Source organism: Spirosoma sp. (assembly GCF_048594605.1).
Taxonomy (GTDB): domain Bacteria; phylum Bacteroidota; class Bacteroidia; order Cytophagales; family Spirosomataceae; genus Spirosoma.
In genome coordinates this window covers 1-47,291 of sequence record NZ_JBMDWV010000416.1, presented here as the reverse complement: position 1 = coordinate 47,291, position 47,291 = coordinate 1, and the positions used below count along the sequence as shown (strand labels likewise).

The following is a 47,291-nucleotide window of genomic DNA, read 5'->3' as shown; positions in this document are numbered from 1 at the left end:
AGCCGACGATTTGAACGGACGGCAATCGATAATCATTTCGTGCGCACAACGGCCATTGGTCCCCGTGTATAACGTATCATAATGACCAGCCAACCGGGTTTTGATGTAATTGGCATTTAGTATGGCCCGTTTGGTAGCGTTCGATAATCCAGAGCCACCCATCATAGCGATATAGGCGTAAGAAATCGTCAGGATACTGGCTGAGCCATACGGAGCTGCCGAAACAGCACCCGCCCCTTCGGTTCTGGACCCTTTGCTTTCATTTACATGGCCGGGCAAAAACGGCACCAATTGTGGAGCGACACCGATTGGGCCCATGCCTGGCCCCCCCCCGCCATGAGGAATACAAAATGTCTTGTGAAGATTCAGGTGGCAAACGTCGGCACCAATTGTAGCGGGAGATGTAAGGCCTACCTGTGCGTTCATGTTCGCCCCATCCATATACACCTGACCACCATGTTGATGGATAATCTCGCAGATTTCCTTGATGCTTTCTTCAAACACCCCGTGCGTCGATGGGTATGTTACCATCAGGCACGATAAGTCTTTGCTGTACTGTTCCGCTTTCGCTTTCAGATCCGCTACGTCAATATTGCCACGTTCATCACATTTTACGATGACCACTTTCATACCGGCCATCACGGCGCTGGCTGGATTTGTTCCATGGGCCGATTGCGGAATCAACGAGATATTCCTATGATGATCGCCCCGACTTTCGTGGTAGGCCCGAATAACCATCAGTCCTGCGTATTCGCCCTGTGCGCCCGAGTTTGGCTGCATCGACATGGCCGCAAAACCCGTGATCTCACACAGCCAGTCGTTCAAATCTGAAAATAACTGCTGGTATCCTGCTGTTTGATCTTTTGGTGCAAACGGGTGAAGCTTGCCGAATTCGGGCCACGTAACCGGAATCATTTCGGCAGTAGCGTTCAGTTTCATGGTGCAGCTCCCCAGCGAAATCATTGAGTGGACCAACGAAAGGTCTTTTTCCTCTAATGACTTCAGATAACGTAGCATTTCGTGCTCAGTATGATGCGTATTAAATACCGGATGCGTCAGATAATCCGATGTACGTACCAACTGCTCTGGCCAGGTAATTTCCAGACTCTCCAGAATGGCGTCCATATCAGCTTTTACACCGAATACAGTGAGCAACTCGGTCAAATCATGGAACGTTTTAGCTTCATCGAACGAAACACTAACGTGCTCGCCATCCGGCAGATACCGCAAATTGATCTGAGCGGCCCGCGCCGATTTCCGTAGCGACTCGACATCATCGACCTTGATCGTGACCGTATCGAAATACGTCTGGGTACAAACCTTGTGCGCACTCCAGCGTAACCCTGTGGCAAATGCTTTCGTCAGAGCGTGTACCTGCTCACCGATTGCACGCAGCCGTTTCGGACCGTGGTAAACAGCGTAGCTTCCAGCCATAACCGCTAACAGAACCTGCGCCGTACAGATATTTGACGTAGCTTTTTCCCGGCGTATGTGCTGTTCGCGGGTTTGCAAGGCCATCCGCAGCGCAGGTTTGCCTTCTGCATCCTGCGATACTCCAATGATACGTCCCGGAATCTGCCGCTTGAACGAATCGCGAGTCGCGAAGAAAGCGGCATGTGGGCCACCATAACCCATCGGAACCCCGAAACGCTGCGACGATCCCACTACGACGTCGGCCCCCATTTCGCCGGGTGAAGTCAGCATTGTTAAGGCTAGTAGGTCAGCCGCAACAGCAGCCGTTACGTTATGTTCATGGGCCGCAGCTATCAGATCGGTATAATCGAACAATTCACCGTCAGAAGCGGGGTATTGAAGCAGAAGCCCGAAGATGGCATCGTTGGTTAGATCGACCGAGCGATGATCGCCTACAATAACCTTAATGTCCAGAGGAGTAGCCCTCGTCAATACTACGTCGATCGTTTGCGGATGACACCGTTCTGATACAAAAAACGTATCCGCATTTTTCTTGGCAGCCGGACGCGTCGCATAAAGCATGTGCATGGCTTCAGCAGCGGCCGTTCCTTCGTCCAGCAACGAAGCATTGGCCAGGTCCATCCCTGTCAAATCCGACACAACCGTCTGGAAATTCAGGAGAGCTTCGAGCCGTCCCTGCGCAATTTCGGCCTGATACGGTGTGTAAGCCGTGTACCAAGCCGGATTTTCCAATACGTTCCGGAGAATGACGTTTGGCGTCAGCGTATCGTAGTAGCCTGTACCGATATACGATTTAAAAACTTTATTCTGGTTGGCTATTTTTTTGAAATCCGTCAGAAACTGCATTTCCGACTTGGGTTCCGGCAGATCGAGCGGTTTTTGCAGTCGGATGGCCTCCGGAACGGTTTGATCAATAAGTTCGTCGATAGACGTAACACCCACTGTCTTGAGCATATCGGCCTGAGCCGCTTCAGTCTGACCCTGGTGCCGGTCTTCAAATATGTCTGTCTGTTGAAGCTTTAAAGTCATTGAACGGTTGCATCTTATAGGTATACTGCAAATTTACACAAGCCCGTTGTAAAAGCCGTACTATTCGATCAATTGTCTGACAGAGCTTTACAGGCGCTTCCCTTGTCTGATAGTTGATAATGAAGTATACTTACCGCATCAAATTCCGATTAATTTGCTCAATGGCAATCTTTACGGCCACACATTCAACTATTTTTCAGCGTTTTTTTCACACCAAAAGCGATACCATTTACGAAGCTCGGTCAATTATGCATTCCCAATCGGCTCAATCGGACTCTATACAATTGGGCACGTCCAACAGACGACCGATCCTATCTGTCTTTCAGTACGTTGCACTCATCATTCTGCTGGCGATTTCGGTTGTTATATACTACGTAACGATCTTTCGAAACGCTTATAATTTCCCTTACGAAGACGATTTCAACAGTGCTCTTTCGTTTATTGCTGATTATTCATTTACGGGTCTGAACTTCTGGGAGAAACTAAAATTGATTTTTTCGCAGTACAACGAGCATCGCATTGTTTTTGATCGGCTCGTTTTCTTGGCCGATTATGGCTTGTTTGGCCAACTGAATTTCAGGCACTTAATTCTAATTGGTAATCTGGCTCCTTTTTTGATCGGGGTGCTTTTCTGGTACGTAGCGTTCAAAGGTTTTCCTCTGCCTCAAAAGCTTTTCTATTTTTTACCGGTAGCGTATTCGCTGTTTTCCTTTCAATATTGGGACTTGTCGACCTGGAGCATGGCCGCTTTACAGAATCTGTTTGTGATTCCGTTCGCCATGTTCTGTATGTACAACCTGTGTCAGTCTGGTCGGCAGGCTTTTATTCTTGCCTGCGTTGCGGCCGTATTGGCAACGTTTACTAGTGGTAACGGTATGTTTACCTTCATTGTCGGCATACCTGTATTGCTTTTTCTGAAATCCTACCGACGGCTGGGCATATGGATTGCAGTTAGTGCCGCAACTATTGGCTTCTATTTTCTGAATTACACGCGACCACCTTATCATCCCGACATCGCAGACTCACTGTTTAATCATACAGGCCGCGCGATCAGCTATTTTTTCACCCTGATCGGCGCAATGATCGGCGCCGGCAGACCTAAACTGGCCATACTCTTTGGAATAGTGTCATTGCTGATAACGCTGGGGCTGATTGGCTATTTATGGTATCAGAAAAGGCTTACGGATCATTTGCCACTTGTCGGTATAATCGCATTTCTCTACCTCACCTGCCTGTCGTTGATGGCTTCCCGTTCGGGGATGGGTGTTGAGCAGGCGTTTTCTCCTCGTTATGGTATTGTTGTAGTGATGCTATTTGCTACGCAGGCCACTCTTGCCATCGAAACCATCACCCAGCGATACTTGCGCCCTGTTGTCCTGGTTACCTATGCAGGAATTTGTTTGTTTTTCTATTTTTCAGCTACTAATCAGGTCAATCGGCAGCGGATTGCCGATCGTACACAGCAGTTGCAGTATAGTAGTGCCTTTTACAATGATAAACCGGCCAACGTATCACTTCATTGGGGAAATTCAGGCGTAGCCAAACCAATTTTTGCAGACGCCGTTCGCAAAGGATTTTATCAAGTGCCAGACATTACGTTCGCTCATTTGAAAAGCAAGCCCTCTTTGTTCGACCCGTCAACGCTGGTCGCCACACATAACGTAACACACGATGTAAAACCCTACATTTCTGATAACTACTTGGTATTTTATCGTTCCTGGGCGCTGCTGAATAATGATTTACCGAGAGGCACCACCGTACAGATCGTAGCCAATTCAGGCACAGATACCTACGCTTTTGACACGTATGAATTTGTTCTGGACGACAGGGACGATCATACACTGGGCAGAGAGTACAAGCACGCTGGTTTCTGCGCTGTTCTGGACAAAAAAGACCTTAAACCGGGTCACTACGTATTGTGGCTGTGCCTCACGACTGGCGCCACAAAAGCATATGCACCAGTGGACGTAACACTGGACGTTTGACCAGACGCTGACTCCATGCCCCGATGGTTGAGATTGATGGAAGTCCATTTCGTGGCACATCATGAAAATTTATTCGCACCGGCCGTTAAGTTGTTCAGGAAAACATCAGACAGCCACAAAGCAGCTTCATTGCTGCCGAGGTTTTAGCCAATAAATCAGGCTCTTATCTGGCCAGATCATTTACCAACTGGGCATATACCGTATATCTTCAGGTTCAGAAGTTAACCAAACTCAATATTTGAATAAATTGCCCACTTGACCTTCTCATTTCTTAGACATTCATGAAGAGCCAAATTGTTAACGCACTTATCAACGTACTGGACAAGTTGGGGCTGGATGGAGATCGAATTGCATTCAAAGTCGCAATTTTTGCCTATAAGCTTGGCTTAAAAAACAAGATTGATAACAGCAAACCTTTCGACTTTGGCGATTTCAAGCTATACATCGATCAACACGATACGTTACAGGTTGCTGGACACGGTCGTTTTGAAGAAGCCGAATTCAACGCATTAATGTCCTTCTTGCGGGAGGATTCGGTTATGGTCGATATTGGTGCTAATATGGGTTATTATACCGTCAGGGCTGCTCAGAAGCTAAAGCGGGGAAAAGTGATTGCCTTCGAACCCGATCCGGGAAACTTCGCAATATTGCAGAAGAACGTAGCGATCAATCAGTTGTCGAACGTAGTGCTGAACAATGCGGCTTTATCGAATCGTACGGAAACGATGCGGTTGTACAAACACCCGTTTAATGTCGGCGATTACCGACTCTACAACGACGGCGATTTTACTGAATTTGTAGACGTACCCACTTTACAGCTCGACGACGCAGTGTCCGAACGTATTGACCTGATCAAAATTGACGTACAGGGGTTTGAATATTTTGCGTTGAGTGGGGCTTATCAGTTACTAACAAGGTTTCATCCTGTTGTTTTCAGCGAATTCTGGCCACGGGGACTACACAATAGTGGAGCTAGCCCTACCACGTACCTGAATATGATGGAAGAATTAGGCTATACGGTCAGCCTGATCAACGAAATCAACCAGCGCATCGAGCCCCAGAGCTACGAAGCACTACGTATCTTGAGCGAAGAGCCAACCAACCGTTACGTTAATCTAATTTTTCAACGGCCTTAATCAGAATAAATTAGTAGCGTTTTGATCAAACGAATCACTCGGTCTACTTCAACCGTTTCGATCGAAAATGGGGATTCTGGATTGAATTCATCTGCAATAACGGATAAATCAGCTCGGTGCTTTTCAATATAATCCGGGTAAACATGGTGAATGTATGGCGCTACGTCAGCCGGATACGGATGCCAGCGTACCAAGGATTTTCCCTGCGAAATAACAACTGTAGGCGTTTGAGTCGATGCCGCCAGATGCAAAATCCCCGTTTCGTTGGCAATTAACAAATCTGCTTTCGACAGCGTAAAAATCAGCTCTGCCAACGAGAGTTTTCCTGTCCGATCATCAATTCGGTTATGATCTGTCAGTTCACGCATAAACTGTTGTGAATAAACCAGTTCGTTTGGCGCTCCAGTCAGTACAATAAAATGATTGGGGTAATATTGCTGGATAAAATCAGCAACCTGGGCAAACCGACGCGTGGGCCATACCCGAAAATCCTGACCGGCCCCAAGCGAAAAAACAACGTAGCGTGTTGGCAAATTGCTTATTGGGTGCGCTTTGGTTAAATCGAATCGAGGGGGCTCAATCGTTACCGGCTCCTGTAGAAATCCTTCTACCAGTTTCCGATTGCGTTCCATTTCAAACATATAATCATCTGGAGAATCGATCAGGCGGGTATAGATTCGATTACCGAACCATGCTTCCCATCGCTTGATGTTGATAAAATTACCCCGACATCCCACTCGCTCGGCTGCTCCACTGGCGCGGGCCATAAAGTCATCTAAAACCAGCACCCGACTGTATGTCGGACAAAAAACAACTGAACACCCCGCCCGTCGCAGTTCTCGCACAAACCGAAATCGATAAAGCGGGCGTGTACTCAGCTTGTAAATATCTGTCCATAAAAACTGATCGATTACGGACGTATCGAATGCCTCCACCAGCGACTTTACGGCTACGTTTCCGCAGAACGTAATGGTGTAGTTTTTATAATGGGCCGACTCACGAATCCGGCGTATGTAATTCCGAAATAGCAGATAGTCGCCAAGAACATCGAGCCGGATAATTAATAAGGTATTCGGTTTGATTGGAGCTGGTGCCGTCCAGATGGCTAACGTATCGGTTAACCAAAGTACAAAGTCAATTATTGCCAGTACCGGCGCTAGAAAAGGCGATGTTTTAAGAAGCCGAATAAGCGCTTTCAGATTCATTTTATCAAATGGTAGGCGGCCGTTATCAACTGATTATGCAGCTGATGCATCGCCCGAACGGGCATAGACCGAACATGACGCTGTAGTACGCTGTAGTCTTCTGCAAACTGCTCACTAAACTGACTTCCTTTCGACTGTCCATGTACACGAAAGGCCGTCAATACCTGCCTAATTACGGCGGGCGGCTGAAGTGTTTTCAGCCGTAGCCACCAGTCATAATCCATCGTGTAATGTAGCGACTCGTCCAGATAGCCTAACGTATCATGAGCAGATCGGCGCCAGAACGTAGCAGGCTGGCAGACAGCATTGGTCATTCCAAGATACACAAACGTCGGTAGCTGTCGAAGCGACCGCTTATAACGCTGGATCGATTGCTGAATAGGCACACCCTTATCGTTGACAATCAGGCAGTCGCCGGTTAGCCAAAGCTGCTCAGGATGCTCTTCAAAAAACTTCCCGACCGTATGTAACGCACCGGGCAGAAAATAATCGTCGGAATTAAGCCAGCAGACAATACTACCCGTCGTTAAGCGCAACCCCTTGTTGATGGCGTTCGTTTGGCCGCTATCAGCTTCCGAAAGTAAGGTTAATCGGGACTGATACGGCTGGAGTATTTCTAACGTAGCATCGGTAGAAAGGCCATCAACAATCAGATACTCTAAAGCGGGATAATTCTGACTAAGAACGGACTCAACCGTCTGGCGGATAAACTGCCCCTGATTGTAGGAAGGTGTAATAACACTAATTGTGGGCAGCATAACTTACGGATTTGTGCCAGCGATTACCGGTTGTTGGGCATCCGGTGCATGCATTTCTGAACGTAGCTGATCCATTTCTTTCCGCATATAGGCCATCTCCTGCGTCAACACTTTTATCTGATTTTGCAGACGGGAGTTAACCACCGACAAATGAACCAGAAAGACGATAATCGCAAAAATGGCGGCCAGAAAAATCAAAGACGGCGGGTAATAGACGCCTAAAAACAGAGAAATTTGTTCGAGCCCTTTCCGCCAGATCGAGAAAACGACCAGTATGATAGTACATAGAATCCAGATAATGGAATACTCTTCCCGCAATTGTCCTTTGGCAATCAACCGGAAAATCATGACCATAAACAGGGCAACGCCCAGCAAGCTTATGATCTGAATAGTAATAGGTAGGGAAGCCATAAATCAGGCAGGTTTGGGAATGGTTTTACTTCGCAGCCGAGCATAAATAAACAAAGCACCCAACGTCACTTTCAACATATAATAAATGGCCTGTCCACTGCCGATTGATGAAACGCCCCCCTGTCGCTCACGCATTTGTACAGGCACTTCCAGCATACGCAGCCGGTAAAGACCAAATTGCACAATAGCCTCGGGCTCAGGGTATTCGTCGGGATAATAATTGGCTACTACCGCCAGTGTTCGACGGTTAAAAGCCCTAAAGCCGGACGTACTGTCGTGAATCACCTGACCAACCAGCAACTGATTGAGCCAGCGAAAATAGCGAATTCCCACTCTACGCATTGCTGATGACTGAAACCCAGTTTTGGTCAGGAACCGGGAGCCAATCACTACGTCGGCCTGGTCATCCAGTAGCGGTTGAATCAGTTTCGGTAATTCATCGGCCGGATGTTGCCCATCGCCATCCAGTTGTACAGCTATGTCGTATTCGTTGCGATAGGCAAATTTATAACCCGCCTGCATCGCCCCACCAATACCCAGATTGACCGGTAAATTGAGATATTGACAATCCAGTTTCTGAATAATCGCCAGCGTTCGATCAGTGGAGCAATCGTTTACTACCAACAGATCAAAGCGAAGGTCAGAAGCAGTACGCAGTTGGTTGAGTTCGTTGATTACCGACGTAATGGACTCCTCCTCATTGAAGCAGGGAATAACAACCAGAACCCGTGGAGCTCCTATACCCATCAGAATCAGTCGTTTATGCGGTATATCTGGATAGTTCCTAACGTAGCAACCGATTTCATACAGCGTGTTTCAACCGGCTGGGTAGCATGGTCAAAAATGATATACTTAACGTTTAACTGTTTGAACTTTGGCGAGCAGGGGTCCATGGCAACCAGGCAGCCATCCTCAAAATTGTTCTGAATAAAAACGCTGTCCGTCCCATTAATAAACGACTGGTAAACCGTATGCGCGTAGCGATTGTAGGCAGAATCGCGCTTCATTTGCGGGTCCAGTACTTTATAAATATTCCGGGGCGGAATAAACTTGACCCCGCTCAGCAGATCGACACCGGTAGCCGTTACCAGGTACGAAATAAACTGACTGCCGTACGTTACCCATCTGGCTTTTGGCTCCTGCTGATGCAGAGTTTTAACGGTTTGATACAACGTATTTTCGGTAATAGGCGATAACCCTTTTGAAACGGGATTAATCCGTAGATTCGGTAGAACAAACAAAAGAATAGCCCCACAGAAAATCGGGATTCGATACGGGCTCGTTAACGTAGGCAGCAACAAAATTCCCAATGCTGTAAAAAAAGCAATTGGTAGATATAGTTGATACCATTTGAAGAAACCGGCTGCGTCATTAACATTAACATACCCTGCGTAGATCATCAGGGCTAATACCAGCGCAGCACCAATACCCGTGTAAAGCGCCTGAGAACGTAGTGAATTTCGCCGTAGGTAATCCAGATACAAAACCGCCAGTAGTACGTTAGCAATTCCCAGCGGAACCTGAGTTCGGCGGGTCGGACTCATATTGAGCAACGTCAGTTTGGCCATCCATTCAGGGAAGCCGGCCTCAACCCAGATGTAAAGCAGAAAAATAACGACGCTAAGCAACAGCAACGGCCAGTCTATCCGACGGGTTAGGCTGAACGCAATAATCAATGACGGAATAATGATGGGCGTAAACGTCAGGTAATGCGACAATTCGCAGTAATTGAGCCACTGCTGCGGATATTTTGCGTCTGTCAGGAGCCAGGCGAAATACTCAGAGGCCCAGTTTGCCACAAATCCGGTACCACCCAGTTCGTTACGTTTACCCGGATAGACGGTATTCGTAACAGCGTCCAGGGTAGGTTTTAGGTCGCTGTAATAAGCCACGAGAACACCAGCCAGAGCAGCCAGCGCAACAAAACCTCCTCCTAATTTAAGCGGCCAATTTTTTGTTAACTCAGACAAATCACGCTGATTGAGCGTATAACCTACAAATAGCGCGAGTATAATATAAACAATTGGTACCTGATAAGGTGGATATAGCATCAACACAAAATAGGCTAATGACCAGGCTAAGCTGATAGAGCCGATGATAATATGCCGTTTGCTACGTCCATATAACAAATAGATAGCTGACACAAACACCAGGCTTCCCCCTGTCAGTGTATAAATCGGAATGTAAGTCCATGATTGTGTTCCGGTGGAGAGCAAAAGCCATATACTTCCAAAAACTGATAGCCAAAAGTGATTCTGAGTTAACAGCATTAGCATGAACGTAACGGCAATCAGCGACATGAAGATGGTAACATCATACTCCCAGGCATAAGCCGTCTCCGTCCCAAAAATCATTGCCCCCCAGTTGATGGGCTTAAAAATCGAGGAAAAGTGTTTGGTCGGAATAATCATAACCGGCGCTTTCTCGCCCCCGATTGTTTCGTTAATCTGTGGAAATCCCTTTTCAGCCTGCGACAAAAACCAGGGTGTTCCAACGGCGTAATCATCCATGCGAATACGTCTGGCTTCACCGGAAATCAATCCGCGTCTTGGATTACTACCGTCGGGTATAAGCTGATTCCAGGCAGCAACGGATACAAAATGAATTTTAGCTAGTAACATCAGCAAAAACAGCCCTGCGCAAATGCCGAGAAACCATTTCATCCGTCGATCGAATCGAATCAGTTCAAAAGATCGGTTAGAGTCAGCAGCAAGAGCAGGCTCAGACTTTTGAGCGTTCGTTAACGGCGGAAGAGTAGGATTAGGTTGAGGTTGCGGTTTAGGGGTTTGAGCAGACGCACCTGACGGCGAAGTGATGGGCGGCCCTTTCCTTTTTTTAGACATAATCGGGACTACGTATTCCTGTATAGATGATAAAATCGGCAACTAGTCTGCGAAGTCAAAGCTACTAATACCCCGTCAGTTCTACCAGTCTTCACCTTTGTGTTTATAAAATTAACTAATTTGCCTCTATGAATAAGTTAATTGTCCGGCGAGGATTACCCATTCTACTAGCCGTTCTCCTGCTGATCTACGCGCTACGTGGTATTTCTTTCCGCGCAATCAGTACGCAATTTCAACAGGCTAATTATGGGTTGATTGTCTTGGTCGTACTATTAACCATTATCAGCTATTTCGTTCGTGGTAAGCGCTGGCAACAGCCGCTCCGGGCACTGGGTTACCAACCGAGCACCTTTCGGGCCACACTAGCAATGCAGACGGGGGTCATATCAAGCATGATTGTAATGGGTTCTGGTGAGTTGACGCGCTGTGCGACCCTGCAACGTACCGACGGTGTGCCCATTTCGCAGGGCATTGGCTCGGTAGTAGCCGAACGTATTATTGATCTGTTTATGCTGGCTATACTCCTGCTGGTAACGATGCTACTAGAATTCAGTCGGATGCAACGCTATCTTACGGGCCTGACGTTTGCTTTGCCTGATACGTACCTGATGGTGAGTTTAGCCGCATTTCTTTTATTCAGTATCCTTGCCATCTGGCTGATAATGCGCAGCCCAAGTGTACGAGATCACGCCCTTGTCTTGAAAATCCAGAACATAGGCCAGGGATTCAGGCAGGGGTTTATGGCCATTCAGCGACTCCCTCAACCCGGCTTATTTATAGCCTTAACCATTCTTAACCAGATAATAGCCTGGCTAGGGACCTACTTTTTATTGATAGCCGTAGATTCCACCAAATCGCTGCCTCCCAGTGCGGCTCTAACTATCTTAGCAGTTAGTTCGCTGGGCGGCCTTGCCGTACCGACGCAGGGGGGTATTGGTACGTATCATTTTCTGGTTAGCCGGGCGTTGGTACTGTACGGACTTACCGCAGCAGAAGGAGCCGTTGCCGCTACGTTCATGCACGCAGTTGGATTTGCTATCAACCTGCTACTGAGCAGCCTAAGTTTCCTGATTGTGCCAGTACTGATTACAGCAAAATAAACTAAATCTGTCAAAAGTGTGCTCAAATAAGACGCTAAATCATACCGGATTAGCGTTTTGGCTAGTAGCTTTATATCATTACTTTAACCATTTGATTTGTATCAATGACATACAAACCATTCTTGCTGGCAGCCACTTTATTTGGACTGCCTTTTCTGGGTCTTGCTCAGGAAAAATTTGCCGAATCCATCACCGCAACTGATCTCGAAAAGCAACTCCGCATTCTGGCAGCCGACGATATGGAAGGACGCGAGACTGGTACTCGTGGCCAGCGTAAAGCAGCCGAGTATATAGCCAGTCAGTTTGCCGATATGGGGCTGAAACCCATTGTTAAAACAGATGATGGCAAACTGGATTATCAGCAGCATTTTACCTTATATCAGAAAACGTGGGGCGATTTTTATGTCAATGCTGGCGGTAAACGGCTAGAGTATTTAAAGGATTTTCTGGTCAATGGGCTGCTCTATCTGCCTACAGAAACCAGCTACGAGACCGTGTTTGTCGGTTATGGTATTGGCGAATCCAATTATGACGATTATGCCGGACGCAACGTAGCGGGTAAGGCCGTTGTGATGCTGGAGGGCGAGCCCCAAACTACCGATGGGAAAAAGCGGCTGAGTGGCACAGACGAAGCCTCGAAATGGGGAGGGCCAAACGGCTGGCGAGCCAAAAATTTGTTAGCAAAACAGAAAGGTGCCGCGCAGGTTTTTATCGTCTCGGCTGAATCTGCTGAAACTTTTAAGCAACTTCTGTCGCAACGGGGTGCTATGCAGAAACGATTCAATCGATTAAGTCTAAAGCCCGGCGCTGAAAATGTAGGATCAGTTGGCGTATTTCTTATTACGTCCGAAACGGCCGCTACGTTACTAAACACCTCAACCGATTCACTCCGCCAACTAATGGCTACGCTCCCTCAGGCTGAGAAACCTGCTACGTCTTCGCTGGCCGGTAGCGTACGAATCAAAGCGGATCGGGTAGATGAGAAAACCGAATCGTCGAATGTGCTGGGCTTCCTGGAAGGCACCGACAAAAAAGAGGAAGTTCTGATAGTTTCCTCGCACTACGATCATATTGGTATCAGCCCTGACGGACAGGTAAACAATGGAGCAAATGATGATGGCTCCGGTACGGTTTCCGTACTCGAAATTGCGCAGGCATTTGCTCAGGCCAAAGCTGCGGGTAAAGGTCCGCGACGGTCTATTCTTTTTCTGACCGTATCCGGTGAAGAAAAAGGCTTGCTAGGCTCCGAATATTACGCCGATATGAACCCAGTTATACCGCTGGACAGAACCGTCGGTGATCTGAATATTGACATGGTTGGTCGGGTTGATGATCTGCATCAGGGCAAATCCGATAATTACATTTACGTGATTGGCTCCGACAAACTTTCGTCAGAACTCCACAAGATCAGCGAAGCAGCTAATCAGAAATACACAAAAATGGAACTGGATTACAAGTACAACGATCCACAGGACCCAGAACGGATTTATTACCGCTCCGACCACTATAACTTTGCAAAGCATAATATCCCTATCATTTTCTATTTCAACGGGCTGCACGCCGATTACCATCAGCCAACTGATGACGTAGAAAAAATTGATTTTAAATTAGCCGAACGTAGTGCCCGATTAGTTTTCTACACCGCCTGGGACATCGCCAATCGTGATCAGCGTTTAGTGGTCGATAGCCATAAACAGTAAGCCCATCGTTCGAATCCTATTACCGCGTACGATGAAGTTTGCACCTTTGCCGGTTGAATTTCGTTACGTTTATAATCAAGTCACTAGCGAGCTATTCATTTATCAATAGCTCGCTAGTATAGAAATTCGGGTTATCATGGACTATAAATTTGTCGAAAAGGCGACTGGCGCTATTGCGGATAAATCGCGTTTATCAATTCTTATTGAGTTGGCAAAAAAAGAAACGCTAACGAATGCCGACGTAATGGAACTGGTGGGCCTGTCACAGCCTTGCGTTTCTCATCATATTAAGCTACTGGTAGATAGCGGCTTAGTAGACTCAACTAAGGATGGCCGCACGGCTCATCTTCGTTTAAATAAAGAAGCCCTTCAACAACTAACTGCCTTTCTGGAAGCACTGAGTTAATAAAATTTAAGCAATTCATCCAAACTTTTAAATATATGAATGCGTTAGCAGAATGGATTTGAAACAAAGCTTTCGCTTTGATACCTACTAAAACTGCTACGTAATGGCTCAGAAACTGTTTTCAGAAGCTACGCTCGGTGGGCTTACGCTCGCCAATCACATTGTAATGGCACCCATGACTCGGAGCCGTGCTATCGGCAATATTCCTAACGACATGATCGCTGAATATTACGCTCAACGAGCGACAGCGGGGCTGATAATTACTGAAGGAACAGCACCTTCGCCGAATGGATTGGGCTACGCCCGGATACCGGGTATTTATAGCGCCGAACAAATTGAGGGATGGAGAAAAATAACCTCAGCCGTACACGAAAGAGGAAGTAAAATTTTTGTCCAGATAATGCACACGGGCCGTATTTCTCATGGAGCCAATATGCCCGAAGGGGCTGAAATTCTGGCGCCATCGTCCATAGCGGCAGCGGGTGACATGTGGACGGATTCTGAAGGACTTGTCCCCAACGCTACACCTCGGGAGATGACGAAAGCCGAAGTAAAAGCTACGATACAGGAATTTGTCCAGGCGGCCCAAAATGCTATCGAAGCCGGGTTTGACGGAATTGAGCTACACGGTGCGAATGGCTATCTGATTGAGCAATTTCTGAGCGCCCGAAGTAATCAACGTACCGATGAATATGGCGGCTCTGTTGAAAACCGGGCCCGGTTTTTGCTCGAAATAGTTGAAGAATCAATTGCGGCTATTGGTGCTGATAAAGTAGGATTGCGGCTATCACCTTTTGGCGCAGCCGGTGATTTGTTACCCCATGCAGAGGATACCCATGATTTGTATGTTTATCTCACCAGTGAGCTCGACAAGTTAGGTGTTGTGTACCTGCACCTGGTTGATCACTCAGGCATGGGAGCTCCTGCCGTACCCGCAGCTACCGTCGAAGCCATTCGTGAAACGTTCAAAGGAACACTAATTTTATGTGGAAGCTATAATGCGGAACGCGCTGAAGCTGATCTGGAAAGCGGCAAGGCCGATCTGGTTGCTTTTGGGCGTCCGTTCCTCGCCAATCCAGACCTAGTCGAGCGTCTGGCGACGGGTGCTGAATTAGCTCAGTTTGACCCGGCTACACTCTATGGCCCCGGCGAAAAAGGTTTTGAACAGGGCTATATCGACTATCCTGCACTAGCTGAAGCTGAAGTGTAATTGTCAACGTATCAATTTATATAAATGCCTGTGGCGTTAGTAATTAGCGCCACAGGCATTTTTGCGTTACGATCTTAGGCTTACAATTTTACAAATCAGTTCTTACCGCCCGACACTTTTCCCGGTTTTGGCGGAACACCCGGTTGCGTTATTTCAAAATTTTCTTTTTGCTTAGCTTCAGCAACCATTTTTCGAACGTCAGCTAATAGTTTTTTAGCATCATACACAACACCATCTTTCACGGTATACGTAACACCGCCAACGCGCTCCACTTCGTTTTTTTCATTGAGATGAATAGCGCCCGTACCATAAAGCACTTTCAAATTCGCTAATGGATTCTGATCAATAATAACAAAATCAGCGAGTTTCCCAACTTCAACCGAACCAATCTGGTCTGCTATTCCAAGTGCTTCAGCGCCCTTTAGCGTAGCGGCCCGAATCACCTCAAGCGGATGAAAGCCAGCCTCGCGGAGAAGTTCTAGTTCGCGGATGTAGGCAAAGCCGTAAAGTTGATAAATAAATCCTGAGTCGGAGCCAGCCGTCACGCGTCCACCCCGGTTTTTGTAGTCATTGATGAATTCCATCCAAAGTTGGTAGTTCTTTTTCCAGGCCACCTCCTGTTCCGTTCCCCATGAGTGCCAGTACGATCCGTGCGAAATTCGGCTAGGGCCATAAAATCGCCATAGACTGGGCATGGTATACTCATCGTGCCATTCAGCCCGACGTGCCAGCATCAGTTCACGGTTAGCTTCGTAAATATTGAATGTTGGATCGAGCGTAAAATCTAAAGCAATCAACTCGTCCATAACCTTATTCCAGCGCTCGGAGCCCGGTTTAGCGGCTTGCTGCCAGAGATTGCCCGCTTCTTCGAATCGATTCTGCTCGTTGTTGTAATTATACGTAGCGGGATAATTCTGAATCGTTTTGTCGTCAAACAGCGCTTCAGGCAGACCATACCAGTGTTCAAGCGAGGTTAAACCCGCTTTGGCCGTCGCCAGCGCGTTCATCCGGGCCACTTCCAACTGTGCATGATGACAGGCCGAACGTAGTCCAAGCTTTTTGTTTTCTTCCAGAGCCGCCCGGAAAATAGTTGGCTCTGCACCAAAGAATTTTATGCCATCGGCCCCGCGTTTTGCGTTCTGCTGGACCCAGGCGCGGGCCTGTTCGGGCGTACTGATGGGCTCTTTCGATCCCTGGCCAAAAACCGTATAGGCTTTGATACGCGGTGCTGTGATTTCGTTACGTTCGCTTTTCGCTCGATGATCCAATACCCAATCGAGACCGTTTCCGCAGGAAGGGTCGCGAATGGTTGTGATACCGTGACTAAGCCACAGTTTAAATACGTATTCGGCATTGGCTCCCTGCGCCTGTCCGCCAATATGGCCATGCATATCCACAAAACCCGGCATCAGGTACATGCCTTCACAGTTCAATTCTTTGTCCTCTGGTGCTGCCCGCGGCCGGTTTTTGGCATCAATCGGTACGCCAGGATAGCCTACCTGCTTAATCTGCGTAATTCTATTTTTCTCGACAACAATGTCCACCGGCCCAACAGGAGGTGCCCCAGTGCTGTTTACTAACGTAACGCCCCGAATAATCAGTTTGCCGAATGGCCCATCGCCTTCTTTGCGTGGTGGCGCTTTCTCAACCTGGGCAGTTAACGAATAAACAGTGAAAAATGTAAAAGGAATAATTAGCAGAAGTCGAGCGTAAAAATGAGTCATAAGCAGAAGTTGGCCGGATAAACTGTTGTAAGATAGACGAAACTGCCGGATTTTTGCAACGTAACTCGCTCTGCTACCGCAGACAATCTGAAGATAGATTAGCAACACTTATGATAAAATACATCGCTGTTTTTAGCTTATTACTTTTATTCGCCTGTTCGGGCAGTAGCGACAAAACCAAACCGACGACGAACGAGCCTGTTTACACCCTGATCTTTCTGGACAAAACTCGTAGCGTTAACGTCAACAAGGCTTTTGTCGCGCAAAAGTACCAGCAGGCGCTTACTGAAATTATTGAACAGAACATTCGGCAAAAAGGCGATAAGCTGGATGTTTATTTTATTCACGAAAATACCTCCAAAGCCCGTGCGCTGAACGTAACAGCACGCACTGAAATGGAGGACGTCTCGGCCGCAAGCCTCACCGACCGGGAAGCTGCCGAGACTGAATTTAATTTGTCGCTGACGCGTGAGAAGGCGCAAATCCGTCAACGTGTTTTACAGCAGTTAGTCGCTCAAAACGCTGGCTCATCGAATCAGGAGACGGATATATGGGCCAGTTTACCCGTGATCCAGAAGGCAAATGAATCGGGGGCTACGGTAAAAGTGTATTACTTAAGCGATATGATTGAGAGTGTGAAAGGAGCCGCCCGGCGGGACTTTCAGGTGAAGCCACCTAAAGACAACGCGCAAGCCGAAGAGTGGGCAAAAGCCGACGTCGAGCAATTAAAACGTTACGTTATTGGTAGCCCCGAGATTACAATGATTTTGCCATTTGAACCCAATGCTTCCGTTAAAGAGAATAACCCGGCCGTTACGCAATACTGGCAAACATTATTTTCGGAATTAGGCGCCGGAACCATCGAAGAGCAATAGGCGACCAGCTATTTATTCACTGGCTATCGGTACGTCTGCGTTAGCCGGAATTTCAAAATGATAGCCTTCCGAAAAACCAGAAAAATCTTTTTTCAGGCAGTAAGACGTGAGCAATAATCCTTCGCCTTCACGACGCACGGCCAAGTAATGAAACATGGGCTTATAGTCGGTAGCCAGATCAGGTAGACGAGTTGGTGACATATTCAGCGGTTGACGTAGTCCTCCACCGCCACCAATCACTAAAAACGTTTTTCCCTCAAATTCATATCGCTCAAAAGCGTGCGAATGCCCAGTGATAAACAAGCGTGCTTTTCGCGATTTAATGTAAGGCGGAACGAACCGTAGTTGTACTAATTTTGATGAGCCCACCAGTTTACTGTTCGAGTACGGTGCATGATGGCAGGTTACAATAACAACTTTTATTTCGGGATCAGCGTCTAAATCTTTCAGTGTCTGTTCATACCAGGTTTGTTGCTTTACCAAATCAGCTGCTGAAAGTATATGAAAGTTAGAATTCAGCATTACCACTGCAATTGAATCCGTTGTTTTCACATAGCCCGTAGGACTGTGTTCAGGAAAGCGCTGCTGAAAATTCCGGGCTCCTTTACGTGGCCGTCCCATTACGTCGTGATTGCCCATGATGGCATAAACGGCCGTTCTGACTTCAGTACATTTCATTAAAAACTGGTCAATGATCCGCCACTTATTGTTACGGTATCCCAGCGAAACAATATCTCCCAACCAATAGAGCACAGCAGGACGGATGCGCAAGATTTCAGCAAAAATGGTTTGCGTTGCCTTCGTATTCTGATGCGTACGCAAAACCAGCTTTTCGACCCACATAGGAGCCTGGGTATCACTCAAAAAAAGAATGTCTTTCTTGCTACTGTCTTGTTCCATAATGTACTATTGCTTACCAACTATTACTACGTATTTAAACGATATTTACCAGGAAAATGGTCGCCACACCAACTGAATTTCTGCCGTAAAAGCTGCATTTTCAGCAGCCACAGCATCATACCATTTCAATTCGCCAGCTACCCTAAACCGACGCCCGATGGGCTGTGTATACGATCCGGCAGCCATCCAGCCCAGGCTATTCGAGTTCGTCAAAACTGTACCTAAGTAATCCAGCCGGGAATGATTTACATAAACCCCTGTTCCAACGGTCAGCGCCATCCGTCTTGCTATGCTACGTTCGGTACCACTTAGCCAGGCCATTGGCATTGAAAATACAAGTAAAACCGGCACAAGCGATACGTAGACATGGGCTGGTTCACCGGATACCTGTCCCCGATAGCTATACATAGTAGTCCAGCCGGTTTCTACTCCGATTCGCAGCCGATGATCAGGGTGCCACATGACCCGTAACGTAGCAGGTACCCCAAAGCGGCTAACGTGAGCCTGTTCCAGAGCAGCTGGTACACCGAGGTGGGTCGAGTAATATGATAATCCACTACCAGCGGTGACTACAATTGTGTACGGACCCCGAGGTGTGCTTACAGAATCTGCTGCTTGCGCGTTAGCTGTTGACCAGGCAGAGGCAGTGGCGATCCAGCCACTCAAAACCATTAAGCAGAATCGAAAAAACATAGCTTATTGACTACTATAATGGTAATACGCAACAACTGTCGAATAGTTAGACAGAATACCGTCAAAATTGTTCTGACTCACGAATTCCTCAATGAATCTCGGCTCGTCGAGTGTCCAGACAAAAACGGTCAGGCCTTCTGCTTTCATTGCCTGTACTTCTTGTGTCTGGGGTCCAAGCGTCCATCTGGGTGCCCAGATACGTGCACCCAACCCTTTCGTAATAGCCGTATCCAATTCGCATAAAATAGGCGTATTCTGTTTATCTTCAAGAGCTTCATAGGCCGATACAGCGTCTGTGCTGGGCAGGCCAATAACAATACGAAGGTCACGACGCGCCAGAATGGCCTTTTGTCGATATTTCTGCTGAATGGCCTGTACTTTATCCATTGGTCCAATGTATTTGGTATCCAGCCAGACAAACCTAAGGGACGTATTATTAATAACCGTTTCTAAAGCCTCCTCCAGAGTTGGAATTTTTTCGCCATTTACCAACCGAACCAGCGAACTTAGTTGTTGATACGTGTAATCCTCTACAGGGCCCGTCAAACCGTTTTTTTGAATTAACCGCAGATTTAGCGTATTGTCGTGGTAAAGAATGGGTACGCCATCTTTCGTATAACGTACGTCAATTTCAATGCCTGTTGCGCCTAATCGCGAAGCCAGCTTGATAATTTCTACGGAGTTTTCTGAAGCAGGTAACAAATCAGACGTACGTCCACCGCTTCGGTGAGCCATAATTTCAAATGGCCTTGTATTTAAAGGTCGGCGATACGTTAGGGTTAGCTTTTGCGTAGGGTTCGCCTTTCCTTCGCCGTAGAATCCATCTACAACCAGTGTGTCAGTTGCTGCTAAACGACCAGTATAAGCTTGTATCTGCCCATTGTGCTTTATTCGGACAGAAAGACGGGCAACACCTGTTTCTGTATTAACCAACTTTCGCCAGTACCCATTCAATACCAGACTGTCGGCTTTAGAATCGCCCTCAAGGTTAAAAAAAGCGGCATCTGTACCGCTAAAAATGGATAGATAATGTGTCGTATCGGCTCCATTCAGCGTGTACGTCCACTTCAATACCACTTGACTACCGAATCGATTAGCGCCATCTGTAACGCCGTAGACCCCGTCCATTTCCTGCCGAATTGAGGACACAAATTGGCCGGAACCAGGCGTATCGGTAAAATTATAGGGCACAGGTGCCTCGTATTCTTTACGGCACCCATTAGTAAGTAACAACACCAGGCCAACTAGGCAGTAAGAAACGTTTCTCACAGAATAAAGCCGAAAATAAGTTGCGGATAGAAAAGATTCCGATCAAACGTATCGAAGAGAGACCAAAGCTGCCAATTGAAATTTGAATAAGCCGCTCTAAAGCCCACCGAAACATGCTGTTTATTATAAAACGGTTGCTCTAACATAAACGTAAAAGCAACTCCATTAACCCGCCGGCGATCATAAACGACAGCTAGATTACCCACCTGCGAACGATAATATAAATCCACAATAGCTTCTGACCTCAACGTAAACTGAACATCCCTCGTGAATCGATAACCAAATGACAGGCTGGGAAAAGATTGCGCGCCATAAGCCTGGCTATTGAATATATCTTTGATCTGTAAAGCACCAAACCAGCCAGTCACCTCGAAGCCTGGCGCAACAAATAGCCGATCTGTCAACTGAGTTGCCCAGCGTAGGCCTAGTCCAATGTTACTTTGTACAAGCTGCGTTTGTATCCGTCCGGTAGCATACAGATGCTTGGTCAATCCACGCTGAATATTAAAGTCAATTGCTGGTACGCTCACCCGAATTTCTTCTGTCAGCTCGGGTGGAGTTGTCGTAAACACAAGGCCTATTGATTTGCGTATTTTACCCGGAAGAGGTGCCTGCGGAAAATAAATTGCCGGCCGCAGTGCATTAGGCTGGACGTATCGAGGATGTTCTGGTGCAAATACTCGCCTTTGCCTTGGCTCAAAGCTTCGTCGCTGTGCGTTGGCAGACGTACAGGTTAGGATCAGACAGACTACCCAACTATACAGCCAAATACGTATAAATTGAACATACATCTCTTGAATAGGTAATGGTCGGCTAAGTGAAGTAAACTCAACCCAACGGCTTTATGTTCTTAAGGATGTATTAAAACAAAAAAGCCACTGAATTTCAGTGGCTTTTATCTAGTAGCGGGAGCTGGACTCGAACCAGCGACCTTTGGGTTATGAGCCCAACGAGCTACCAACTGCTCCATCCCGCGATGTTTGGACTGCAAAAGTACGACACTTCTTCGAAAAAGCAACTACATTTGTTGAAAATTTTTTATACTCCTTCGGAAACGTTTTCTTTCGATAGAGAGTTGTTTGCAAAAGCTACTGGTACTCAGCCGGTAGGATCACCTCAAGATGAATACGGAACTTATCGAAAATTTCCCGGCCAATCATAAGGCCGGTTTTATCAGCATCGTTGGCAAGCCAAATGTTGGTAAATCAACCCTAATGAATCAGCTCGTTGGCGAGCGGTTGTCCATCATTACTTCCAAAGCCCAGACTACCCGCCACCGCATCATGGGTATTCTGAATGGCAATCATAAAGGCCAGGAATTCCAGCTGGTTTATTCCGATACCCCTGGTATTATCAAACCTCAATACAAGCTCCACGAATCGATGATGAGTTTTGTGAGGGGCTCTATTGAGGATGCCGATGTTGTGCTGTTCGTAACGGATATTTTTGAACAGCACGATGAAAACGATGTAATCGAGCGTTTACAAAAATCCGACGTACCGATTCTGCTGCTGATCAATAAAATTGATCAGGCAACACAGGATCAGGTGAACGAGAAAATTACGTACTGGCAGGAACACTTTAAAGCACAGGAAATCATTCCGATTTCGGCACTCAACGGCTTTAATATTGACCAGGTATTTGAAAGGATTATCAGCCGCTTACCTCAGCATCCGCCCTATTTCCCGAAAGATGAATTGACAGATAAGCCTGAGCGTTTTTTTGCGTCAGAAATTATTCGGGAAAAAATCTTTCTCAATTATAAAAAAGAAGTCCCTTATAGTAGTGAGGTTGTTATTATTGGCTTTAAAGAGAAGGAAGATATCATTGTTATCCAGGCTGAAATTCTGGTAGAACGTGCAACTCAACGAGCGATTTTGCTCGGTGAGGGAGGTAAGATGATTAAGAAAACGGGGATTATGGCCCGCGAAGAACTCGAGCGCTTCTTCGGTAAGAAAGTATTTTTAGAACAATTCGTCAAAGTAGAACCCGATTGGCGCCAAAAAGAGCGAATGCTCAAGCGGTTGGGGTACGACGAGTAATCATTAGTCGTCGGTCAACAGTCGTTCACTATATTATTATCGGGACACTGCTGATCAACAACTGATACCCTATCAATCATGGCAAATATAGTTGCAATCGTTGGCCGCCCAAACGTGGGTAAGTCTACGCTGTTTAACCGTTTGACGGAACAGCGACAGGCCATTATGGATAATCAGAGTGGTGTTACACGAGACCGTCACTACGGTACAGCCGAGTGGAACAACAAATATTTTACGGTAATCGATACCGGTGGGTATGTTGTGGGGTCGGAAGACGTATTTGAGGAATCGATCCGTGAACAAGTCGAGATTGCTATCCAGGAATCAACCGTCATCCTGTTTACCGTTGATACTCAAACTGGCGTTACAGGCTTAGATGAAGATTTCGCGAACGTGCTGCGTCGATCCAAAAAACCAGTGTATATCGTGGCCAATAAGGCAGAAACGTCAGAACGGGCTCATGCTGCCGCTGAATTTTATGCGCTGGGTCTGGGCGATCCGTATCCTGTTTCGGCCGTAACCGGAACAGGAACTGGCGATTTACTGGATGAAGTCGTTAAGCATTTTCAAACTCCCGGTATAGAAGATCCGGACGCTGGTATACCTCGCATTGCTATTCTGGGTCGGCCAAACGTGGGAAAATCGTCGTTTTTGAACGTACTGACGGGGCAGGAACGTAGCATCGTTACCGATATTGCCGGAACTACGCGTGATGCGATCAATACTCGCTACAAAGCTTACGGCAAAGATTTTATCCTGACCGACACAGCCGGAATCCGGCGTAAGTCCAGAATTCAGGACAATATAGAATTCTATTCGACGCTACGTTCGATTAAGGCGATGGAAGACTCGGATGTCTGCATTGTGTTGCTCGACGCTACGCGTGGCCTGGAAGCTCAGGATCTAACCATTATTGGGCAAGCTGTGAAAGCCAAAAAGGGCGTAGTAATTATGGTAAATAAGTGGGATGCTGTCGAAAAAGATCAGCACACGGCTGATGTATTGCGTAAGCAGATGATTCAGCGTATGATGCCCATTGATTATCTACCTATCATTTTTGCCTCAGTCCATGAAAAGCAGCGCATTTTTCAGGTAATGGAAAAAGCTATGGAGGTTTTTGAGAACAAGACAAAGAAGATTGCAACTTCGAAATTAAATGAGGCCATGCAACCTGAAATCGAAAAGTATCCGCCACCAGCGACAAAAGGAAAGCAAATTAAAATTAAGTACATGCTCCAGGTTCCTACGCCTTCGCCTACGTTTGTCTTTTTCTGTAATCTTCCTCAATACGTACAGGAAGCTTATCAGCGGTTCTTAGAGAATAAACTGCGAGCACACTTTGATTTTACAGGCGTACCACTTACACTATTTTTCCGGCAGAAGTAGATAAGGACCGTTCGATAATAAAAAAAGAAGCCAGGGTGTATTACGGCTGGACGTAGTAACTGCCCTTAACAAGGGCTGACTCCATCTTTCCGGGGGGCTTTTCTGTTCAGAAAAGCCCCCTATTTATTGACGTAGCACTGATACACACTTTTGAATATATAAAGTCATTTATCTTTAATTAACCATATAACCGTATCGGATTAATACGGTCAAACGATAGTTACAAATCGTCCTTTCTAGATAACCTATTACACTTTTTTTTAAATTTAATATTTAATTAAGGCCAACTAATTACCTATTCCAATTTAACAGAAACCAATTTGTATCATTTTTCCGCACAGATTGACATGTACATATACAACATCCATTATTGTAAGCTAATAGTTGCTGGTAGTATTATCTGATTAAGAAAAACAGACCGTTCAAGTAATTCCAATTCTAGCCTTTACTACGTAAAGAGTTCGACTATTGCTTTGACACAATAGGACCTTACTTGTTCTTATAAAACATTTATATATTATAATGAGTAGTTTTGAGGAAAACTTCTTAATTTACCTACTTTTAGGTATGCGTGCTATATAATGAATAAATTATCATTTAATAATAGGAAAAAGACATCTTATAAAATCTATATTCCTATTAGTTACGCTAATTGTTTATATAAAGCTAAGTACATCTGTATAAATCTATTTTTTTTCACTGATCGTAAATTGATCAAAAAACCATCTTTTGCCAACCACGAACATTATGACTGACGAGAAAAAAGTTGACAAAGCAGCTTACGTATTGAAAGCGGTAGCACATCCGTTGCGAATCAAAATAATTCAAATGCTGAATGAAAATAAGGAGCTGAATGTGTCAACAATTTATAAGAATTTGAACGCCGAGCAATCGCTGATTTCTCATCATTTGATCAACATGCGTGATAAAGGTATTCTTGATATTCGGCGTAATGGTAAAAACATTTACTATTATCTAGTCGATTCAGCGGTATCCGAGGTCATCGAATGCATCTATAAGAGTAAAGTTGTAAGTTAACCCTCACAAATAAAAAGTTTCATATGAGTCATTAGAGTTTAGAATCTGCTGAATCATATGAAACTTTGTGCAAAAGCAGTTTACCCAAATATTTCTCCCGTACGGAAGTTGGGCACAATTCCCAAATGCCGGTAAGCCCTCTCAGTAGCTTCCCTACCTCTGGAAGTCCGTTTTAGAAAACCTTCCTGAATCAGAAAGGGCTCATACACCTCTTCAATCGTTTCAGCTTCTTCACCACAGGCCGTTGCAATGGTGGTAATCCCAACAGGCCCGCCCTTAAATTTGTCAATAATGGTCATCAGGATACGGTTGTCCATATCGTCAAGGCCATTCTGATCAACGTCAAGTGCACTTAGTGCCATTTCAGCAATATCAACATTGATATAACCGTTCCCCTTCACCTGTGCAAAGTCACGCGTACGACGTAGCAGATTGTTGGCAATCCGTGGTGTTCCCCGACTACGTCGGGCAATTTCATAAGCTCCAGTTTCATCAATAGGCGTTCCCAGAATAGCGGCTGATCGTTGTACAATACTGGTGAGCAAATTAGCATCGTAGTATTCCAGGCGGCAACTGATTCCAAACCGGGCCCGAAGCGGGGACGTCAGCATCCCGGCACGGGTGGTGGCACCAATTAGCGTAAAGGGATTCAGTTTAATTTGAACCGTTCGGGCATTAGGCCCAGAGTCAAGCATAATATCAATTTTGTAATCTTCCATTGCCGAGTACAAATACTCTTCAACGATTGGATTAAGCCGGTGAATCTCGTCAATAAACAATACGTCGTTTGGCTGAAGATTCGTAAGCAGACCTGCCAGATCACTGGGTTTATCCAATACGGGTCCGGAGGTCATTTTAATATTCGCATTCAGCTCATTGGAAATGATATGCGACAGGGTCGTTTTGCCTAAGCCTGGGGGGCCATGAAGCAGAACATGGTCGAGGGCTTCGCCCCGTTGCATAGCTGCCCGCACAAATACTTCGAGGTTTTCAAGGACTTTAGCCTGTCCGGTAAAGTCTTCAAACGAGAGCGGTCGAAGCGCCCGTTCAATTTCTTTATCAGTAGCAGTCATGCCCTCGTTCGAGCCTTTCAAAAAGTCGTTTCGCATGGTTTTTTTTGGTACAGATCCCCGCCCTTTTAGCTGAAAAACAGGTTATTTATCCGGGGGCGTTTACTTCAAATTTACAAAAAAAACCGCAGAAAATCGCTATCTAATTACCATAACTGTACCCCGTTTTACAACGCGCGCACGCTCTGGAAACGACTCACTTTTATACGTAACGATGTATGGATAAAGCATAGATGGATAGGCGGTTCCTTTGTAAGTTCCGTCCCATTTTTGCTCAGGATTATTACTCACGAAAATAACCTCCCCCCATCGGTTGTAGACTCTGAATTCGTAGTCGGTAATGTAAGCGGTGAATACCTGTAGCTGATCATTAACCCCGTCACTATTGGGCGTAAATGCATCCGGAATACTAAGTCTTGGTTCACACAGATTCAATACCTTGGCAATGCCAACAGCCGTGCAGCCTAATGGATTTGTTACAACCACCTGATAATCGCCCGCCCGCGCCACAGTAATCGACCTGGTAGTATCCCTACCCGACGGACTATTCAACCACAAATACTTTAGGTTAGAAGCGCCGTTCGCTGATACCTGCACTTGTCCCTGGTCGCCCTCACAAACTGATACCGGGCTGGTTAATGTAAACTGTGGGGCAGGACGGTCGCCCACCTGGGTACTGCTACGTCCTACACAACCCGTAGTTGTGTTTCTGACAATCAAACTATAGGAGCCGGGCAACGTAACGGAAATAGTAGGGGTCGATGCGCCATTACTCCACTGATACGTATTACCGGGCAAATCCCCTAAGAGTGGTGATAATACAACGCCTACCCCCGCACACTTGAGCGTGTCCGGTACCAGACGGGCTAAGCCTGTACTGTCCAGACCTACTTTAATACTATCCAGTATGGCCTTACAACCTCGCTGATCAATTATTTGAACATTGTATACACCTGACGAAGCTTTGTCAAATACAGGGGTAGTTGTGATTAGATTGTTGTTACGGTCAAGCCACGCGTAGCTTACGGGCGTTCCGCCCGAAACAGATACACTAATTGTACCACTGTTGGGTATACCACATAGCGCATCTCTTATCAGAGGAGAAATTCTCAGGTTGTTTTCCGGCGACTTTAGGACAAAGCCCGTATCGGCCTTACAGGCATGCAGGCTATCCGTTACGCTGACTTTATAGCCTCCCTCAGTCAGGCCCGTTTGTTGATTTCCTGCATTAAGCTGAACTGTCCCGTCTGATCGGGTCCAGTCATACTGATACGTACCGGCAGGCGTTGGCGTCAGAGCGATAGAGCCATCAGCCGATGTACAGGCTTTTGGGCCCGTTAGCGCAGCAGCCACCCGTAATTTAGGCAATTCGCTTACCTTGATTGTATCTGCATTTTCGCAGCCAGCAAAGTTCTTGGCCGACACAAAATACGTACCCGCTTTAGATACTGTCGTCGAACGCTCCGTACTGCCGTCACTCCACTGAAACTCCGACCAGGTTTGCTGCGGCACTGTTAGCTTAACCGAGCTTCGGTAACAGAAAACCGTATCAGGTCCCAGGTCAAGTGAAGGTACTGGCCTGATCTGAACTTCAATCGTATCACTCTTGAAACATTCTCCATTGGCCGCCAAACCAATCACTTTATAATAGCCGGGTCTCTGTAGCTGTAATGTCTTTTGCCTACTCACAACAGTCCCGTTGACAAGCCAGACATAGAGCTTCGCCTGCACTTTAAGATCAAGCAGGATTCCTTTTTTGTTGCAAATAGACGTATCGGCCCCTAGTTGTATGTCGGGGGGCGTTTCCAGGATGTTCAGCGTATCCCGAATCAACGTGTCTTTGCATATACCGCCCGCGCTGGTTCGGGTAACAATTCGCAGACTGATAAAGTATTGCCCTGGCTTTGCATACGGGTGCGTAATAGGCTGTGTAGAAGTGGTGGATACGGGACGACTTCCATCACCAAAATCTAACGTGTAAGCTTCCTTCAACTTGGGGCAATTAGGCCCAATCTGAAATACAGTTGGTGCATTAACACACGTATCAGCATACGTAATGCCGGGTCCGTTTGATTGATCATTGAAGTTTGCTACCAGGTTCGGCAAACCGAGCTGGCTGGTTTTACCACCAAGTGTCTGGCCAATTGGGTTAAAAATTAAACTGTCAAGAAGTCCGCCATTTGGATTTTCAATGGTAGCCAGCGATGAGCTTCCTTTTACAGCAATATATAGTCGCCCGTCTGGCCCGATCTGTATCGAGCCATACTGTCTCGTCGTACTACTATCAACCACCGTTCGGGACTGCGTGAGCAAAGTATCCTGTTGCGTTAAATCGTACTTAACAACGTAAGAAGCTCCTTTCTGACTACCATCTGAATTGGTATCTGCCAGCATTGTTGCGTACAGGTTTTTTCCGTCGGGTGAGAACTCGACTCCGTAAGCTTTTGGCGGAGCAGGCCCCAGGTCAAGGGTTCGATTGAATGTCAATACGCCCGTAGAGTCGTTAAAAGTGTATAAGTCTACTGAGTTTTTGGGAGGACCTGGAATGACCACCGCCATTGGACGGTTTCCTTCTTTACCGCTTGTTGTGTCGGCTGGCCCAATTTTCATATAGCCTTCTGCACTCGCCAGCGAATCGATTACCTGTCCACCTGTATACGTTACAGGGTCTGCGCTTTCTCCGCGGGTTAAATGGCGAACTTCAAATCGGTTCGTCCCGTAAACACGCGTGATAACCCAATACGTCGAATCGCGTTTGTTTTCAACAGCCGCTGACTGCTCCGTACTTTCGCTGGATAGTGGAATGTTCTTTTCAACGACGGCTCCCTTACCGCCATCCTGACGCATATCGACAACGCTATAGGTCAGTGTTTTTTTACCGCGTATTTCTGAGGTAGTATAGACGTAGTAAAGATATTCACAGCCCCGGCAGGTGGGCTTTGGAACAATCAGAGCCGATTGTGTAGAGTTCTTGTTCCCATCTAGTGGTATCTGAGCAGTACTTGTATCGCCCGGCACCAGTGATTTCATCACCTTACCGTCTTTATCGTAGATGGTAATTCCATCTGTATAAAAAAGAAGTATCCCTTTTGTATTTGCAATAGACGACGAGCCTTCAATGGTGCTCAGTTTTCCGTCGTCTATTGGTTTGGGGGTACCGCCACCGCTAAAGTCCAGACCCGCGTTTTGTCCAAAATACCATTTTACACCCTGTGATTCTTTCTGTTCCCCACAAACGTCCACGTTGATTCGATCCTGATAGGAGCACCCATTCGGGCTAATAGCCTCGACCGAATAACAGCCTGAGCTGTCTACTTGAATGCTTTGTGTCGTATCGCCTTTCGGATACCATAAGTATCTGTATCCAGCCTGAGACCCATTTGGATACGGATCTAACGTAATGGTTTCGCCCTTACAGATGGTTGTATCCGTCCTCCAGTTCGAAAAGGGTTGAGGCCGGTTATAAATCGTAACACTCCGATTCAGTGTCGTCGTTCTTCCGTTTATGGTTCGCGTCAACGTAATGGTGTACGTGCCCGCCGTCTGGTAAACGTGCCGGGCCACGGAGTCACTCTGCTTTGTAACGCTCGACCCATCGCCAAACGTCCAGACACGGCTCACAGACCCAGCGAATGAGCTATCTGTAAACGTGATAGAATCGGCCTTGCATTCCTGATCCGGAACGCAGGCTTTGCCACTTATTTTAAAACCCTGAGCCCAGGTTGTGGTTAAGCCCGCCAGCAAAAACAGCACGGCCCAGAGTCCAATTACCCGTATATGCTTACTAGAAATAAACATGAACAACACTGAAAAAGTCCCCCTCGCAAATTCGCTCCTCTGCATAACAACCGCGGGGGCGTTACGTTAGTATAAACGAAGGTGATCCGTTAAAATTTTATTACAAGGCACATCTGAAAGCACTCAAAATCTACTAATTTTATCGATTCTCCCGTTGTTAAATACTTCGTTTGTGTTATCAACGTTGCAACAAAGAAGTTGATCTTGCTATTGCCTCGATTTTACATGTATGATTAAGAAATATGTACTGACGGTTTTGACGCTGGCCCTGAGCCAGATAGCGTTTGCTCAAGACCCTCAGTTCACTCAATTTTATGCGGCTCCGCTCTACTTAAACCCGGCTTTTGCCGGATCAGCATTGGCCCCACGTATTACGGCTAACTATCGCAATCAATGGCCAGCTATTACCAACTACGTAACAACTATGGTAGCGGTTGACCACTTTGTTGAAAAATATAATAGTGGCGTTGGCTTACTGATTCAAAACGATAACCAGGGTCAAGGTAGGATTCAATCGACAGACATAGGGTTGCAATATGCTTATCAGTTCCAGGTGAGTGAAAACTCGTTTGTGCGTTTGGGGTTACAGGGTTCGTACGTAAACCGTAACGTAAACTATTTTGGTCTGACAACAGGCGATCAGTTTACAGATCGGGGGTTTATCACGGGCAGCGTTTCATCTGATCCGGCTCTGTTAGCGGGATCGCCTAAAAACAAATACCTTGACTTCTCGACAGGTGGTTTGTTCTATTCTGACTGGTTTTGGCTCGGCGCATCCTTTCATCACATCAACCGGCCGGATCAGGCGTTTTATTCGATTGGTACAGACCGGCTACCGATGAAAACCAGCATTCAGGCAGGTCTTCGGATTCCTCTGGGTGGTTTTACAGGGCTGGCCGACGAACAGGATCGGGAGATCAGCATTTCGCCAGTTGTAATGTATAAACACCAGGGAAAATACGATCAATTAGATTTAGGGGCCTATCTGACCTATTCTCCGTTGACTATTGGAGCGTATTATCGAGGTATTCCTTTCAAAAAATACGACCAGACGCTTAACAACCACGATGCGTTGGCGGCCCTGGTTGGCTGGCGTATGGAAAAGTTTTCCATTGGCTACAGCTACGACGTAACGATCTCTACATTAGGAAACAGTGGTGGCTCTCACGAACTATCAATATCGTATATTTTTGATAAACCCGAAGGACGCCGAGCGGGGGTGCGCCGACGCGATAAAAAGCTGCCTTGTCCTAAATTTTAATCAAGTCAAAAGTGGGGCGCTGGTTGCTTAACATAGCGTTACTGCTTCATCAAAATCGGTCGTCTTTGCCAACGTTGGCAGAAGCGACCGATTTTGATTTTCCTGAACCATTGTTAAATTCCTTACAAGGTTAAAAGACTAACCTGTTCAACGTCCAACAGTCAATACCAACCAGCCGCCATTAGCTTTAGGCCAGCCATCGATTTAAGTGTTGTCAGCCAATAATGTCTTTTCCTTAAAAACAACGTAGCATTCCGATGAATCAATTGTCAATAGCTTTTTTATTACTTACCAGCACAATTTCTTTTGCTCAACAAACGACAGATATTCGTCAGGTACGCTGGGGATTCTCATCTAAACAGGTAAAAGAGGCCGAAACCGTTAAACCTACGTCGGTCAAAAGAGATAAACTTGTCTATGCGCGTGTGCCGCTTATAAACCGGACGGTTGGCCTTGAATACACGTTCAACGCCGATTCACTTCTATCAGCTTCTTATTACTACTTCACTACTGCATCGGTTACCGAAGCCGACGTAAAAGCAGCAGCGCACGAGCTGGAAACCTTATTACAGGAAAAATACGGCAAAGGAAAAACATTGCAGCTGGGTGACACTCAAAATGTGGTTTGGCTGACACCTCGAACGCAGATTACGCTAACGCTGGGTAATGTAGATAAAGGGTGGTCTGTAGAACTCGCTTATTTATGTCGAGTGTATCCGGGCGCGCAGATACCGAACATACAAGTAAAAGATAATGGGCGGCCACTTAAAGAAATAAAGAATTTGTGAAAAACAGCCAGATATTGGTTTAAACACCCATAAGAGCGCAAAAAAGAGAATTATGTTTTGCTAATATAGAGTTGCTTTATTCAATTGACGAATCATCATTAGATTTCATAAAAAACATAATCGTATTGCATTTCATTGTATTTGTATTTTACTTGCAATATAAATACAATGAAACTATGAAATATAAAGTTGAGCCAGAGCAAGCAGTATCGAACGTAAGAACGTACAGAGTCTTATTTTTTACTGATCAAAACCGGCCCGTTGGCTACGCAAAAGGCGAATTCAGGCAGAATCCGATGTGGTATAATGGTTTGCCTTATTTTTTTCTGACCGATTTAACCATTACAGATCAGACCTGCCAGCAGCAAGGTATAGGCAGCCAGATTTTGAAAGTGGTGGAAGCGTTCGCGCGTAAAGAAGGAGCTTACTGGATTAGGGGACAGATGGCCCCCAGAGCAACGGGATATACGGATGATCCGGCTAACGAGCGGGCAACGAATACCTTTTGGGGCGCTAACGGTTATGGAATTAAGCGAGAGATTTATGACAATTCAATACGTTTCTGGAAGCCACTTCAAGCATTATCGGCCAATCGGAAATCGCTGGCGATGTCAGGTAATTAAAAATTCCACACGAAATTGCTGATTTCTAAAGCATTTCCTAAGTATCCAGCAATCGTCGGTGATAGTTGATCTGACCTAAATGGTACGTCAAATGCGTAGCGAGATGAACCAGTAAATATTCGGTCGACGTTTTTTCGTCGAAAACCAGAATTGGATACTCTTGCTGCAACTGTTGGTCTGTTACCTTATCCAACGCCTTTTCAACGACCTCAATTGTTTGGTCGATTTTCACAAGGAGTTCGGCTCTGGGAACATTTTTCAACGAAAATTCAAGCTCCCGGTGCCGTACGTAACCCGTTTTGCCTAATTCGGCACCAATATACGTGTTCAGATTTCCGACTAAATGCAGGCATAAGTTTCCGGCAGAATTGGCAATGCTTTTTTCGAAATACCAGATTTTTGATTCGTGCTGGTAAGATTCGATCTCTTTCTTTAATCGATCAAGATCTCGACGGAATAAGGATTTTAGCGTTTGTAAAAGCATTTTTTATTCGCCAGAAACTTACCCAAAATATTGCTGTTCGATACGTCCGATGTAACCCAAATCCAGTTTAGTCTCAAACCACTCCTGAATTCTGGCACCGACATTTGGGTACAGATTCACTTTGTCCAATTCTTGTATAGGTTTCCATACTAATTCAAGAGCTGTGGTTTCAGCAGGATTCAGCGCGGGCTCACCCAACAGGTTCCGGGCAGCGAATACAACGTGTAATACGTCATCGTTACGTTGGGTCAGAAGCATTTCGCCAACCAGGATCATCTCACCAACATCTATAAAAACCCCCAGTTCTTCCCTGATTTCACGTACCACTGTCTGGGGCAGGATTTCTCCCCGGTCAGGATTTCCTCCAGGTAAAGCCAATACGTCCTGTCCGCCGTAGCAGTAGCGCATCAGCAGTATTTCAATTTGGTTAGCATTACGACGCCAGATTAGAGCAGAAGGCCGAACTTTCATGTGGGCAACTTATAAAAGAGCGGTCATCTTTCCCAATAGATCTCTGGAAAAGATGACCGCTTAACAAAAAGACAAATTAATTATTAGCTCAAATCACGCGAGGTTTCGAACAGGAACCAGGTGCGTCGTTCGGTTTCATCGATATAGTTTTCGAGCAGGCTAGCTGATGCTACGTCTTCGGCATCGTCGCAAATTTTGTGTGCATCCCGCATATTTTTCGCCATTTTCTTATTCTCGATTTCCAGATCCTTTAGCATATCCAGTGGAGAAACGAAATCTTCATCATTATCCTTCACTCGCTGTAGCTGTGCGATATGGGCTATTGAGCGAATCGTATTACCTCCTATTTTCCGAACGCGCTCGGCCAGTGGATCAATTGTGGCAAAAATCTGTTCAGCCTGTTCGTCCAGCAACAGGTGATAATCGCGAAAATGGCGACCCGACATGTGCCAGTGATAATTTTTGGTTTTGATATATAACGCGAAGGCATCTGCAACGAGCCGGTTTAGCGATTCAGCCACTTTTTCCCGGCCTTTCTCTTCCAGATCGTTGGGTGTATCCAATACGTCAACTTGATTGATCGCTTTCATGATTACTTCTGTTTTTTGGCTTTGTAGTCAACACTAGAAGAAACCCTGTTGAATCAGTATTGTTTGTTAAGATTTCCTTAAAAACGAGCTAGTACCTTTTCTGAAACTGTTTTCCCAATGGATAGTGACGACGTAGCGGCAGGCGACGGCGCATTGACAACATTAATTGCTTTGTCGGTTTCCATGATGGCAAAATCATCCAGCAGCCCCCCCGTACGGTCGCAGGCCTGCGCGCGAACGCCCGCACCACCGTCTTCAAGATCTGCCTCCTGCACGTCGGGGATTAATTCCTGTAGCGCTTTTGTAAAGGCCGATTTTGAGAATGAACGATACATCTCTCCCAAGCCCGTTTCCCAATATTTAGCGGCTACTTTCTGAAAACCTGGCCATGCCAGTGTTTCGAACAATTCTTTTACGTTGATATCTGATTTTTTGTAGCCCTCCCGCTGAAACGCCAACACTGCGTTCGGCCCGGCTTCCACTCCCCCGTGAACCATACGAGTAAAATGAACCCCCAGAAACGGAAAATTAGGATCAGGCACAGGATAGATCAGGTTTTTGACTAAGTATTCTTTGTGGGGCTTAATCTTGTAGTATTCGCCCCGGAACGGCACAATCCGAACATCGACGGGCTGGGTAAGTTGAGCGATTTTATCGGAATATAAGCCAGCGCAGTTAACCACGAGTTTAGTTTCGTAGCGTCCTTTGTTTGTAACGACAATGCTTAAACTCGTACCGGGCGTAATCTGCTCAACGCGCTCATTTAAGCGAATTTCGCCACCCAATGCCTGAAATTTCTCGGCGTATTTCTCAGAAACCTGTTTGTAGTCAATAATCCCCGTCTGTGGTACAAACATGCCAGCTACCCCATTGACATGTGGTTCAATTTCACGCATTTCGGCGAGCGTCAGCTTTTTCAAACCACCCAAACCGTTTTGCTGACCACGTTGATACAGAGTCTCCAGTTGCGGTAATTCCTCCTGTTTAGTCGCTACAACAATTTTGCCACAAAGGTCGTAGGGTATTCCTTCCGCATCGCAGAAGTCAATCAGCATTTGGTAGCCACGAATGCAGTTTGTCGCTTTCAGGCTGCCTGGCTTGTAATATAATCCGGAGTGAATAACGCCACTGTTATGCCCCGTTTGATGGCGCGCGACAAAGGGTTCTTTTTCAATCAAAATAACGTTCAGATTGGTCCGCTGCTGCTTCAGTTGCAAAGCCGTAGCCAGGCCCACAATGCCTCCGCCTATAATTACTACGTCTATCATACGTATCATAATGCTCAACAACCGGATGCTGTTGATCCCCTCAAAGGTACGGCACGATGGTCAAAAATGAGCGTAGTAAAATTCAGCTAAATCAGTAGTAAATAAATACGGGTTTTATTTTAATTGGCCCTCAATCCAGTCCAGACCACGGCCATAAAGGGCATAGGCAAATCGAACGCGGTTATCAAAATCAGCATCGGTTGTACGTTCCTCATTCATAAATTGACGCACGAGTCGGGCATTGTCAACCGCCTGTGGCTGATTGTATTCCGTATCGGTCTGGGTGCGAAAGGCCGCAAAAGCCGGTGCATCGCCTTCAAAATGCTGGAAGAACAAATGCTCTCGTGGTGTACGGACAGCGCATAATACGCCACTCGCCCGACTGGTTGAAGGAGCAAGGCTTCCTTCCATGCCTCGTTTCAATACCATAACCCCGTCGAACCCAGCCAGAAGCGCCAGCTCCGCCATTTTCATCTGATACGTAATGTGAAAAACGGACGTAACGAGAATGCGGGCATGACAGGGATTCAATACTTTTTCGAGCGTAGCCAGAAAAGGCCGCTTAATGAGTATGTGTCGGCGATCTACCCAGCGATTGAGAGCAGGCGACATGGCTTTCTGGTCAAGAACCCAGCCATATGTCTCTAAAGGCGTATCAAGCTCATGATTGCTTTGCAGAAACTGACAGCCAAGATGCATGTACAGATCAAGGGCATTCAGGGTAAATTTTGGCCCCCCGGACCGCCCCACCAGGGATATGGCTCCGTAACCTCGTTTCTGAAAAAACTTTGCCAGCAACGGCGTAATCAAGTAATTGTTCTCCACCCCGTCGAATGGTTCAGCTAACTGAATCAGCGGGCGATCGGAGCAGCTTATCGGCCCGAAACCGGGTGAGAATGTTCGCTCAGCCGCACGCATCAACCCCTGGTACTCTTCGTTAGTTTCGTGTCGCACCCGCATGATGCTGGCAGCAAGCCCCCGGAACGTTTCACACTCTTCATCCCCATACAGATAATCGCCAAGTTGCTGTGCTTCGCTCACCTGTAGATTCCCTCCACGTACCAACTTCGCTGCAATAGGCAACAGGCGTCCCGGCAGATCAGGACAAACTTTATTGACAAAAAAAGTCGGATGCGAGAAAGCTCCTTTTCCAATGACTTCCTCCAACGTTCGTTCCTCAGGGGTTGGTCCTTTTGCCAGTAAAGCGCCCAGAAATGCACCCCGTTGTAACGGATGGCTCGCCGGGTCAAGTAAAGCAGAGCGGCATTCAGCGAGTAGTTCGGGGGTGAGTGGTTTACTACCATATTTGCCAATACCAATGTGCTTAATTCCTCGGCCAAGTGCCGTTTCGGTAGCAGGGGTATCCAGAACCATAGAAGCAGTTGATTTAGCTGAACATAGGGAGTTAGGTAAATGTAAACAAAAAACCCCTATATACGTAGCAAAAAACGCATCTAAACGACAGATTGTGAGGCTTTTCTTTACTCATTTATGACTCATCCCGATACAATACAATATTTTCATGTAATTCAATTACCCGTATTCTTACAGGGCCTGGTAAACACTCGCTTTTTTAACCGATCACCTGATTTGGTGCTACGTTCCTTTCCGGGAAACTCTTAACAGTTAGCAAACCAAACTGACACAAAAACGCTTTAAAGGATGCTTTGGCTACAGGTGTTAGCAAGCGGCCCGTCCAGGGTTTACATGATATAGCTAACCCCTTTGTGCGCTTTTTGTAGAACAGGATTGCAGGCTAAGAAAATTAATATTGATCTTATCGAAAAGAAGGGCTATCCCTCAATGAATAGTTAAACCCCTATTTTTGCACCGGATTAACTCTTTTTGACAGCATGGCGGAACGTATCAGTTACGGAAAAACATGGTGGGGGCAACAATGGCTCAATGCGCTGACACGTATTGACATGGAAAACCGCCTGCCACGGGGCAAAACGTACGCCAACCAGGGCGCTGTTCATAGCTTAACCATTTCTAACAATCAGATTAGCGCATCTGTTAGAGGAACGGCGCCACGCCCCTACAAAGTCAAGCTGTCAGTGCCATTGTTTACGGATCAGGAAAAAGAGTGGTTGTTAACCGAAGTTCGGGAGAACCCTGCTACGCTGGCCCAGCTTCTGAATCGTCAGCTCCCACCTGAACTCATTGATTTTGCCAAACGCAGGACGATTCAACTGTTCCCTGAATCGTTTCACGACCTGACGATGGGCTGTTCCTGCCCCGATTATGCAATACCCTGCAAACATCTGGCGGCTGTAGTGTATGTCATAACCAATGAAATTGACCGAAATCCGTTCCTTGTTTTTCAGTTGAAAGGGCTTGATATTCTGGGTGAACTACAAAAAGACATACTCGATCCAATTGGTGGAAACATGGGTACCGTCCTCTCTTTCAGGGACATTTGCACCGATGAATTTCCGGATGAAGATGAAGACTGGAAAGCTGATGAACAGACCCGCGCTCAACTGGATTTTTCTCAAATTCCGCCCTTAGCTGATCAACTACTGAGTCTACTTTCGCCAGATGTTACGTTCGCAAAAGGTGATTTTCATAAATCGCTGACTAAAGCCTACAAACTTTTCAGCAAGCCCCTTACTGACGAAGCAAATGAATCGGATGCCGAAAAGCCTCTGTTTAGCGACAGCATTGAGTTACAGCTCGACGAATTTATGTCGGTAAAGAAAATTGGCATTTTCAGTGAACATGGCGATTCGCGATCAATTAGTGGGTTTGACATGGGCGATCTGGTTGGCTGGATTAGTACGCTTACGGAAGACGACTGGCCCGAAATGAGCGATTCAGTACGTGCCCTATACCTGACTCAGCAATTTTCGGCGGCCTTGTTACGTCGCGGAGCTATTGTCCCCCAATTACTACGGGTTGGTCCAGTAGAAGATCAATACCGGGTACGCTGGATTCCGGCAACGCTCAATGAGGTCGTTAGGCAGCAGACAAACTTACTCAATACCCAGATACCGCCATCATTACTAACAGTACGCTGGCAAAAAGAATGGCTGGCCTTGCCCGATGAGCAGTTGGTGTTAACGCTCTGCTCGTTGTTCATGCGCCGGACTATCAAACCAACAACCATTGAGTTGTGGGAGCGCTGGCCTTTGGAAGATGCCGACCGGTTGTATTTTGGGATTGAAACGTTACGTTTCGAGGGTTTTGGCCGAAAGGAGATGCCCTTGGCCATGCAGCTTTGGTTTAACGATTTCTTTCTGACCCACAAACGGTTCGTGCCGATTCTGGCAGTCGAAGAGAATGAATATGGGGATGAATTTCGGCTCAGATTACTGATACGTGACCGCGAGGCTCCTACGACCAAGGGTGTGCTTGACCAGCCTATCCCTCTACCCGATCTGCTTACCAAAAAGAAGCACGAACGCATCAGAATGGCAGTTTTGCAGGATTTGCTGGTCTTATCACGCCATTTTCCTGACTTATCAAGACTGACTAAAATTGGCGGTCCCGAGCACCTTTCTTATTCTCCCAGCTTATTTGTCGAGGTTTTGCTTGAAACATTACCTCGTATGCAACTACTGGGGATTGCGCTATGGCTACCGAAATCGCTGCAACACTGGGTACGTCCGCAAGCGGGAGGCCGCCTTAAGGCCAAAATTACTGCCGACAATGCATTTATGCGTCTGGAAGATATGCTCAGCTTTGACTGGCAGATCGCTTTAGGCGATGAAATGATGAGTGTAAAAGAGTTTCAGAAGTTGGTGGGACGTACTACAGGACTGGTCAAGATTAAAGATCAATACGTATTGGTTGACCCCGATGAGTTAACAAAGCTTTATAAACAACTCGAAAATCCGCCGGAGCTATCAGGCGCCGATCTGCTGAAAGCCGCTCTGTCAGAAGAATATAAGGGCAGCCGATTAGGCTTGTCGGCAGAAGTGCGATCATTAGTGAAGCAGTTTACCGAAAGTGCGGCCCAACCCTTACCCGACGCCCTGAACGCTACGTTACGCCCTTACCAGCAGCGCGGTTATGACTGGCTTATCAAAAATACAGCACTCGGTATGGGAAGTCTGCTGGCCGATGACATGGGATTAGGAAAAACCCTACAGATTATCAGCCTTTTACTTAAATTCAAGCAGGAAGGTCGGTTCAAGAAACAGAAAGGGCTGGTGGTTTTACCGACTACGTTGCTAACGAACTGGCAGAAAGAAATTGCCCGGTTTGCGCCTGATTTGCAACCGCGAATTTATCATGGTTCCAGCCGCAAATTACCTGCTGATAAGGCCAGCGACTACGACGTCCTACTCACTACTTACGGTATTATTCGCTCCGACCTTGATACGTTGAAGAAAACCACCTGGGCTATTGTCATTATCGACGAAGCGCAGAACATTAAAAACTCAGACACTGAGCAGACCAAGGCCGTTAAATCGTTGAAAGCCCCCATCAAGATAGCGTTGAGCGGTACGCCTGTCGAGAATCGTTTGTCGGAATTCTGGAGCATCATGGACTTCGTGAACAAGGGGTATTTGGGTGGTCTTAGTAAGTTCAACGAGGAATTTGGAAAGCCGATTCAGCAGGAACGGGACCACCAGAAACTCGATCTGTTCCGACGTATCACGAGTCCGTTTCTGCTACGTCGCGTCAAAACTGACCGGAGCATTATCAGCGACTTACCCGACAAAATTGAGAATAACCAATTCTGTTCTCTTACCACCGAACAGGCGGCTTTATATGAAAGCGTTGTGCAGGAAAGTTTGCGGGCTATTCAGGAAAAAGAAGGAATTGCTCGTCGTGGATTAGTGCTTAAATTAATGACGGCACTCAAGCAAATTGGCAATCACCCGTATCAATACCTGAAACGGGGCAGCAACGGCGCTGCACTTTCGGGCAAAGCTACGCTATTGCTCAATCTGCTTGAAAATATTTACGCCAGCCACGAAAAGGTACTGATTTTTACACAGTACCGTGAAATGGGCGAACTTCTCTCGCAGTTTATTCAGCATACATTCGGTACAAAACCCTTGTTTTTACACGGTGGTACGTCACGCGCTGATCGGGATGAAATGGTTGAGCAATTTCAAAAGAACCGCTCCGATCACACCTTTATCTTGTCGCTTAAAGCTGGTGGTACAGGCCTTAATCTGACGCAGGCAAACCACGTTATTCATTACGATTTATGGTGGAATCCAGCTGTTGAAGCTCAGGCCACTGACCGGGCTTTTCGTATTGGCCAAACCAAAAACGTATTGGTTTACCGACTCATGAACCAGGGTACACTGGAAGAGAAAATCGATGCCATGATACGTAGCAAACGTGAGCTTGCTGATCTGAGCGTTCAGACTGGCGAAACCTGGCTTGGCGATTTAAGCGATGCGGAATTGAAAGAATTAGTGAATCTGGCTTAATTTATTCAACAAATTAATCTTTATTTGCTGAGTAAATTACAGCAATCTTATGGCGGTCCGTAGAGTATTATACAGTGCAATTCAAAGACAGCTGAATTCCCGGAAGATTATTTTACTAACCGGGGGGCGTCAAGTGGGGAAAACGACACTTATTAATCAGCTTGCTGATGCCTATACCAAGCCCAAGTTAGTGCTGGACGGTGAAGACGCTGAAACGGTACGTTTGCTAAGCGATCAAACCCTCTCCGTTTATCAACGCTGGCTTGGCGATACTCAATTGTTAATCATTGATGAGATCCATCTCATTCCTGAGTTTGAGCGTGTGCTAAACTATCTGACCACTTCGTTTCCCGATCTGACAATTCTGGCTACAAGCTCCTTATCGTTTGTCCCACTCACGAATATAGCGGCAGGGCGGCTAAGTTATTTTCTTTACCCACTGGCTCAACTGGAATTAGGAACGACTGAAACGCATCTGCAAACACGGCAGCAAGTAGAGCAACGATTAGTGTATGGGAGTTACCCCCAGGTTATTCAATGTCAGAATCAGGCCGATTCCACTGACTATTTAAAGCATTTCGTTACGGATTATTTATTGAAGGACATCCTGCTCATTGAGCGAATACGCAATCCGGAAAAGATGCTCCAACTTCTACGAATAATTGCTTATCAGGTTGGTCAGGAAATTGTTTACGACGATTTGAGCTATCAACTACAGCTTGACCGTAATACGATTGTCCGGTATCTCGAACTATTTGCGAAAGCCTCTATCATTTTTCGGCTCAGTGGATACAATCAGAACCTTCGGAAGGAGGTTACCAAGAGCTCAAAATGGTATTTTTTCGATAACGGAGTCCGGAACAGCTTACTAAATAACGTTGGCTCGTTGATGGAACGACCCGATATAAAAGTGCTGTGGGAAAATTATCTGGTAGCCGAGCGAATAAAACGTAATACGTATCTACGGAGCGAAGCAAAGCCTTATTTCTGGCGTACCTACGACCAACAGGAGCTAGACTGGCTCGAAGACGTTAACGGACAATTAAATGGTTATCTGTTCAACTGGTTTCCCAAAAAGATACGTTTCCCAAAAGGATTCCAAAAAGCCTATCCCAATGCAACAGTGTCAGTGATCAATCCTGAGAATTACTTGGATTTTATTACGCCTAATTACTTTAACGTTTAATAAATCAGGCATCGAATCTTATTTCAATATTGCCATAACAGCCTCATCGCCTGTAATTGCCTGCGCTGGACGCGGATGTTCGGCATTAAATACCTGCAATGCCGACGAATCGAGAACTGTATTAGAAGACTCGTCAACCTGGCCATCCTTTAGCACACGGTTCAGATCCAGTTTCAGATTTTTTGCCAGAAAACGATACGCAGCCGCTCGTTTGTTCGGACCGTAATCGTGCCCCTCGTCGGGCAAGTGAACATTTTCAACCCGGTCTTTTGCACCGTAATAACCATAAATATTCTGGATGTACGGAAACTCTACGTTCGGTGTATTTTTCGTCCAGTCCTTCCCGTCCGAAACCAACAGCAGCGGACGGGGAGCCGCCAGCGCGGCAATCTCCACGTTGCTGGTCTGATGGGTTGGTCGATTATGAATAGGCATTCCGCTTTCACACACACATCCCCCAAAAAAATGCGCCGATACCATCACCACTGGAGCCGCTACTTTTATGCGGTCGTCCAGCGCTGTCAGTAAAAAAGTTTGCGTTCCCCCACCCGATTCACCCGTTACGCCGATTCGCTCTTTATCCACATCAGGTAAGCTGGTCAGAAAATCCAGCGCGCGAATACTGTTCAAAGTCTGAAGTTTTAGGGCTTTGGGTAGTTTATGCGAGCATTGCTGCGAATCTCCGTAGCCGATCATATCGAAGGCGAACACCGTGGCGCCCATGCGTGCCAACGTAGCGCAACGCTGTTGCGTATACTCCATCAGACGATTATTCTGATTAGCGCCGTGCCCGTGGGTGCATAAAATCCCTGCTGTCTTTCCCGATGCATTTAAAGGACGGTACAAATTGCCCGTTACAAAAAACCCCGGAATGCTCTCAAACGCTACGTTCTCAATTGTATAACCATTCATTTTTCGCACACTGTGCCGAATGGGTTGAAGCGGGGCAAACTTTGGTTTGTCAGGTAGTTGCATTCCTTCACGAATACCTTTCCGAATCAAACTAGCGCGCTTCTCCCAACTGGTCCGGTCATGATACGTCTGTGCAAACGTATGTAAAGCCTCCGCGCCTTGTGCTTCTGTAAAGTAGGCCCCCTGGCGCAAATCGGGTCGGTCAGGATTAGGCTGAGCCAGTAAAGCGAGCGTTCCAATAACGTAGCAGACAGCAAAGACAATTGGAGTTTTCATTGGTACAGAGAAAGTTAATGCGAACGCTTTTAAAAGAGCTCCAGACAGCCTACCTACTTCATTTATCGAGGTATATCACCCCGTTTTAAGGCACGAACCGCATAGTCAGCCGCCCGAGCCGACAAGGCCATATAGGTCAGGGATGGATTCTGGCAAGGCGACGAGGTCATACTGGCACCATCGGTGCAAAAAACATTTTTAACGATGTGATGCTGATTGAATTTGTTAAACACCGAATTTTTGGGCGATGTCCCCATTCGCGCTGTCCCCATTTCGTGAATGCTTAAACCCGGATGCGCCTGACTGTCAAATCCGTCAATATTCGAGAATCCAGCCTTCTCCAGCATTAAAACTGCCTGTTCTTTGGCGTCTTTTCGCATGAGTGTCTCATTTTCACGGTAATGAACGTCCATTTTCAGAACGGGCTGTCCCCACTTATCTGTTACGTCGGTGGTCAGATAAACGCGGTTATCTTCGTAGGGCATACATTCGCCAAAGGCATCCAGTGTAATTTTCCACGTACCAAACTGGGTAGCTTTTTCTTTGAAATCGGCTCCAAATCCTTCTTCTCCGTAAGCATGGCCCCAATTTTCGCGCTCCGTATACACCTCAAATCCATAACCACGTTTGAACGTCTGCTGAGATTGCCCTGGCAAGTTGCGAAAGCGCGGAATGTAAAGCCCCGCAGGGTGGCGACCATAGTAATACTTGTCCAAGTCGTGGGTATAACCGGCCGTTGCGCCTACGTGAAAATGATGATCCATCAGATTTCGGCCAAGCTGCCCGCTATCGTCCATTCCATTTGGGAAACGCGTCGATTTGGAGTTCATCAGGATATACGTAGAACCCAGCGCCGACGCGTTCAGGAAAATAATGCTGCCCTTAAACTCAAGCCATTGGTGCGTTTGCTCATCGATAACACGAACTCCGGTTGCCCGACCTGTTTTTCCGTCATAAATAATTGAGTTGACAATGGAGTGAGGTCGAACCGTCAGGCGTTTGGTCCGGCGGGCGGCAGGCAACGTAGCAGACTGCGTACTGAAATAAGCCCCGTACGGACAACCGCGCATACAAAGATTCCGAAACTGACATTTGGCCCGCCCCAGACTCATCTGCTGCTGCGTGGGTGCGGTTAAATGAGCCGCTCGTGCCGAAATCACTTTCCGATCCGGGAACGTAGCGTTGGTAGCTTTTCGGAAGTATTGCTCTACGCAATTATCAGGAAGAGCGGGTTGAAACTGACCGTCAGGCAGATGCGGCAATCCATCCCGATCGCCAGCAATTCCGGCAAATTTCTCTACGTAATCGTACCAGGGCGCGATGTCTTTATAACGGATTGGCCAGTCCGTTGCAATGCCTTCTTTGGCGTTGGCTTCAAAATCCAGATCCGAAAACCGAAATGAATAACGCCCCCACATCAGTGATTTTCCGCCGACGTGGTAGCCCCGAATCCAGTCGAAGGGCTTTTCTTCGACATAAGGATTTTCCAGATCATTTACGAAATGATGATGCGTTGCTTCGGTGATTGTAAAGCCAGTGCGGCTCTGAACGGGATAGTTTTTCAATACGTCGAGCGGCATTTCCTGATTCCGATGCGGAAACTCCCAGGGTGCCATTGTTGCTGTGTGGTAATCCGTTACATGCTCAATCATGCGCCCACGCTCCAGCAGCAGTACGTTTAACCCTTTCTCGCACAACTCCTTTGCCGACCAGCCTCCGCTAATTCCTGAGCCGACTACAATCGCGTCGAATTTCTTACCCGCTGGAATTGGCGGCTGATATACTGTTTCACTACGTTTCATCACAGGTTGGGTTTTGTTAACTTCTAACAAAGATAACGAATGGCTAGTCAGTCATCTTAATGACTATTCTGTTGCAGAAAAGCGGCAATTTCCATCCCCCAGGCAATGCCGATGTGAATGAGTAATCCGCCCCAGATACTACGTGTACTCAGCGCCAATACGCCCAGTAGATAACCTCCAAACAAGGAAGAGACAGCTTCGCCCAGCGGTCGGCCGAAATGGATGGAGCAATACCAGACAACCATCGGCAACACGGCACCTCGCCCTAAAATGCGACTCATACCAATCACCAGAAACCCCCGAAAGAGTAGTTCGGTTGGCACGAAATCCCAGCCGTAACAGAGTTCATAAATCAGCGCCGTCACCCACTCAGGAACGCCAAAAAATTCGTTGGCATTTGTATCGCGATACGTTGGGTAAGACTGAAGAAAGTCGGGCTGGAAAGAAGCTAACGTAATGAGTGGAATCATCAGCGCCAGCAACTGTCCATACAAAACCAACCCTTTCCGCTTGGGTGCCATCCCATAGAAACTGGATTTACCCGAATTGGGGTCAGCAAATTTGTAGAACAGAAAAAGCGGCAGAACAATGGTCAGAACGGACTGTAGATTATTCAGGCAGTAGTACACAAAGGCGTAAATCTGTCCGTCGAAAAGCTGCTGACTCCAGTCGTAATGGGCGTAAAAACCGGCATAGGCTGAATAACAAAGAAGTGCAAAAACGCTACGTTGCCAAAACTCCCGATTCCGCCAGATATCAGATCGCTGATGAAAGTGCGTCCAGAGCCAGACACTAACGTAGTAAGCCGTTCCATACAGCCCAAAATACAATACGCTCCAAAGGGGTTGCCCCCGAAACGAATCGATATAGGTATCTTCCAGATCGATGGAATAATTTATCGCCAGCAACACGGCGGCCCAGATGGCCGTAGCGATATAGAGGTCAACGCGAAAATCGGTGCGAAAATGAGCGCGTAAGTCCTGCCAGAAGGCTTTCATATTATTTTTTCGACAGGATTTACAGGCCAGTTATGTTTACTATAAATCCTGTCGAAAAATACTTAAAATCCTTCTTTCTCAGCTTCCTTGTCTTTTTTCTTCTCTTCTTTCTTTTTCTCTTCCTTCACAATCTTCTGTCCTTGCGTAGGCTGGCCAGCCTGAACTTTTGGTTTCGGTGCAGCTTTAGCTTTGGTTTTGTATTGATCGAGGTAACGATCTACAAACAACGATTTTTCGTCCGCAGTCGCCGGAACTACTTCAAGCGAGGATTTGCTGGAGGATTTAAGCGCTAACAGCTGATCATTAATTTCCTGCGCCGACGAAATGATTGCCAATTGCCCCTGTGAATTTGGCGTACTACCCGGCTTATAATCATAGAACACCCATTCCTCCGGCGAAGCTTCCAGATAGATGCTGGCTTCATCGCCATTGTCGGTCTTCCGAATTTCAACAAACCCATCCATCTGTGCATTAATGTCCGTTCCCATCATGTTCGATACACCCAGTTGGCCTGTGCTGTAGAACGTATTGAATTTGGTTGACCAGCGCAGGTTTGCATTGGCTAATACCAGCATAGCATTCAGTTGTGGGGCGGCCTGGTTCAGTGCTACGTGCTGGTTCTGTGCCTTGAGTCGATACGCATCCACAGCCTGAGCACCGATCAAGGGCGTCAGTTTGTCAGAGAGTCGGTTTAGGTCGTCGTCAGCCGCTTCATCGTTCTTTTCCTCAAGATTGGCCTTTACGATTCGATCACCGATTGCTTTCACCAACGGCTCAGGTACCGGAAATGCAAAGGCCATCAACGTATTGAACCGATACTGCGTACTATCGATATTAATCCGCGCCGAACCCGCCGACAGCAGGTACTGATTTGGGGCCGAGTTCATTAAATTCATTTTGCCCTTAAACGTCATCAGGCCACGCGCATCATTGAACGTAAATGCGTTCTCAACATCTTCCACCACGGCTGCGGTATTCGCAGCAGCCACTCGAGCTGTGCTGTCCAAACGCGCGCTACTGTCCGTGACGGCAATAGCTTTTGTCTTCACGCTGTCTGCTTGGGCAGCGGCAACATTGGTACTATCAGTCGGTGCAGGCGCTTCTTCGGTTTGGCTCGTCAAATCGCTGGCTTTTGACGCAATACGGTACACTTTGTCTTTTTCGTCGTACTGCATAACACCAGTCGCCGTAAACAAATCGTCATCTTTCGGGTCTTCCTTCGGCGAG

General features: G+C 46.7%; 36 protein-coding genes, 1 tRNA gene and 1 pseudogene. 15 read left to right on the top strand and 23 right to left on the bottom strand.

Features of this window, described 5'->3' with window-relative positions:
• Positions 1–2,463 (bottom strand): aminomethyl-transferring glycine dehydrogenase (gene gcvP / locus ACOJS8_RS25945; RefSeq protein WP_420151464.1); only part of this gene is annotated, 2,463 nt, incomplete at its 3' end.
• 161 nt (positions 2,464–2,624) lie between these two features.
• Here gcvP and ACOJS8_RS25940 point away from each other — a divergent pair.
• Together ACOJS8_RS25940 and ACOJS8_RS25935 are read left to right on the top strand one after the other, a co-directional pair.
• Positions 2,625–4,448, top strand: coding sequence for a hypothetical protein (locus ACOJS8_RS25940; protein ID WP_420151463.1), 1,824 nt, complete (start codon positions 2,625–2,627; stop codon positions 4,446–4,448).
• A 281-nt stretch (positions 4,449–4,729) separates the two neighbouring features.
• A complete protein-coding gene (locus ACOJS8_RS25935; RefSeq protein WP_420151462.1) occupies positions 4,730–5,584 on the top strand; it encodes an FkbM family methyltransferase in 855 nt (284 codons plus the stop codon).
• Here the strand turns inward: ACOJS8_RS25935 and ACOJS8_RS25930 are convergent.
• Genes ACOJS8_RS25930 through ACOJS8_RS25910 form a run of 5 tightly spaced genes read right to left on the bottom strand, consistent with a single transcriptional unit; the run spans position 5,581 to position 10,801 of the window.
• Positions 5,581–6,789: a glycosyltransferase family 9 protein gene (locus tag ACOJS8_RS25930; protein ID WP_420151461.1), complete on the bottom strand. Its 1,209-nt coding sequence runs from the start codon at positions 6,787–6,789 to the stop codon at positions 5,581–5,583. The two genes, ACOJS8_RS25935 and ACOJS8_RS25930, sit on opposite strands and share 4 nt — an antisense overlap.
• Entirely contained in the window at positions 6,786–7,547 is a 762-nt protein-coding gene (locus tag ACOJS8_RS25925; RefSeq protein WP_420151460.1) for a glycosyltransferase family 2 protein, read from the bottom strand. The genes ACOJS8_RS25930 and ACOJS8_RS25925 overlap by 4 nt, the downstream gene beginning before the upstream one ends.
• Before the next feature lie 3 nt (positions 7,548–7,550).
• Positions 7,551–7,958 carry a DUF2304 domain-containing protein gene (locus ACOJS8_RS25920; RefSeq protein WP_420151459.1) on the bottom strand — a complete coding sequence of 136 codons (408 nt, stop codon included), beginning with the start codon at positions 7,956–7,958 and terminating at the stop codon, positions 7,551–7,553.
• A gap of 3 nt (positions 7,959–7,961) precedes the next feature.
• The gene (locus tag ACOJS8_RS25915) at positions 7,962–8,705 is read right to left on the bottom strand and encodes a glycosyltransferase family 2 protein (protein WP_420151458.1); all 744 of its coding nucleotides are present in this window, start codon (positions 8,703–8,705) and stop codon (positions 7,962–7,964) included.
• A gap of 5 nt (positions 8,706–8,710) precedes the next feature.
• Positions 8,711–10,801 carry a DUF7657 domain-containing protein gene (locus ACOJS8_RS25910; protein ID WP_420151457.1) on the bottom strand — a complete coding sequence of 697 codons (2,091 nt, stop codon included), beginning with the start codon at positions 10,799–10,801 and terminating at the stop codon, positions 8,711–8,713.
• A gap of 128 nt (positions 10,802–10,929) precedes the next feature.
• Here ACOJS8_RS25910 and ACOJS8_RS25905 point away from each other — a divergent pair, with 128 nt between their 5' ends.
• The 4 genes from ACOJS8_RS25905 (at position 10,930) to ACOJS8_RS25890 (ending at position 15,217) form a co-directional block, all read left to right on the top strand.
• On the top strand, positions 10,930–11,901 hold the full coding sequence (locus ACOJS8_RS25905; protein ID WP_420151456.1) for a lysylphosphatidylglycerol synthase transmembrane domain-containing protein: 972 nt from the start codon (positions 10,930–10,932) through the stop codon (positions 11,899–11,901).
• A gap of 104 nt (positions 11,902–12,005) precedes the next feature.
• The gene (locus ACOJS8_RS25900) at positions 12,006–13,601 is read left to right on the top strand and encodes a M28 family peptidase (protein ID WP_420151455.1); all 1,596 of its coding nucleotides are present in this window, start codon (positions 12,006–12,008) and stop codon (positions 13,599–13,601) included.
• Positions 13,602–13,737: 136 nt separating this feature from the next.
• Positions 13,738–14,007 carry an ArsR/SmtB family transcription factor gene (locus ACOJS8_RS25895; RefSeq protein ID WP_420151454.1) on the top strand — a complete coding sequence of 90 codons (270 nt, stop codon included), beginning with the start codon at positions 13,738–13,740 and terminating at the stop codon, positions 14,005–14,007.
• Between the two features lie 103 nt (positions 14,008–14,110).
• Positions 14,111–15,217, top strand: a complete 1,107-nt coding sequence (locus ACOJS8_RS25890) for an alkene reductase (protein ID WP_420151453.1) — start codon at positions 14,111–14,113, stop codon at positions 15,215–15,217.
• 95 nt (positions 15,218–15,312) lie between these two features.
• Here the strand turns inward: ACOJS8_RS25890 and ACOJS8_RS25885 are convergent, their stop codons facing one another.
• Positions 15,313–16,941 (bottom strand): amidohydrolase family protein, encoded by a 1,629-nt coding sequence (locus tag ACOJS8_RS25885; protein ID WP_420151452.1) that lies wholly within the window; start codon positions 16,939–16,941, stop codon positions 15,313–15,315.
• Between the two features lie 110 nt (positions 16,942–17,051).
• On the opposite strand from ACOJS8_RS25885, the gene ACOJS8_RS25880 reads away from it, so the two are divergent.
• A complete protein-coding gene (locus ACOJS8_RS25880; RefSeq protein ID WP_420151451.1) occupies positions 17,052–17,816 on the top strand; it encodes a hypothetical protein in 765 nt (254 codons plus the stop codon).
• A gap of 12 nt (positions 17,817–17,828) precedes the next feature.
• Here ACOJS8_RS25880 and ACOJS8_RS25875 read toward each other — a convergent pair whose 3' ends face one another.
• From ACOJS8_RS25875 to ACOJS8_RS25855, 5 genes are all read right to left on the bottom strand, one after another.
• Positions 17,829–18,716: a metallophosphoesterase family protein gene (locus ACOJS8_RS25875; RefSeq protein ID WP_420151450.1), complete on the bottom strand. Its 888-nt coding sequence runs from the start codon at positions 18,714–18,716 to the stop codon at positions 17,829–17,831.
• Between the two features lie 45 nt (positions 18,717–18,761).
• Positions 18,762–19,409, bottom strand: coding sequence for a hypothetical protein (locus ACOJS8_RS25870; protein WP_420151449.1), 648 nt, complete (start codon positions 19,407–19,409; stop codon positions 18,762–18,764).
• A 3-nt stretch (positions 19,410–19,412) separates the two neighbouring features.
• On the bottom strand, positions 19,413–20,678 hold the full coding sequence (locus ACOJS8_RS25865) for a glycerophosphodiester phosphodiesterase (RefSeq protein WP_420151448.1): 1,266 nt from the start codon (positions 20,676–20,678) through the stop codon (positions 19,413–19,415).
• The gene (locus ACOJS8_RS25860) at positions 20,675–21,250 is read right to left on the bottom strand and encodes a hypothetical protein (RefSeq protein WP_420151447.1); all 576 of its coding nucleotides are present in this window, start codon (positions 21,248–21,250) and stop codon (positions 20,675–20,677) included. The genes ACOJS8_RS25865 and ACOJS8_RS25860 overlap by 4 nt, the downstream gene beginning before the upstream one ends.
• A 331-nt stretch (positions 21,251–21,581) precedes the next feature.
• Positions 21,582–21,654, bottom strand: a tRNA-Met gene (locus tag ACOJS8_RS25855).
• 145 nt (positions 21,655–21,799) lie between these two features.
• Here ACOJS8_RS25855 and era point away from each other — a divergent pair.
• The 3 genes from era to ACOJS8_RS25840 all read left to right on the top strand — a co-directional run bounded on the left by era (position 21,800) and on the right by ACOJS8_RS25840 (position 25,144).
• On the top strand, positions 21,800–22,720 hold the full coding sequence (era, locus tag ACOJS8_RS25850; protein WP_420151446.1) for a GTPase Era: 921 nt from the start codon (positions 21,800–21,802) through the stop codon (positions 22,718–22,720).
• 78 nt (positions 22,721–22,798) lie between these two features.
• Positions 22,799–24,106 (top strand): ribosome biogenesis GTPase Der, encoded by a 1,308-nt coding sequence (gene der / locus ACOJS8_RS25845; protein ID WP_420151445.1) that lies wholly within the window; start codon positions 22,799–22,801, stop codon positions 24,104–24,106.
• Positions 24,107–24,853: 747 nt separating this feature from the next.
• Positions 24,854–25,144 (top strand): ArsR/SmtB family transcription factor, encoded by a 291-nt coding sequence (locus ACOJS8_RS25840; RefSeq protein ID WP_420151444.1) that lies wholly within the window; start codon positions 24,854–24,856, stop codon positions 25,142–25,144.
• Between the two features lie 80 nt (positions 25,145–25,224).
• Here ACOJS8_RS25840 and ruvB read toward each other — a convergent pair whose 3' ends face one another.
• Positions 25,225–26,253, bottom strand: a complete 1,029-nt coding sequence (ruvB, locus tag ACOJS8_RS25835; RefSeq protein ID WP_420151443.1) for a Holliday junction branch migration DNA helicase RuvB — start codon at positions 26,251–26,253, stop codon at positions 25,225–25,227.
• 99 nt (positions 26,254–26,352) lie between these two features.
• Positions 26,353–30,012 (bottom strand): PKD domain-containing protein, encoded by a 3,660-nt coding sequence (locus ACOJS8_RS25830; protein WP_420151442.1) that lies wholly within the window; start codon positions 30,010–30,012, stop codon positions 26,353–26,355.
• A gap of 229 nt (positions 30,013–30,241) precedes the next feature.
• Between ACOJS8_RS25830 and ACOJS8_RS25825 the strand changes: the two genes are divergently transcribed.
• From ACOJS8_RS25825 to ACOJS8_RS25815, 3 genes are all read left to right on the top strand, one after another.
• A complete protein-coding gene (locus ACOJS8_RS25825; RefSeq protein ID WP_420151441.1) occupies positions 30,242–31,273 on the top strand; it encodes a type IX secretion system membrane protein PorP/SprF in 1,032 nt (343 codons plus the stop codon).
• 257 nt (positions 31,274–31,530) lie between these two features.
• Positions 31,531–32,061, top strand: a complete 531-nt coding sequence (locus ACOJS8_RS25820) for a hypothetical protein (RefSeq protein WP_420151440.1) — start codon at positions 31,531–31,533, stop codon at positions 32,059–32,061.
• Positions 32,062–32,237: 176 nt separating this feature from the next.
• A complete protein-coding gene (locus ACOJS8_RS25815; protein ID WP_420151439.1) occupies positions 32,238–32,684 on the top strand; it encodes a GNAT family N-acetyltransferase in 447 nt (148 codons plus the stop codon).
• Positions 32,685–32,721: 37 nt separating this feature from the next.
• Here the strand turns inward: ACOJS8_RS25815 and ACOJS8_RS25810 are convergent, their stop codons facing one another.
• From ACOJS8_RS25810 to ACOJS8_RS25790, 5 genes are all read right to left on the bottom strand, one after another.
• Positions 32,722–33,168: a DinB family protein gene (locus tag ACOJS8_RS25810; RefSeq protein ID WP_420151438.1), complete on the bottom strand. Its 447-nt coding sequence runs from the start codon at positions 33,166–33,168 to the stop codon at positions 32,722–32,724.
• 18 nt (positions 33,169–33,186) lie between these two features.
• Positions 33,187–33,639, bottom strand: coding sequence for an NUDIX domain-containing protein (locus tag ACOJS8_RS25805; RefSeq protein ID WP_420151437.1), 453 nt, complete (start codon positions 33,637–33,639; stop codon positions 33,187–33,189).
• A gap of 83 nt (positions 33,640–33,722) precedes the next feature.
• Entirely contained in the window at positions 33,723–34,229 is a 507-nt protein-coding gene (locus ACOJS8_RS25800) for a Dps family protein (protein ID WP_420151436.1), read from the bottom strand.
• 77 nt (positions 34,230–34,306) lie between these two features.
• Positions 34,307–35,497 carry an L-2-hydroxyglutarate oxidase gene (lhgO, locus tag ACOJS8_RS25795; protein ID WP_420151465.1) on the bottom strand — a complete coding sequence of 397 codons (1,191 nt, stop codon included), beginning with the start codon at positions 35,495–35,497 and terminating at the stop codon, positions 34,307–34,309.
• Positions 35,498–35,611: 114 nt separating this feature from the next.
• Complete coding sequence (locus ACOJS8_RS25790) at positions 35,612–36,871, bottom strand: anthranilate phosphoribosyltransferase (RefSeq protein ID WP_420151435.1); 1,260 nt, start codon at positions 36,869–36,871, stop codon at positions 35,612–35,614.
• 479 nt (positions 36,872–37,350) lie between these two features.
• On the opposite strand from ACOJS8_RS25790, the gene ACOJS8_RS25785 reads away from it, so the two are divergent.
• Both ACOJS8_RS25785 and ACOJS8_RS25780 read left to right on the top strand, forming a co-directional pair.
• Positions 37,351–40,890: an SNF2-related protein gene (locus ACOJS8_RS25785; protein WP_420151434.1), complete on the top strand. Its 3,540-nt coding sequence runs from the start codon at positions 37,351–37,353 to the stop codon at positions 40,888–40,890.
• Between the two features lie 49 nt (positions 40,891–40,939).
• The gene (locus ACOJS8_RS25780; RefSeq protein WP_420151433.1) at positions 40,940–42,076 is read left to right on the top strand and encodes an ATP-binding protein; all 1,137 of its coding nucleotides are present in this window, start codon (positions 40,940–40,942) and stop codon (positions 42,074–42,076) included.
• A gap of 18 nt (positions 42,077–42,094) precedes the next feature.
• Here the strand turns inward: ACOJS8_RS25780 and ACOJS8_RS25775 are convergent, their stop codons facing one another.
• From ACOJS8_RS25775 to ACOJS8_RS25760, 4 genes and pseudogenes are all read right to left on the bottom strand, one after another.
• Positions 42,095–43,264 (bottom strand): alpha/beta hydrolase family protein, encoded by a 1,170-nt coding sequence (locus tag ACOJS8_RS25775; protein WP_420151432.1) that lies wholly within the window; start codon positions 43,262–43,264, stop codon positions 42,095–42,097.
• A gap of 62 nt (positions 43,265–43,326) precedes the next feature.
• Entirely contained in the window at positions 43,327–45,066 is a 1,740-nt protein-coding gene (locus ACOJS8_RS25770) for a GMC oxidoreductase (RefSeq protein ID WP_420151431.1), read from the bottom strand.
• Positions 45,067–45,122: 56 nt separating this feature from the next.
• On the bottom strand, positions 45,123–46,064 hold the full coding sequence (locus ACOJS8_RS25765) for a CPBP family intramembrane glutamic endopeptidase (protein ID WP_420151430.1): 942 nt from the start codon (positions 46,062–46,064) through the stop codon (positions 45,123–45,125).
• 62 nt (positions 46,065–46,126) lie between these two features.
• Positions 46,127–47,291: pseudogene (locus ACOJS8_RS25760) on the bottom strand (hypothetical protein); the annotation flags it as partial.

What these genes read in the sequence shown, in the direction of transcription:
- ACOJS8_RS25870 (WP_420151449.1), bottom strand. Translation starts at nt 19,409, where the DNA reads ATGTTTTTTCGATTCTGCTTAATGGTTTTGAGTGGCTGGATCGCCACT.
- der (WP_420151445.1), top strand. Translation starts at nt 22,799, where the DNA reads ATGGCAAATATAGTTGCAATCGTTGGCCGCCCAAACGTGGGTAAGTCT.
- ACOJS8_RS25790 (WP_420151435.1), bottom strand. Translation starts at nt 36,871, where the DNA reads ATGGTTCTGGATACCCCTGCTACCGAAACGGCACTTGGCCGAGGAATT.
- ACOJS8_RS25895 (WP_420151454.1), top strand. Translation starts at nt 13,738, where the DNA reads ATGGACTATAAATTTGTCGAAAAGGCGACTGGCGCTATTGCGGATAAA.
- ACOJS8_RS25770 (WP_420151431.1), bottom strand. Translation starts at nt 45,066, where the DNA reads ATGAAACGTAGTGAAACAGTATATCAGCCGCCAATTCCAGCGGGTAAG.
- ACOJS8_RS25890 (WP_420151453.1), top strand. Translation starts at nt 14,111, where the DNA reads ATGGCTCAGAAACTGTTTTCAGAAGCTACGCTCGGTGGGCTTACGCTC.
- ACOJS8_RS25885 (WP_420151452.1), bottom strand. Translation starts at nt 16,941, where the DNA reads ATGACTCATTTTTACGCTCGACTTCTGCTAATTATTCCTTTTACATTT.
- ACOJS8_RS25925 (WP_420151460.1), bottom strand. Translation starts at nt 7,547, where the DNA reads ATGCTGCCCACAATTAGTGTTATTACACCTTCCTACAATCAGGGGCAG.
- ACOJS8_RS25830 (WP_420151442.1), bottom strand. Translation starts at nt 30,012, where the DNA reads ATGTTTATTTCTAGTAAGCATATACGGGTAATTGGACTCTGGGCCGTG.
- ACOJS8_RS25825 (WP_420151441.1), top strand. Translation starts at nt 30,242, where the DNA reads ATGATTAAGAAATATGTACTGACGGTTTTGACGCTGGCCCTGAGCCAG.
- ACOJS8_RS25930 (WP_420151461.1), bottom strand. Translation starts at nt 6,789, where the DNA reads ATGAATCTGAAAGCGCTTATTCGGCTTCTTAAAACATCGCCTTTTCTA.
- ACOJS8_RS25910 (WP_420151457.1), bottom strand. Translation starts at nt 10,801, where the DNA reads ATGTCTAAAAAAAGGAAAGGGCCGCCCATCACTTCGCCGTCAGGTGCG.
- ACOJS8_RS25875 (WP_420151450.1), bottom strand. Translation starts at nt 18,716, where the DNA reads ATGGAACAAGACAGTAGCAAGAAAGACATTCTTTTTTTGAGTGATACC.
- ACOJS8_RS25940 (WP_420151463.1), top strand. Translation starts at nt 2,625, where the DNA reads ATGGCAATCTTTACGGCCACACATTCAACTATTTTTCAGCGTTTTTTT.
- ACOJS8_RS25775 (WP_420151432.1), bottom strand. Translation starts at nt 43,264, where the DNA reads ATGAAAACTCCAATTGTCTTTGCTGTCTGCTACGTTATTGGAACGCTC.
- ACOJS8_RS25810 (WP_420151438.1), bottom strand. Translation starts at nt 33,168, where the DNA reads ATGCTTTTACAAACGCTAAAATCCTTATTCCGTCGAGATCTTGATCGA.
- ACOJS8_RS25905 (WP_420151456.1), top strand. Translation starts at nt 10,930, where the DNA reads ATGAATAAGTTAATTGTCCGGCGAGGATTACCCATTCTACTAGCCGTT.
- era (WP_420151446.1), top strand. Translation starts at nt 21,800, where the DNA reads ATGAATACGGAACTTATCGAAAATTTCCCGGCCAATCATAAGGCCGGT.
- ACOJS8_RS25800 (WP_420151436.1), bottom strand. Translation starts at nt 34,229, where the DNA reads ATGAAAGCGATCAATCAAGTTGACGTATTGGATACACCCAACGATCTG.
- ACOJS8_RS25805 (WP_420151437.1), bottom strand. Translation starts at nt 33,639, where the DNA reads ATGAAAGTTCGGCCTTCTGCTCTAATCTGGCGTCGTAATGCTAACCAA.
- ACOJS8_RS25785 (WP_420151434.1), top strand. Translation starts at nt 37,351, where the DNA reads ATGGCGGAACGTATCAGTTACGGAAAAACATGGTGGGGGCAACAATGG.
- ACOJS8_RS25915 (WP_420151458.1), bottom strand. Translation starts at nt 8,705, where the DNA reads ATGGGTATAGGAGCTCCACGGGTTCTGGTTGTTATTCCCTGCTTCAAT.
- lhgO (WP_420151465.1), bottom strand. Translation starts at nt 35,497, where the DNA reads ATGATAGACGTAGTAATTATAGGCGGAGGCATTGTGGGCCTGGCTACG.
- ACOJS8_RS25840 (WP_420151444.1), top strand. Translation starts at nt 24,854, where the DNA reads ATGACTGACGAGAAAAAAGTTGACAAAGCAGCTTACGTATTGAAAGCG.
- ACOJS8_RS25780 (WP_420151433.1), top strand. Translation starts at nt 40,940, where the DNA reads ATGGCGGTCCGTAGAGTATTATACAGTGCAATTCAAAGACAGCTGAAT.
- ACOJS8_RS25765 (WP_420151430.1), bottom strand. Translation starts at nt 46,064, where the DNA reads ATGAAAGCCTTCTGGCAGGACTTACGCGCTCATTTTCGCACCGATTTT.
- ruvB (WP_420151443.1), bottom strand. Translation starts at nt 26,253, where the DNA reads ATGCGAAACGACTTTTTGAAAGGCTCGAACGAGGGCATGACTGCTACT.
- ACOJS8_RS25880 (WP_420151451.1), top strand. Translation starts at nt 17,052, where the DNA reads ATGATAAAATACATCGCTGTTTTTAGCTTATTACTTTTATTCGCCTGT.
- ACOJS8_RS25815 (WP_420151439.1), top strand. Translation starts at nt 32,238, where the DNA reads ATGAAATATAAAGTTGAGCCAGAGCAAGCAGTATCGAACGTAAGAACG.
- ACOJS8_RS25900 (WP_420151455.1), top strand. Translation starts at nt 12,006, where the DNA reads ATGACATACAAACCATTCTTGCTGGCAGCCACTTTATTTGGACTGCCT.
- ACOJS8_RS25820 (WP_420151440.1), top strand. Translation starts at nt 31,531, where the DNA reads ATGAATCAATTGTCAATAGCTTTTTTATTACTTACCAGCACAATTTCT.
- ACOJS8_RS25935 (WP_420151462.1), top strand. Translation starts at nt 4,730, where the DNA reads ATGAAGAGCCAAATTGTTAACGCACTTATCAACGTACTGGACAAGTTG.
- ACOJS8_RS25920 (WP_420151459.1), bottom strand. Translation starts at nt 7,958, where the DNA reads ATGGCTTCCCTACCTATTACTATTCAGATCATAAGCTTGCTGGGCGTT.